The 57671-nt window shown below is 62.8% G+C and carries 46 protein-coding genes, 1 tRNA gene and 1 pseudogene (1 of these 48 cut by a window edge); 23 read left to right on the top strand and 25 right to left on the bottom strand.

Going from position 1 to position 57671, the window contains the following annotated elements:
* Positions 1 to 284 carry the start of an ATP-binding protein gene (locus O3298_RS02170; RefSeq protein WP_305058417.1) on the bottom strand. 1261 nt of this gene lie to the left of the window's left edge, so only the first 284 of its 1545 coding nucleotides appear in the window; its start codon is at positions 282 to 284; the stop codon falls past the left edge of the window.
* Between the two features lie 8 nt (positions 285 to 292).
* Positions 293 to 1804, bottom strand: a complete 1512-nt coding sequence (locus O3298_RS02165; RefSeq protein WP_305058416.1) for an ATPase domain-containing protein — start codon at positions 1802 to 1804, stop codon at positions 293 to 295.
* Between the two features lie 424 nt (positions 1805 to 2228).
* Here O3298_RS02165 and O3298_RS02160 point away from each other — a divergent pair, with 424 nt between their 5' ends.
* The 6 genes from O3298_RS02160 (at position 2229) to O3298_RS02135 (ending at position 9488) form a co-directional block, all read left to right on the top strand.
* Positions 2229 to 3437 (top strand): efflux RND transporter periplasmic adaptor subunit, encoded by a 1209-nt coding sequence (locus tag O3298_RS02160; protein ID WP_369811443.1) that lies wholly within the window; start codon positions 2229 to 2231, stop codon positions 3435 to 3437.
* Positions 3438 to 3452: 15 nt separating this feature from the next.
* Positions 3453 to 6617 carry an efflux RND transporter permease subunit gene (locus O3298_RS02155; protein ID WP_251350464.1) on the top strand — a complete coding sequence of 1055 codons (3165 nt, stop codon included), beginning with the start codon at positions 3453 to 3455 and terminating at the stop codon, positions 6615 to 6617.
* 1 nt (position 6618) lies between these two features.
* Positions 6619 to 8067, top strand: coding sequence for an AdeC/AdeK/OprM family multidrug efflux complex outer membrane factor (adeC, locus tag O3298_RS02150; protein WP_305058414.1), 1449 nt, complete (start codon positions 6619 to 6621; stop codon positions 8065 to 8067).
* 62 nt (positions 8068 to 8129) lie between these two features.
* The gene (locus O3298_RS02145) at positions 8130 to 8744 is read left to right on the top strand and encodes a TetR/AcrR family transcriptional regulator (protein ID WP_289916603.1); all 615 of its coding nucleotides are present in this window, start codon (positions 8130 to 8132) and stop codon (positions 8742 to 8744) included.
* A gap of 102 nt (positions 8745 to 8846) precedes the next feature.
* Positions 8847 to 8923, top strand: a tRNA-Pro gene (locus O3298_RS02140).
* 340 nt (positions 8924 to 9263) lie between these two features.
* Positions 9264 to 9488: a hypothetical protein gene (locus O3298_RS02135; RefSeq protein ID WP_305058413.1), complete on the top strand. Its 225-nt coding sequence runs from the start codon at positions 9264 to 9266 to the stop codon at positions 9486 to 9488.
* 28 nt (positions 9489 to 9516) lie between these two features.
* Here O3298_RS02135 and O3298_RS02130 read toward each other — a convergent pair whose 3' ends face one another.
* Positions 9517 to 9786 carry a hypothetical protein gene (locus tag O3298_RS02130; protein ID WP_305058412.1) on the bottom strand — a complete coding sequence of 90 codons (270 nt, stop codon included), beginning with the start codon at positions 9784 to 9786 and terminating at the stop codon, positions 9517 to 9519.
* Between the two features lie 1076 nt (positions 9787 to 10862).
* Between O3298_RS02130 and O3298_RS02125 the strand changes: the two genes are divergently transcribed.
* A complete protein-coding gene (locus tag O3298_RS02125; RefSeq protein WP_305058411.1) occupies positions 10863 to 12875 on the top strand; it encodes a S9 family peptidase in 2013 nt (670 codons plus the stop codon).
* Positions 12876 to 13054: 179 nt separating this feature from the next.
* Positions 13055 to 13348, top strand: coding sequence for a hypothetical protein (locus tag O3298_RS02120; RefSeq protein WP_257218898.1), 294 nt, complete (start codon positions 13055 to 13057; stop codon positions 13346 to 13348).
* Positions 13349 to 13421: 73 nt separating this feature from the next.
* Here O3298_RS02120 and O3298_RS02115 read toward each other — a convergent pair whose 3' ends face one another.
* The 4 genes and pseudogenes from O3298_RS02115 to O3298_RS02100 all read right to left on the bottom strand — a co-directional run.
* Entirely contained in the window at positions 13422 to 13955 is a 534-nt protein-coding gene (locus O3298_RS02115; RefSeq protein WP_251350470.1) for a tail fiber protein, read from the bottom strand.
* Between the two features lie 48 nt (positions 13956 to 14003).
* Positions 14004 to 14537, bottom strand: coding sequence for a phage tail protein (locus O3298_RS02110; protein WP_099667046.1), 534 nt, complete (start codon positions 14535 to 14537; stop codon positions 14004 to 14006).
* Between the two features lie 30 nt (positions 14538 to 14567).
* Positions 14568 to 14825 carry a phage tail protein gene (locus tag O3298_RS02105; RefSeq protein ID WP_257219084.1) on the bottom strand — a complete coding sequence of 86 codons (258 nt, stop codon included), beginning with the start codon at positions 14823 to 14825 and terminating at the stop codon, positions 14568 to 14570.
* Positions 14826 to 14969: 144 nt separating this feature from the next.
* A pseudogene (locus tag O3298_RS02100) lies at positions 14970 to 15068 on the bottom strand (tail fiber protein); the annotation flags it as partial.
* Positions 15069 to 15661: 593 nt separating this feature from the next.
* Here O3298_RS02100 and O3298_RS02095 point away from each other — a divergent pair.
* A complete protein-coding gene (locus tag O3298_RS02095; protein WP_305058410.1) occupies positions 15662 to 23077 on the top strand; it encodes an IPT/TIG domain-containing protein in 7416 nt (2471 codons plus the stop codon).
* A 66-nt stretch (positions 23078 to 23143) separates the two neighbouring features.
* Here the strand turns inward: O3298_RS02095 and O3298_RS02090 are convergent, their stop codons facing one another.
* The 9 genes from O3298_RS02090 to O3298_RS02050 all read right to left on the bottom strand — a co-directional run bounded on the left by O3298_RS02090 (position 23144) and on the right by O3298_RS02050 (position 32813).
* On the bottom strand, positions 23144 to 24172 hold the full coding sequence (locus tag O3298_RS02090) for an acyl-CoA dehydrogenase (protein ID WP_305058409.1): 1029 nt from the start codon (positions 24170 to 24172) through the stop codon (positions 23144 to 23146).
* Positions 24173 to 24331: 159 nt separating this feature from the next.
* Entirely contained in the window at positions 24332 to 24961 is a 630-nt protein-coding gene (locus tag O3298_RS02085) for a hypothetical protein (RefSeq protein WP_305058408.1), read from the bottom strand.
* A gap of 227 nt (positions 24962 to 25188) precedes the next feature.
* A complete protein-coding gene (locus O3298_RS02080) occupies positions 25189 to 25881 on the bottom strand; it encodes a hypothetical protein (RefSeq protein ID WP_305058407.1) in 693 nt (230 codons plus the stop codon).
* A 343-nt stretch (positions 25882 to 26224) separates the two neighbouring features.
* On the bottom strand, positions 26225 to 28315 hold the full coding sequence (locus O3298_RS02075; RefSeq protein ID WP_305058406.1) for a methyl-accepting chemotaxis protein: 2091 nt from the start codon (positions 28313 to 28315) through the stop codon (positions 26225 to 26227).
* 57 nt (positions 28316 to 28372) lie between these two features.
* Positions 28373 to 29167, bottom strand: a complete 795-nt coding sequence (locus O3298_RS02070) for a TorF family putative porin (protein ID WP_305058404.1) — start codon at positions 29165 to 29167, stop codon at positions 28373 to 28375.
* Between the two features lie 240 nt (positions 29168 to 29407).
* Positions 29408 to 29821, bottom strand: coding sequence for a hypothetical protein (locus O3298_RS02065; protein ID WP_305058403.1), 414 nt, complete (start codon positions 29819 to 29821; stop codon positions 29408 to 29410).
* A gap of 63 nt (positions 29822 to 29884) precedes the next feature.
* Positions 29885 to 30904 (bottom strand): YafY family protein, encoded by a 1020-nt coding sequence (locus O3298_RS02060; protein WP_305058402.1) that lies wholly within the window; start codon positions 30902 to 30904, stop codon positions 29885 to 29887.
* Positions 30905 to 30985: 81 nt separating this feature from the next.
* The gene (locus tag O3298_RS02055; RefSeq protein WP_289910964.1) at positions 30986 to 32005 is read right to left on the bottom strand and encodes a GGDEF domain-containing protein; all 1020 of its coding nucleotides are present in this window, start codon (positions 32003 to 32005) and stop codon (positions 30986 to 30988) included.
* Between the two features lie 109 nt (positions 32006 to 32114).
* Positions 32115 to 32813, bottom strand: a complete 699-nt coding sequence (locus O3298_RS02050) for a FadR/GntR family transcriptional regulator (protein WP_289910962.1) — start codon at positions 32811 to 32813, stop codon at positions 32115 to 32117.
* A gap of 152 nt (positions 32814 to 32965) precedes the next feature.
* On the opposite strand from O3298_RS02050, the gene O3298_RS02045 reads away from it, so the two are divergent.
* From O3298_RS02045 to O3298_RS02025, 5 genes are all read left to right on the top strand, one after another.
* Entirely contained in the window at positions 32966 to 33757 is a 792-nt protein-coding gene (locus tag O3298_RS02045; RefSeq protein ID WP_289910961.1) for a (Fe-S)-binding protein, read from the top strand.
* Complete coding sequence (locus O3298_RS02040) at positions 33754 to 34470, top strand: LUD domain-containing protein (protein WP_289910958.1); 717 nt, start codon at positions 33754 to 33756, stop codon at positions 34468 to 34470. Before O3298_RS02045 ends, O3298_RS02040 begins: the two co-directional genes overlap by 4 nt.
* A complete protein-coding gene (locus tag O3298_RS02035; protein ID WP_289910956.1) occupies positions 34467 to 35912 on the top strand; it encodes a LutB/LldF family L-lactate oxidation iron-sulfur protein in 1446 nt (481 codons plus the stop codon). The genes O3298_RS02040 and O3298_RS02035 overlap by 4 nt, the downstream gene beginning before the upstream one ends.
* A gap of 101 nt (positions 35913 to 36013) precedes the next feature.
* Entirely contained in the window at positions 36014 to 37726 is a 1713-nt protein-coding gene (locus tag O3298_RS02030) for a lactate permease LctP family transporter (RefSeq protein WP_305058400.1), read from the top strand.
* 86 nt (positions 37727 to 37812) lie between these two features.
* Positions 37813 to 37947, top strand: a complete 135-nt coding sequence (locus tag O3298_RS02025) for a hypothetical protein (protein WP_305058399.1) — start codon at positions 37813 to 37815, stop codon at positions 37945 to 37947.
* Here O3298_RS02025 and O3298_RS02020 read toward each other — a convergent pair.
* A complete protein-coding gene (locus O3298_RS02020; protein ID WP_080698581.1) occupies positions 37944 to 38177 on the bottom strand; it encodes a DUF3563 family protein in 234 nt (77 codons plus the stop codon). The genes O3298_RS02025 and O3298_RS02020 overlap by 4 nt on opposite strands.
* 424 nt (positions 38178 to 38601) lie before the next feature.
* Between O3298_RS02020 and fucP the strand changes: the two genes are divergently transcribed.
* Complete coding sequence (gene fucP, locus O3298_RS02015; RefSeq protein ID WP_251350483.1) at positions 38602 to 39906, top strand: L-fucose:H+ symporter permease; 1305 nt, start codon at positions 38602 to 38604, stop codon at positions 39904 to 39906.
* A 51-nt stretch (positions 39907 to 39957) separates the two neighbouring features.
* Here fucP and O3298_RS02010 read toward each other — a convergent pair whose 3' ends face one another.
* A complete protein-coding gene (locus tag O3298_RS02010) occupies positions 39958 to 40851 on the bottom strand; it encodes a LysR substrate-binding domain-containing protein (RefSeq protein ID WP_305058398.1) in 894 nt (297 codons plus the stop codon).
* A 159-nt stretch (positions 40852 to 41010) separates the two neighbouring features.
* On the opposite strand from O3298_RS02010, the gene O3298_RS02005 reads away from it, so the two are divergent.
* Positions 41011 to 42504: an acetyl-CoA hydrolase/transferase family protein gene (locus O3298_RS02005; RefSeq protein ID WP_289916563.1), complete on the top strand. Its 1494-nt coding sequence runs from the start codon at positions 41011 to 41013 to the stop codon at positions 42502 to 42504.
* A gap of 66 nt (positions 42505 to 42570) precedes the next feature.
* Here the strand turns inward: O3298_RS02005 and O3298_RS02000 are convergent, their stop codons facing one another.
* Both O3298_RS02000 and O3298_RS01995 read right to left on the bottom strand, forming a co-directional pair.
* The gene (locus O3298_RS02000) at positions 42571 to 42942 is read right to left on the bottom strand and encodes a hypothetical protein (RefSeq protein WP_289898521.1); all 372 of its coding nucleotides are present in this window, start codon (positions 42940 to 42942) and stop codon (positions 42571 to 42573) included.
* A 96-nt stretch (positions 42943 to 43038) separates the two neighbouring features.
* On the bottom strand, positions 43039 to 43701 hold the full coding sequence (locus tag O3298_RS01995) for a TetR/AcrR family transcriptional regulator (RefSeq protein ID WP_099667061.1): 663 nt from the start codon (positions 43699 to 43701) through the stop codon (positions 43039 to 43041).
* 302 nt (positions 43702 to 44003) lie between these two features.
* Here O3298_RS01995 and O3298_RS01990 point away from each other — a divergent pair, with 302 nt between their 5' ends.
* Both O3298_RS01990 and O3298_RS01985 read left to right on the top strand, forming a co-directional pair.
* The gene (locus O3298_RS01990; RefSeq protein WP_251350487.1) at positions 44004 to 45125 is read left to right on the top strand and encodes a M14-type cytosolic carboxypeptidase; all 1122 of its coding nucleotides are present in this window, start codon (positions 44004 to 44006) and stop codon (positions 45123 to 45125) included.
* Positions 45126 to 45137: 12 nt separating this feature from the next.
* Positions 45138 to 45602, top strand: coding sequence for a CYTH domain-containing protein (locus O3298_RS01985; RefSeq protein ID WP_289904142.1), 465 nt, complete (start codon positions 45138 to 45140; stop codon positions 45600 to 45602).
* Positions 45603 to 45817: 215 nt separating this feature from the next.
* On the opposite strand, the gene O3298_RS01980 is transcribed toward O3298_RS01985, so the two are convergent.
* The 5 genes from O3298_RS01980 to O3298_RS01960 form a co-directional block, all read right to left on the bottom strand.
* Positions 45818 to 47071, bottom strand: coding sequence for a DUF2863 family protein (locus O3298_RS01980; RefSeq protein ID WP_305058397.1), 1254 nt, complete (start codon positions 47069 to 47071; stop codon positions 45818 to 45820).
* A gap of 213 nt (positions 47072 to 47284) precedes the next feature.
* The gene (acnA, locus tag O3298_RS01975; protein ID WP_305058396.1) at positions 47285 to 50005 is read right to left on the bottom strand and encodes an aconitate hydratase AcnA; all 2721 of its coding nucleotides are present in this window, start codon (positions 50003 to 50005) and stop codon (positions 47285 to 47287) included.
* An 88-nt stretch (positions 50006 to 50093) separates the two neighbouring features.
* Positions 50094 to 50648 carry a hypothetical protein gene (locus O3298_RS01970; RefSeq protein WP_099667066.1) on the bottom strand — a complete coding sequence of 185 codons (555 nt, stop codon included), beginning with the start codon at positions 50646 to 50648 and terminating at the stop codon, positions 50094 to 50096.
* A gap of 13 nt (positions 50649 to 50661) precedes the next feature.
* Entirely contained in the window at positions 50662 to 51660 is a 999-nt protein-coding gene (locus O3298_RS01965) for a CoA ester lyase (RefSeq protein WP_305058395.1), read from the bottom strand.
* Between the two features lie 110 nt (positions 51661 to 51770).
* A complete protein-coding gene (locus tag O3298_RS01960; RefSeq protein ID WP_034789110.1) occupies positions 51771 to 52760 on the bottom strand; it encodes a malate dehydrogenase in 990 nt (329 codons plus the stop codon).
* 305 nt (positions 52761 to 53065) lie between these two features.
* Between O3298_RS01960 and O3298_RS01955 the strand changes: the two genes are divergently transcribed.
* The 5 genes from O3298_RS01955 (at position 53066) to O3298_RS01935 (ending at position 57560) form a co-directional block, all read left to right on the top strand.
* Entirely contained in the window at positions 53066 to 53959 is an 894-nt protein-coding gene (locus O3298_RS01955; protein WP_289910949.1) for a GntR family transcriptional regulator, read from the top strand.
* Between the two features lie 306 nt (positions 53960 to 54265).
* A complete protein-coding gene (sdhC, locus tag O3298_RS01950) occupies positions 54266 to 54688 on the top strand; it encodes a succinate dehydrogenase, cytochrome b556 subunit (RefSeq protein WP_034752080.1) in 423 nt (140 codons plus the stop codon).
* A gap of 2 nt (positions 54689 to 54690) precedes the next feature.
* Positions 54691 to 55056 (top strand): succinate dehydrogenase, hydrophobic membrane anchor protein, encoded by a 366-nt coding sequence (gene sdhD / locus O3298_RS01945; RefSeq protein WP_034752078.1) that lies wholly within the window; start codon positions 54691 to 54693, stop codon positions 55054 to 55056.
* Positions 55057 to 55058: 2 nt separating this feature from the next.
* Positions 55059 to 56840 (top strand): succinate dehydrogenase flavoprotein subunit, encoded by a 1782-nt coding sequence (gene sdhA, locus O3298_RS01940; protein ID WP_099667069.1) that lies wholly within the window; start codon positions 55059 to 55061, stop codon positions 56838 to 56840.
* Positions 56841 to 56849: 9 nt separating this feature from the next.
* Complete coding sequence (locus tag O3298_RS01935; RefSeq protein WP_034752075.1) at positions 56850 to 57560, top strand: succinate dehydrogenase iron-sulfur subunit; 711 nt, start codon at positions 56850 to 56852, stop codon at positions 57558 to 57560.
* The last annotated feature ends 111 nt before the right edge of the window (positions 57561 to 57671 follow it).

Raw genomic sequence — 57671 nt, 5'->3', positions numbered from 1 at the left:
GCTTGCCGCAAAGGCAGGGAATCGAGTCCCGCGTGCGTCAGCAGGATGATGGGTAAATCGGACCAGTCCGGTTGCTGGCGGGCGTAGGCGTCGAGCACGGCGTACACGCCTGCAGGCAAGGATTCGTCCACCGTCAGCACGCCGCCGGCGCCCAGCGCCAGCTGCTCGGCCAGTTCGCCGGCGGAGCGGCAGGCGTGGCTGGCGATGGCCTCGCCGGCGAGCACCCTGGCGGCCAGGGCGGCGTCCTGGCCGCCAGGCGCGTAGATCAGGATACGCTGCTCCATGGCAACTCCTAGGGGAAGGGCGTGCCGCCGATGGTGGGCAAGCCCGACAGGATGCCGTGAAAGCCGGCCAGGGCCGGGCCGATGCGGATGCCCTGCGGGCTGATCTCGAAGCGGCGGATGCTGCGCTCGTGCGCGCTGCCGCGCTTCTTGAAGACGGAAATGGCTTGCCGTACCTCGCCTTCCGTTTCGTAATAGCGCAGCATGATGACGCCGTCGGCCAGGTAGCTGGCATCGGCCGAGGTCGTCATCGAGGTGCCCAGCATGTTTTGCTGCACGCCGACGAGTAGGGTGGCCACGCCCCGCTGGCCCAGGTAATTGAGCAGTTCATGCAGATAGGTGCTCTGGAAGCGCTCGTCGGGCACGGCATGCATGTAGCCGTTCAGGCTATCGATGACGATGACCTGGGCGCCCCGTTCTGCCGCCTCGACCACGGCCTGGGCGAATTCTCCCGGTGTCAGCTCGGCCGGATCGACTTGCTGCACACTCAACAGGCCGGAATCGAGTGCCGGCTGCAGGCGCATGCCCACGCTGTCGGCCCGGTTCAGCAGCTTGCTGCGCGCTTCTTCGAACAGGAACATGGCGCACGGTTCGCCGCGCGTTATGGCCGCGTGCACGAATTGCGCCGCCAGGGTGGACTTGCCGCTGCCGGCCGGGCCGGAAATGAGCGTGCTCATGCCTTCTTCCAGGCCGCCCCCTGTCATGGTGTCGAGTTCGGGCACGCCGCTCGACAGGCGCCGATGGTCGCCATCGCGGCGCGTGTCGGCCGCCACCAGGCGCGGAAAGACGACCAGGCCGTCATGGGCGATCTTGTAGTCGTGCGTGCCGCTGCGAAACGGCACGCCCCGGTATTTCACCACCCGCACGCGGCGCCGGTCATTGCCGTAGGCCTGGTTTTGCAGCTCCAGCGAAATGACGCAGTGGGCCACGCTACGCACTTGCAAGCCGTCGTCGAGCGCGGAACGGTCGTCGATCAGCAGGGTGGTGCAGTGCCGGCTGGCCAGGTATTGTTTCAACGCGACGACCTGGCGCCGGTAGCGCAGGGGGTTTTCCGCCAGCAGCTGCAGTTCGGACAGCGAATCGAGCACGAGGCGGACAGGGCGGTGCTTTTCGATGGCGGCGAGGATGCGCTGGTTGGTCGAGGCCAGTTCGATTTCCGACGGGTGGAAGATGGTGTACTGGCGCTCGGGGTCGAGGATATCGTCGCCGGGCGCCACTTCTTCGATGGCGATGCCGGCCAGGTCCCAGCTATGCGACAGGGCCGCACCGCGCAGCTCGATCGCGGATTCCGCCAGGGTGATATACAGCACGGGCATGCCGCTGCGCGCGCCTTCGGCCAGAAATTGCAGCGCCAGGGTGGTCTTGCCCGTGCCGGGGGCGCCTTCGACCAGGTACAGGCGCTCGGCCAGCATGCCGCCGGTGAGTATCGCGTCGAGGCCTGCGACGCCCGTCGACAGCAGCGGCGGCGCGTCCGGGCCGCTCGCGCCATCGTGCTGCCCTGTGTTTCGCGCCTGTGCCGTCATCGTTGCGCCCCCGCTTTGCCACGCCGTGATCACTATACTAGCGCGTCCGGCGCGACATGTCTTTTCGATACCATTGGTAAATATTCATCGTGACAGGGCGGGGGCGCGCAAGGCAGTGTTGCGTACGCGATCACGGTCTCAGCAAAAAACGCATTACCCTGCTACAGTAATCATTCAATCCAACTTTCCCGCTTTGCCGTTTTGCCGCCGCCCGCCCGCTTCCCATTCGAATTGGCGGGCGTGCCGACGCTGTTGTTGCCTTCATTTTATTGCCTCATTGATAATTTAATCCGCTTGATAGTTACTATGTTTCAATTGTAACGATGCTTGACGATTTTAGAATGATCGTTCATTCTTTGATCTGCGTTAATAAATTTAGTCATTTCTAACGACACTAGCCAGCTTCTTTTTCAGAAAGTCCAAGATGCAACCAACATTTTCCTTGACGTCGCCGCGTACGAGCGGCGCTATTGCCGTTCTGTGCGCCACTGTAATCATGGCCGGCTGCAGTAAAAAACAGGAAGCACCTCACGCGCAGCAAGCGCCACAGGTGGTCGTGTTTACTGTTAATCCGGCCGCGTTGCCGATGAGCGCCGAATTGCCCGGCCGTACGAATGCCTACCAGGTCGCCGATGTGCGTCCGCAAGTCGGCGGCTTGATCCAGAAGCGCCTGTTCGTCGAAGGCAGCGATGTGAAAGCGGGCACGGCCCTGTATCAGATCGACCCCGCCACCTACCAGGCTGCCTATAATTCGGCCAAGGCCGCGCTGTCGAAAGCCAAGGCCAACCTGCTGACGGCCGGTCCGAAAGCCTCGCGCTACAAGGAACTGGTCGCCATCGAAGGCGTGAGCCGCCAGGAATACGACGATGCCGTCGCTGCGTTCGAGCAAGCCAAGGCAGACGTCGAGTCCGCCACTGCGGCGCTGGAAACGGCGAACATCAACCTGAAATACAGCACCGTGACGGCGCCGATCAGCGGCCGCACCAGCCGCTCGACCGTGACGGCCGGCGCGCTGGTCACGGCGGGCCAGGCCGACGCGCTGACCACCGTGCAGCAACTCGATCCCATCTATGTCGACGTGACCCAGTCGAGCACGGACCTGCTGCGCCTGAAGCGCCAGATGGCCGACGGCTCGCTGAAAAAAGTGGGCGAAGGCCAGGCCAAGGTCGACCTGATCTTGCCGGATGGCAGCAAGTACAGCGAATCGGGCAAGCTGCAGTTCGCTGGCGTGACGGTCGATCCGACCACCGGCAACGTGATCTTGCGCGCGCTGTTCCCGAACCCGAAAGGCGAATTGCTGCCAGGCATGTACGTACGTGCCCAGCTGGAAACGGGCGTCGATGAAAAAGCCATCACCGTGCCGCAAGTGGGCGTGACGCGCAACCAGAAGGGCCAGGCAACCGCCTTGATCCTGAACAAGGAAAACAAGGTCGAGCAACGCGTGCTGACCACCAGCGGTACCGTCGGCACCAACTGGCTGGTGACGTCCGGCCTGGCCGCAGGCGATCGCGTGATCGTGGAAGGCTTGCAAAAAGTCAAGCCAGGCGCACCAGCCGTTGCCGTACCGGCCAAGGCCGAAGCTGCGCCTGCCGCTGCCGCCTCTGCCGCAGCATCGGCTGCCAGCGCCCACTAATTCAGGAGAATATTAATGGCCCGTTTTTTCATTGACCGCCCGATTTTTGCCTGGGTGGTCGCGATCGTCATCATGCTTGCCGGCGTGATTTCGATCCTCAGCCTGCCGATCGCGCAGTACCCGAGCATCGCTCCGCCGTCGATTTCGATCAGCGGCTCCTACCCTGGCGCCTCCGCCAAGACCGTGGAAGACGCCGTTACCCAGGTCATCGAACAAAAGATGAAGGGTATCGACGGCTTGCGCTACATGGCCTCGTCGAGCGATGCCACTGGCGGCATCAGCATCACGCTGACGTTTACCAGCGGCACCAATCCCGACATCGCCCAGGTGCAGGTACAGAACAAGCTGCAGCTGGCCACGCCACTGCTGCCGACGGCTGTCACGCAGCAAGGCTTGGTCGTGTCGAAAGCGACGAAGAACTTCCTGATGGTGTTCGGCTTCATTTCCGAAAACGGCAAGATGGACCAGACCGACTTGAGCGACTATGTGGCCGCCAACGTCGTCGATCCGCTGAGCCGCGTGCCCGGCGTGGGCGACGTGACACTGTTCGGTTCGCAGTACGCCATGCGTATCTGGCTCAATCCGGCCAAGCTGCAAAGCTTTAACCTGACCCCGGCGGACGTGATTACGGCCGTGCAGGCGCAGAATGCGGAAGTGTCGGCCGGTGAGCTGGGCGGCACGCCGTCCATCAAGGGCCAGCAGCTGAACGCGACCGTGTCGGCGCAAAGCCGTCTGCAAACGGTGGAGCAGTTCGGCGCCATCTTGCTGAAAACCACGACCAACGGCGCCATGGTGTACCTGAAGGATGTGGCCAGCATGGAACTGGGCCGCGAGAACTACAATACCGTGGCCCGCTACAACGGCCATGCGGCAACCGGCGTGGCGATCAAGCTGGCGACGGGCGCCAATGCGCTCGATACGGCCAATGCGGCGAAAGCCATGCTGGGCAACCTGAGCAAGCAATTCCCTGAAGGCATGAGCTACCAGGTGGCGTTCGACACGACCCCGTTCGTGAAACTGTCCATCGAAGAAGTGGTCAAGACCCTGGTCGAAGCGGTGATCCTGGTGTTCCTGGTGATGTATCTGTTCCTGCAGAACTTCCGCGCCACCCTGATCCCGACCATGGCCGTGCCGGTCGTGCTGCTGGGTACCTTCGGTATCCTGAACGCGTTTGGCTATTCGATCAATACGCTGACCATGTTCGCCATGGTGCTGGCCATCGGTTTGCTGGTCGACGATGCCATCGTGGTGGTGGAAAACGTCGAGCGCGTGATGAGCGAAGAGGGCTTGTCGCCGCTGGAAGCGACGCGCAAGTCCATGACGCAGATCACGGGCGCGCTGGTCGGTATCGCCATGGTGCTGTCGGCCGTGTTCGTGCCGATGGCCTTCTTCGGCGGTTCGACGGGCGTGATTTACCGCCAGTTCTCGATCACCATCGTCTCGTCGATGGTGCTGTCCGTCGTCGTCGCGCTGGTGTTTACGCCAGCCCTGTGCGCCACCCTGCTCAAACCGGTCGAAAAAGGCCATCACGCGACGAACAAGGGCTTCTTCGGTTGGTTCAACCGCAGCTTCGATAGCAGCAGCAACAAGTACCAGGGCCTGGTCGGCAGCATGATCCGCCACCGCGCCCGTTCGATGCTGTTGTATGTGCTGTTGCTGGCCGGCCTGGTGTTCATCTTCATGCGCCTGCCGACCTCCTTCCTGCCGGAAGAAGACCAGGGCATCCTGTTTACGCAGATTCAATTGCCGACGGGCGCCACGCAAGAGCGCACCCTGAAAGTGATCGAACAGGTCGAAGACCACTTCATGAACAGCGAGAAAGACAACGTCGCTTCCGTGTTTGCCGTCGCCGGTTTCAGCTTCGGCGGTAACGGCCAGAATACGGGTATCGCCTTCGTGCGCCTGAAAGACTGGTCGCTGCGCAAGGACGTGGCGCAAAAAGCGCCGGCCGTGGCCGGTCGCGCCATGGGCAAGTTGTTGCAGATCAAGGATGCGATGGTGTTTACGTTTGCACCGCCTGCCGTGCTGGAACTGGGTAACGCCACCGGTTTCGACATGCAGCTGCAGGATATCGGCGGTGTCGGCCATGACGCCCTGATGGCGGCGCGTAACCAGTTGCTGGGCATGGCGTCGCAGAATCCGGCCATGGTGGGCGTGCGCCCGAACGGCCAGGAAGATACGCCGCAGTACAAGATCGACATCGACCAGCAGAAAGCGACCGCGCTGGGCTTGCAGATCTCGGAAATCAACCGCGTGCTGAGCGTCGGCTGGGGTAGTTCATATGTGAACGACTTCCTCGACCGTGGCCGCGTGAAGAAAGTGTTCATCCAGGGTGACGCCAGTTCGCGCATGCTGCCGGAAGACTTGAACAAGTGGTTCGTGCGCAATACCGCTGGCCAGATGGTGCCGTTCTCGGCCTTCGCTACCGGCAAGTGGATTTACGCGTCGCCACGCCTGGAACGCTACAACGGCTTGCCGTCGGTAGAGATCCTGGGTACGCCGGCGCCGGGCCAAAGCACGGGCGCCGCCATGAACGCGATGGAAGAAATGGTGGCCAAGCTGCCGCCTGGCATCGGCTTCAGCTGGACCGGCGTGTCGCTGGAAGAGCGCGAATCCGGTTCGCAGACGCCGCAGCTGTACGCGCTGTCGCTGCTGATCGTGTTCCTGTGCCTGGCCGCGCTGTATGAAAGCTGGTCGATTCCGTTCTCCGTGCTGCTGGTGGTACCGCTGGGCGTGATCGGCGCCGTGCTGGGCACCTGGTTCTTCGGCCTGTCGAACGACGTGTACTTCCAGGTGGGCTTGCTCACGGTGGTGGGTCTGTCGGCGAAGAATGCGATTCTGATCGTCGAATTCGCCAAGGAAATGCAGGAATCGGGCATGTCGCTGCTGGACGCGACCTTGCACGCGGTGCGTCTGCGTCTGCGTCCGATCCTGATGACCTCGATCGCCTTCGGCCTGGGCGTGTTGCCACTGGCTATATCCAGCGGCGCCGGTTCCGGCAGCCAGAACGCCATCGGTATCGGCGTGCTGGGCGGTATGTTGACGGCCACGTTCCTCGGTATCTTCTTCGTGCCGGTGTTCTTCGTGCTGGTGCGCGGCTTCTTCTCGAAGCCGGACGCGCCCGCCACGCCGGCGACGCCTGGCTCGCCAGCCGTCACGCTTTCCAAGGATGCACATTAATATGAAAAAATCGCTACTCTCCATGGCGGCACTGGCCTTGCTGGCCGGTTGCAGCCTGGCCCCTACGTATGAGCGTCCGGCAGCGCCGGCGCCCACGGCGTGGCCGACGGGCCCTTCCTACAAGGCCGACACGGCGGCCGCCGACGCCAAGCCGGTGGCGGACGTCGCCTGGCGCGAGTTCTTTGCCGATGCGCGTCTGCGCCAGGTACTGGAACTGGCGCTGGCCAATAACCGCGACCTGCGCGTCTCGATCCTGAACATCGAGAAGGCGCGCGCCACCTACGGCATCGAACGCGCCGCGCTGATCCCGACCCTGTCGGCGTCCGGCGGCCAGACGGCCAGCCGCGTGCCGAAGAACGCCAGCGCCAACGGCGAAGCGTCCATCAACCGCCAGTACACGGCGAACCTGGGCGTGTCGGCTTACGAGCTGGACTTCTTCGGCCGCGTGCGCAGCCTGTCCGACAGTGCGCTGGAGCAATACCTGGGCACGGAAGAAGCCCGCCGCGCACAGCAGATCAGCCTGGTGGCCGAAGTGGCCAGCACCTATCTGAACCTGGTGGCCGACCAGCAGCGCCTGCGCGTGGCGCAGGACACCCTGAAGAGCCAGCAGTCGTCGTATGACCTGGCCGTGCGCCGCTTCAGTGCCGGTGCGACTTCCGGCCTGGACAAGTACGATGCCCAGACCAGCGTCGAGTCGGCCCGTTCCGACGTGGCGGTTTACACGAGCCAGGTTGCGCTGGATCAAAACGCGCTCGTCCTGCTGGTGGGCGGCCCCGTGCCGGCCGACCTGCTGCCGCAAGGCGAGTTCGGCGCCGTGACGGCCCTGGCGGACATTCCGTCCGGCGTGCCGTCGGACGTGCTGCAACGCCGTCCCGACGTGCTGGCGGCCGAGCGCACCTTGCGCGCTGCCAACGCCAACATCGGCGCGGCGCGCGCGGCGTTCTTCCCGCGCATTTCGCTGACGGCCACGGCCGGCTCGCTGAGCGACAACCTGTCGGGCCTGTTCAAGGCGGGCAGCGGCACGTGGAGTTTCATTCCGCAGATCAGTTTGCCGATCTTCGATGGCGGCGTGAACCGCGCCAACCTCGATATCGCCAAGGTGCAGCGTGAAATTTCCGTGGCGCAATACGAAAAGGCGATCCAGGTCGCCTTCCGCGAAGTGTCCGATGCGCTGGCCCAGCGCGGCACCATCGACGAGCGCCTGCAATCGCAGGTTTCGCTGGTCGAGGCGTCGACGAAGAGCTACACCATCCACGACGCGCGCTACAAGCAGGGCGCCGAGTCCTACCTGAACGCCCTGGTGGCCCAGCGCGCGCTGTACACGGCGCAGCAAAGCCTGATCACGGCGCGCCTGGCCAAATCGACCAACCTGGTGACCTTGTACAAGGTGCTGGGCGGCGGTTGGCAGCCTGAGCAGACAGCCGTCGCGGCGGCTGGCGGCGTCCAATAATCACGGGGACGCCGACGCCGGCCTTGCCCGCAAGGGCAGGGCTGGCGCGCTACTGGAAAATCATGAACCAAGTTGAAAAGAAGCATCCGGATCCCGAGCGCGCCAACACGCGGCGCAAGCAGGTGCTCGATGCGGCCGAAAGCTGTTTCAGCCGCCGCGGCTTTCACGGCGCCAGCATGGCCGAGATCTCGAAAGCGGCCGGCATGAGCGCGGGCCATATCTATAATTATTTTGACAGCAAGGATGCGATCATCGCCGCCTTCGTCATGCAGAATACGGAGCGGGTGTCGAACCTGATGCAGGACCTGGCGCAGCGCGAAGACCCGCTGCAGGCCGTGATCGACAATGCGGGCGAGCATGTGCTCGAAGCGCTGGACCCGAAAACGTGGATGATGCCGCTGGAAATCTTCGCCGAAGCATCGCGCAATCCGGTGATCGCCGACATGCTGCAATGCTCGGACCAGCGTTCGCGCCAGTTGTTTCTCTCCATCATCCGCGATGCGCGCATCAAGCGCGGCTTGCCGGCCGATGAAGAGATGCTGGAAGGCCGCCTGAATGCCCTCGTCGCCATTTACCAGGGCTTGCCCGTGCGCTTCATTCACAATCCGGACGTGAAAGTCGAGCCACTGATCGCGGGCTTCCGCATCGTCCTGACGGCGCTGCTGCTGAACGAATAGGCCGCTTGCCAGGGCCATGCAAAAAAGTTTGCGCAGTTCGATATGAATCATGCGCAAAGCATGGCAAAAACCTAAAAGCCTCTGCTATAATTCCCACCTCGTCGGGGCGTAGCGCAGCCTGGTAGCGTACATGCATGGGGTGCATGGGGTCGGAAGTTCGAATCTTCTCGCCCCGACCATTAGATTCAAGGAGTTACAGCGCAAGCTGTATAGAAACCCAGTACTGTATATTATACGTTTGTATAATATCGGTGCTGGGTTTTTCCGTTTACATCACGTATGATTTTCGTTGTCGTATGCCGATGTCCGCTATCGGCCTATTGTGTTGAAAAACCCAGGTGCGTTGACATTCAGATAGAAATTTTACCCGCCTAGACTGTCCGGAACCGCCGCTATTGAAGGCGTGCCGACTGCTTGGAGGTCTGAGACATCCCGAATTTGTTGCCGCTCGACTTCTTCAACACAATAGGCCAAGAGTGGACGGATGACGGACAATGAAACCGCGTCGAGTATATAGGCATGGTAAAAATAAACACAACAGGAACGATCATAAATTCTGAGCACCCAACTCATCAGGTTCGAGTTGAGTATGAATCGGAAAAAACAGGAGGCTATTTCATCTTTGAATGGTGGGACGGTCGTGGTGATCCAAATCCAAATAGTGCTTTTGATTCATGGGTGGAGACTTTGAGTGACGTGTCTCAGTTCATTGCCGAGACTGGATGGGAAATCCGTTGGCAATAAATATAAGGCTGAAACCGGCCAGGAGCAGTCATAGAGTTAGATTAACCTCATGAGAAAAGCCCGTGATTTTGCGGCTAGGCCCGCTACCCACCACCGTGGCGCTGCCATTGACGGTGGTGTTGACCTGATCCGGCAAGAGCAGCAATTTGCGCGCTTCGCCGGTTTCCCTGCGGGACTCTTCAGTGGCTGGGATGGAAATGCCGATGTGGCCTGTGTATGCCTGGAAGCCCTTGACGACGTTTTCGTAGCACAGCGCGAGTTCCTTGCTGACCGGCACGTAATGCATCGCCGCCAGCATGGGCGCTTCCACGGCCCGTATCCAGCAGAGCACCTCGTGGCTGTCGCTGATCTACTTCCGTCGCGTGTGAAAAATGCACACGGGACCTGACCGCGGGCCGGAATGTGCGAGTTGCGATATGGTAATAAAATGTATTTCAGACTGATTTCTTGTAATTCATTGAATTTTAATTTCATTATATGAATTATTGCTTTCAAAGTAAGGGAATTTATTTTATTTGGAGCTGACATGAAAAATAAAGGTATTAAAAGAGGATCCTTGATAACATTTTGTGGGTTTTTAATTGCTGGATCAATGGTGTTAATGAGTTTTGAATTGAGAAATTATTTTTTGATTTATTTGCAAAGCTTGGTTTTGTGGTGTTTTTTTTCGGAATGATTGTTTCTATCTACGACTTCCTCAAAAGTAAGTGACTTATGGCTGTGTCGATGAAATGGAGCCTTATGGTTGATGCGCGAAATTGCGCCATATCATCAGATAAAGTTATGTTGTTGACAGTGGAGGGGATTTTCGAGCTACGCCAGACTACTGATATGGAATGAATATTCTGACGACTTGAAAACTGGAGTCTGCCAGTCATTTCAAGGAGCGATGAGCCACTGGCATCATCCAGCAGTGAGCATGGGATGGGATGGGAAGCTGCGAGAAAAAACGGGGGCGAAAATGTATAATTTTTGCAGAAAAAACACCGCGACATGCGGGCTTGAATACCTGTTGGAACGTACTGTATATTATATGCCCGATTCTCTCTATATATAGCGTCCATGCGGGTTACGGCTTGGTGTCGTCGTGTAGGGGGCATAGGGTCGGAAGTTTGAATCTTCTCGCCCCAGCCATTAGATGCAAGGATTTAGGCCACTCCGCGCAGTGGCCTTTTTCTTTTCTCCGTCCGGTCACGCCTGCCGCGCGCCGGCAGTCGCCTGACCGGCACCGCGGTCCATTCCCCGTTTCTCCCCGTCCATCCCCCGATTTTCGTCCCTTGTCGCGTAGTCAACCTGGCAATACTGCTTTGGCCTATGATGTGCTGGCACATGCACGTGTGAAGTTTCCCTTCATTCATCAACCATGAGGTGTCCATGATTCGCTATGTCCTGCCTGTCCTGTTGTTCGCCAGCGCACTGCCGGCGCATGCCCAAGCCCCTGCCAATGACACGCCGCTGATCGAGCGGGCCAAGCTGTTTGGCAATCCCAGCAAGTCCGGCGGGCGCATCAGCCCGGATGGCAAGTGGCTGTCGTGGATCGCGCCGCGCGACGGCGTGCTCAATGTGTGGGTGGCGCCGGCCAGCAATCCGGCGCAGGCGCGCCCGCTGACGGAAGAAAAGGTGCGGCCCATCCGCAGCAGCTTCTGGTCGCCCGATTCGAAAACCCTGCTGTTTATCCAGGACAAGGGCGGCGATGAAAATTTCCTGCTGTACGGCGTGAATGTCGTGAGCGGCAAGCAGGTCGGTTACACGCCGTTCGAGAAGACCCGCGTGCGCGTGATCCAGATCAGCAGCAAGGTGAAGGACCGTATCTTGATCGGCATCAATAACCGTGATGCGCGCTGGCATGACGTGTACAGCCTGGACCTGGCCAGCGGCAAGCTGACCCTGGTGGAGCAGAACGACGGCTACGGTGGCTATCTGGCCGATGAACTGCTCAATCTGCGCATCGCCAGCAAGGCGCGCGCCGACGGCGGCATGCAGTATTTCCGCATCACGGACGGCAAGGCCGAGAGCACGCCGCTGGCGGAAGTGGGTCTGGAAGATTCGCAGACGACGGCGCCGCTGGCCTTTACGGTCGACGGCAAGACCCTGTACTGGACCGATTCGCGCGGCCGCAATACCTCGGCGCTGCTGGCGCAGGACGTGGCCAGTGGCAAGACCACGGTGGTGGCGCAAGACCCGCGGGCCGACATTTCCGACGCCCTGTACGACACGCGCACAGGCAAGGTGCAGGCGTATTCCGTTGACTATCTGCAGCACGAATACCTGCCGCTGACGGATGACCTGAAGGCCGACCTGGCCTTCCTGAAGAAGCATGCCAAGGGCCAGTTCAACGTGACGTCGCGCACGGACGCCGATGACAAATGGCTTGTGGGCGTCGATGCCGTCACGGCGCCGGCATCGAGCTGGCTGTACGACCGCAAGAGCAAAAAGCTCACGCAGCTGTATGTCACGCGGCCCGAGCTGGAAGGCGCGCCATTGGTGCCCATGTATCCGCAGCAAATCAAGGCGCGCGACGGCCTGACCCTGGTCTCCTATCTGACCTTGCCGCAGGCATCGAAGGCGGGCGCCGGCGGCGTGCCGTCGCAGGCGGTGCCGATGGTCCTGCTGGTGCATGGCGGCCCGTGGGCGCGCGATACCTATGGCTATAACAGCTACCATCAATGGCTGGCCAACCGCGGCTATGCGGTGCTGTCCGTGAATTACCGGGGCTCGACGGGTTTCGGCAAGCAATTCATCTCGGCCGGCGACCTGCAGTGGGGGCGCAAGATGCATGACGACTTGCTCGACGCCGTGCAATGGGCGGTGAAGAGCGGCGTGACGACGGCCGACAAGGTGGCCATCATGGGCGGCTCATATGGCGGCTACGCCACCCTGGCCGGCATGGCGTTTACGCCGACGACGTTTGCCTGCGGCGTCGACATCGTCGGCCCGTCGAACCTGTTTACCTTGCTGCAAACCATTCCGCCGTACTGGGAAGCGGGCAAGCAGCAGTTCTACAAGCGCATGGGCGATCCGACCACGGAAGAGGGCAAGGCGCTGCTGAAGGAACGCTCGCCGCTGAACTTTGCGCAGAACATCCAGCGCCCGCTGCTGATCGGCCAGGGCGCGAACGACCCGCGCGTCAACGTGGCGGAATCGGACCAGATCGTGGCGGCCATGGCGGCGAAGAATATCCCCGTCACCTACGTGCTGTTCCCCGACGAAGGCCATGGCTTTGCCCGGCCCGTGAACAACATTGCCTTCAATGCTGTGACGGAAAACTTCCTGGGGCAATGCCTGGCGGGCCGCGCCGAGCCGATCGGCGCCACGCTGAAGGCGTCCACCGCGCAGGTCAAGCACGGCGCCGGGTTTGCGCCGGGGCTGGAAGAGGCGATGCGGTAGGCGGAGAGTGCCGCGAGGCAGGCACACACAGGCGGCCGGGACGGATGACCCTGGCCGCCGCATTGCCGCCGAGTGCGGTGGTGACGGCGTTCATGTCAAAAACTGTGTAAAAGCAGCAATGCTTCCATTAGAATAAATCATTGCTTCAATCACACAGCCCATGAAATGGAATGCCTGCAATGATGAATGTACTGACCCTGGAACACTTTGCCGCGCGCGTCAACGACACGTTTATCGCGGTCGGCGACGGGAATGCCGCTTTCATCCTGAAGGAGGCGCGCCCGTTGCCGTCGGCCACACTGGAAGGCCTGTTGCGGGCGCCGTTCAGCCTGTTATTCCATAACAGTTCCCCCATCCTCTTCAGCCAGAAAATCTTTCAGCTGCAGCATGATGCGTTTGGCGAGGTGGGTATCTTCCTAGTGCCGGTGGCGCGTGACAACCACGGCTTTCTGTATCAGGCCGTGTTCAACTGAGTATGCCGCTGATGCGGGGCAGGCAGGGCCAGGCGGGAGTCCGATGGCGCCGCCTGCCCGGGGCGTTCAAGCCTCAATCAAACGCAGGAAACTCGCCCTGCAGGGCGATGCAGAAATTTACCGCCAGCAGGGGCTGGCGATTTTCATGCGCCTGGCCGCCACCCGCGCTGCCGATGGTCAGTGGCGACAAGGTGACGTTCGGCGTTGCCGCGGGCACGAACGCGTTCGTGCCCGTGATGCTGGTCAGGCCATCGCCATTTTGCGGCACGTTGCGCTGCAGGGTGGCATTGGTCTGGCGGCTCAAGGTCAGTTGATGGGTATGGTTGGGAATCTCCGTGAGATTCAGCTGGACGGTATTGCTGCCGAACGTTTCGCCCATCACACGCTGCGTCAAGCCTGGCCCCTGGCCCTGGCTGCAGGGCGCGCGTCCGGTGAAGTTGGGCAACTGGAAGGTGTTGACCCCATCGCCGCCATATTGCGTGCCGATTAATGAAAACAGGGCGCTGAATTGCCTTATCTGCAGGGTGGCGCCATTACAGCTTGCCCACCCGGCAGGTGTGAAATTGAAGCCAAAGACTTGTATTTCGCCAAGATATGGTGATGTCACGGTAGGTTCTCCTGATCGATTTTATGGGCTGCGCTTGCGTGCTGGCTGTTATTGTTGGGATGGGTAAATACCTGCCCATGCGATGCAAAACGAGGCGGTCAGGGTAGGCATGGTGTTGTCATGCGGCAAGCTGCTGCCTGCAGTGCCCGTTGCTGCGGGCGCCATGTCATAGGTCGTGAGGCCAGCCAGGCTGCTCGTGTACATCTTGTCGTTATTGACCGGTGCCGCCAGCTGTGCGCTGGTCCCTGGCGTGTTGCTCGTCGCCAGTGTGCTGATCGCACTGAAGACGTGCGTATGCGCAGGCATCTGGGTCGGCAGCAAGGTCACCGTTTCGCTGCCCCCCTTTTGCCCCATGACCCGGGGTGTCAGGCTAGGGCCGGTGCCCTGATGCAAGGGTACCTGGCCGCGCAGGTCGGGTACACCGAATGTATTGACGCCGTCGCCGCCATAGGTGGTGCCCAGCAGCGTATATAGCACCTCGTTATTGGCGATGGACTTCAGGCTACCGTCGCAGGCGAACCAGCCTTGCGGTATGCGGGGAAAGGAAAACAGGCGGATCTCGCCGACATAAGGTGTAGTCATGACTTTGCTCCGTGGGAAGTGGCTGGCATGTTAGTTGCGCGATGGGAAGACGCCGTTCAGGGCGATATTGAAATTGAGTACCTGGAAGGGCTGCATATTGTTATGCGGCAGGCTGCCGCCTGTCTGGGCCAAGACCAGGTTGTTCAAGGGCACTTGCGGGCCTGCCGTGCCATAGATGGCTTCCGTGCCGCTGCCGCCATACAGGGTGTTGGTCGGATTCTTGGTGGTGCCTGGCGTGGTCAGCGCATTGGCCGCGTGCGTATGCGGTGGAATCTGACTCAGTGTCAAAGTGATAGCTTCCGCGCCGTTACGAGCGCCCACTTGGTAGGGGACTGGTTGCCAGGAAGCGTCCACCGAACTGCCCGAGCCGACAGGGGTGCTGCCTTGTAAGTTTGGCAACGCAAAGTTGGTCGTGCCGTTCCCCCCGTAAAAGGTACCCAACAGGGCAAACAGCGCCTGATTCTGCGTAATTGGCAGCAATTGCCCGTTACATGCTGCAAATCCACGCGGTGCAAACGCAAATCCGCTCATCATGATTTGTCCCAAATACACTTCAGCCATCATCGTTCTCCCGCTGTTGGAATGTTATTGAATGTTAAGGAAATAATATTTTCCATTTGCAATCAATATTGTTTTTTGAAAAACCCTTTTTGTTATAGTTACTTTATTGAAAACTCGAGGTAGCATACGTTGTCGTATGGCAAGCGTCAACATCTGTTGGCTCTATGGAAGGGCCCTGAATGGGGATCGCTTGCAGCTTGAATCCATGGTTCTTTTTGACTAAAAAACTCTGTATTGGAGAAATCATGTTGCGTATTTGCAACGATATCGTCGCCCGTCCGGCACATTTTTTGTTCCTTGCTTTTGTCGCAGGAACTCGAAGGCCGGCAGCGGCTCGCCGGGTAGGCCTGGCATCAGCGTTTGGCCGTTTCCTGAATTGCTGCGTTACGCTGTGCCTGCTGATGCTGGCGCTTGGCGCAGGCCCGGCGCAGGCAGCCAACGGCGATCCGAGCACGAAATGTATTCCCAATCAGAGGAGTTTTACCGTCGCATCAGGCGACTCCTATGTCATCGATTTGTCGCTGTGTAGCTCATTTGGCCTGACGGACAATGGCGCGACTGCCTTGCACGGCACGATTACTGGTCTCGTCAATAACGGTACCGGTATTGCGACCTATATCAATAATGGCGACGGAGCGCTGTCCGACAGCTTTGTCCTGTGGGATGAAGACAGCAAGGCGGTGACTTTTACGGTGACCGTCCTGCCCCCTGCGGCTGCCTTCACCGTGACACCGGGCAGCATATCGGCGCCCGTGATCGGCGTGGCGTACAGCCAGGCGATGTCGTCGACCGGCGGTGTCGCGCCTTACAACTACGCGCTGGTGTCTGGTGCTTTGCCACCTGGCATCACTGTGTCGCCCAGCGGCGTGATTTCCGGCACCGTGACAGCGACCGGCGCCTATGTGTTCGGCATCAAGGTGACCGACTCGACCTCAGGCACGCCGCTGACCGTCACCAAGAATTACTCCGTGTCGATCGCCGTGCCCACCCTGTCCATCACGCCCACGGTGCTGGCGGCAGGCGGATTGTCGGTGCCCTACAGCCAGCAGATGTCGACCGCGAATGGCACCGGGCCCTTTGCGTATGTGGTGGAATCGGGCAGCCTGCCGGCGGGCATCACCCTGTCGGGCAGCGGCTTGCTCTCGGGCACGCCCGGTGCCTTGGGCACCTACAACTTTGTGATGAAATCGACGGACAGCACTGGCGGCAATGGACCATATAACACGTCCAGAAGCTATTCCCTGGTGATCAACGCCCAGCCGCCGCCTACGATCACCGGTGTGTCGCCTGCGCTCGGTCCGGTTAGCGGCGGCACCGCCGTCACCATTACCGGTACCGGCTTTACCGGCGCAACGGCACTCAAATTCGGCAGCAGCAATGGCCTCAGCGTTACCGTGGTCAATTCCACGACAATCACCGCCACGTCGCCCTCCGGCACCGGTGTCGTGAACGTATTCGTCACGACGCCAGGCGGCACCAACGCCGCCGATCCGTCAAACCAGTTCACCTATGTTCCGGCGCCAGCGATCACCAGTATTTCGCCGACGGCGGGCCCAGGCGGTGGCGGCACCACGGTCACCATCAACGGCTCGAACTTTACCGGCGCGACAGCAGTGACCTTCGGCGCCACGGCGGCGACCGGCTACACGGTCAACAGCGCCACGCAGATCACGGCGACGGCGCCAGCCGGCACGGGCACGGTGGATGTGCGCGTCACGACAGCCGGCGGCACCAGCGCCACCAGCGCGAACGACCAGTACACCTTTGTGGCGTTGCCGACAGTGACGAGCATTTCACCCACTGCGGGGCCGGCAGGCGGCGGCGCCACGGTCGTCATCAGTGGCACGAACTTTTCCACCACGACGGCGGTGACCTTCGGCGCCACGGCGGCGACCGGCTACACGGTCAACAGCGCCACGCAGATCACGGCGACGGCGCCAGCCGGCACGGGCACGGTGGACGTGCGCATCACGACGGTCGGCGGCACCAGCGCCACCAGCGCGGCGGATCAATTCACCTACGTGGCAGCACCGGTGGTGAGCAGCATTTCGCCCACTTCCGGCCCGGCTGTTGGCGGCTCCACGGTCACCATCAGCGGCACGAATTTCAGTGGCGCGACGGCGGTGAGATTCGGCGCTACTGCCGCCATCGGCTTTACGGTCAACAGCGCCACGCAGATCACGGCGACGGCGCCAGCCGGCACGGGCACGGTGGATGTACGCGTGACCACGTCGGGCGGCACCAGCGCCACCAGCGCGGCCGATCAATTTACCTACGTGGCGGTGCCGACGGTGACGAGCCTGTCGCCGACGGCAGGCCCCATCGCCGGCGGTAGCACGGTCACCATCAGCGGCACGAATTTCAGTGGCGCGACGGCGGTGACCTTCGGCGGTACGGCAGCGATTGGCTTTACCGTCAACAGCGCCACGCAGATCACGGCCACGGCCCCTGCAGGTTCCGGCACGGTGGACGTGCGCGTGACGACGGTCGGCGGCACCAGCGCCACCAGCGCAGCGGACCAATTTACCTATGTGGTTGTACCGGTGGTGAGCAGCATTTCGCCTACGGCCGGTCCGGCTGCCGGCGGCACCACGGTCACCATCAGCGGCACGAATTTCAGTGGCGCGACGGCGGTGACCTTCGGCGCCACGGCAGCGACGGGCTTTACGGTCAACAGCGCCACGCAGATCACGGCGACGGCGCCAGCTGGCGCGGGCACGGTGGACGTGCGCATCACCACCATCGGCGGCACCAGCGCCACCAGCGCGAACGACCAGTTCACGTACGTGGCAGCACCGGTGGTGAGCAGCATTTCGCCCACCACCGGCCCGGCTGCTGGCGGTACCACGGTCACCATCAGCGGCACGAATTTCAGTGGCGCGACGGCGGTGACGTTCGGTGGCTCGGCCGCCTCCGGCTTTACCGTCAACAGCGCCACGCAGATCACGGCGACGGCGCCAGCCGGCACGGGCACGGTAGACGTGCGCGTGACGACGGCCGGCGGCACCAGCGCCACCAGTGCGAACGACCAGTTCACGTATGTGGGCGCACCGGTGGTGAGCAGCATTTCGCCCACGGCCGGCCCGGCTGTTGGCGGCACCACGGTCACCATCAGCGGCACGGGTTTTGGCAGTGCGACGGCAGTGACGTTCGGCGGCACGGCAGCGACGGGCTTTACCGTCAATAGCGCTACGCAGATCACGGCCACGGCGCCAGCCGGCACGGGCACGGTGGACGTGCGCATCACCACCATCGGCGGCACTAGCGCCACCAGCGCGGCGGACCAATTTACGTACGTGGCGGCACCGGCGGTGAGCAGCATTTCGCCCACGGCCGGCCCGGCTACCGGCGGCACCACGGTCACCATCAGCGGCACGAATTTCAGTGGCGCGACGGCGGTGACGTTCGGCGGTACGGCAGCAACGGGCTTTACCGTCAACAGCGCCACGCAGATTACGGCGACGGCGCCAGCCGGCACGGGCACGGTGGACGTGCGCGTCACCACCACCGGCGGCACGAGCGCCACCAGCGTGAATGACCAGTTCACGTATGTGGGCGCACCGGTGGTGAGCAGCATTTCACCCACGGCCGGCGCGGCTGCCGGCGGCACCACGGTTACCATCAGCGGCACGAATTTCAGTAGCGCGACGGCAGTGACGTTCGGTGGCTCGGCCGCCTCCGGCTTTACTGTCAACAGCGCCACGCAGATCACGGCGACGGCGCCAGCCGGTTCCGGCACGGTGGACGTGCGCGTCACCACCACCGGCGGCACCAGTGCCACCAGCGTGAACGATCAGTTCACGTATGTGGGCGCACCAGTGGTGAGCAGCATTTCGCCCACGGCCGGTCCCGCCGCGGGGGGGAGCACGGTCACCATCAGCGGCACGAATTTCAGTGGCGCGACGGCGGTGACGTTCGGCGGCACGGCAGCGGCGGGCTTTACCGTCAATAGCGCCACGCAGATCACGGCGACGGCGCCAGCCGGCACGGGCACGGTGGACGTGCGCGTCACGACGGTCGGCGGCACCAGCGCCACCAGCGCGGCGGACCAATTTACGTACGTGGCAGCACCGGTGGTGAGCAGCATTTCGCCCACCTCCGGCCCGGTCACTGGCGGCACCACGGTCACTGTCAGCGGCACGAATTTCAGTGGCGCGACGGCGGTGACGTTCGGCGGCACGGCGGCGACGGGCTTTACGGTCAACAGCGCCACGCAGATCACGGCGACGGCGCCAGCCGGCACGGGCACGGTGGACGTGCGCATCACCACCACCGGTGGCACCAGCGCCACCAGCGCGAACGACCAGTTCACGTATGTGGGGGCGCCGGTGGTGAGCGGTATTTCCCCGGCCTCCGGTCCAACGACGGGCGGCAGCAGTGTCGTTATCAGCGGCGCGGGCCTTGGCGGCGCGACGGCAGTGACGTTTGGCGGTGCGGCGGCGACGAGTTTCACCGTCAATAGCGCCACGCAGATCACGGCCACGGCGCCAGCTGGTGCCGGCACGGTGGACGTGCGCGTCACCACCGTCGGTGGCACGAGCGCCACCAGCGCGGCGGACCAGTTCACGTATGTGGTGGCGCCGGCAGTCAGCGGCATTTCACCTGCCTTCGGCCCCATCGCCGGCGGCACCAGCGTGGTCATCACCGGTACCGGCTTTACAGGTGCCACGGCAGTGCGATTCGGCGGCGCCAATGCCGGCAGCTTTGTCGTCAACGGCGCCACGCAGATCACGGCCACGAGTCCATCGGGCAGCCTGGGCGTGGTGGATGTGAAAGTGACCACGGTTGGCGGCACCAGTGCCAGCGGCGCGGCGGACCAATTTACGTATATCCCGACCGGTGTCATCACGTTTGCAACACCGGCTGCGGCATCCGTTCCATTGGGCAATAACTTCAGCAATGCGGCGACATCCAGCCTGGCGGGCGGCAGTTATGGCGCCTTGAGCTATACCAGCTCGAACGCGGGCGTGGCGACTGTCAGCGGCACCGGCGTCATCACTCCAGTCAGCGCCGGCACCAGCACCATCACCGCGACGCAAGCCGCGGTCGCCGGGGTCAATGCCCAGGCAACGCAAACGTATACCTTGACCGTGACCTCGGCCATCGGCGTCACCCCGGCCAGTTTGCCGGCGGCAACCGTTGCCACCGCGTACAGCCAGCAACTGACTGCCAGCGGCGGTGTCGGTCCGTACACGTTCGCGATCACGGGCAGCCTGCCTGCCGGCATGAGCTCGAACGCCAGCGGCGTGTTGAGCGGCACGCCCACGGCGGCTGGCGATTTTGCGCTGGTGGTACAAGTGACGGATTCGCGTCAATTCACGGGAGCGAAGAGCTACACGCTGTCCGTCGCTTCAGCGGTACTGGCGCTGAACCCGGCCAGTTTGCCCAATCCGACGGCGGAAGCGGCCTACAGCACGACTCTGACGGGGACGGGCGGCACGGCGCCGTACAGCTATGCCGTGGTCGGCACCTTGCCCGTGGGCCTGAGCCTGAATACGGCTACGGGCGTGCTGTCCGGCACGACGAATGCGGCGGGCAGTTTCCCGTTCAGCATCAAGGTCACCGACAGCAGCACGGGCGTGGGGGCACCATTCAGCCTCAGCAAAAACTACACGCTGACGGTAGCTGCTCCCACCCTGACCCTGACGCCGGCCAGCCTGGCGGCGATCCGCGCGGGCGACGCGTATAGCCAGCCATTCACGGCGGCTGGCGGCGTTGCGCCCTACGTGTACTCCCTGAGCAGCGGCGCCTTGCCGGCCGGCCTGGCGCTCGACGCGGCGACCGGCATCGTCAGCGGCACGCCGACCGTGGCGGGCAGCTTCGCCTTCACCTTGCAGGCGAAGGACGCGCACCAGTTCACGGTGCAGCAAGCGCTGACCCTGCAGGTGAACCAGGCGCCGCCGCCGGTGCCCAATGAAACGGCGACCACCTCGGCCAACCAGGAAGTGAGCCTGACCATCGCTTCCACGGATGGCAGCCCGATCACGGACGTGACCATCGTCACGCCGCCGCAGCACGGGCGCGTTACGGTGGTCTCGAGCGGTGCCTCGGCGCGCATGGCGCGCGCCGTCGCCGGTGCGAGTTTCAAGGTGACGTATGTGCCGAATGCCAACTACTTCGGTCCTGACAGCTTCAGCTACACGGCGACGGGTCCAGGCGGCACCTCCGCGCCGGCCACGGTCAGCGTGACGGTGGCGCCGCAGCCGGTGCCGGTGCCTGTCGCCAAGACGGCGACGGTATTGGCCGGCACGCCGGTGACCCTGCAGGTGACGCAGGGCGCCACCGGTGGCCCGTTCACGGCCGTGGCCATCACCACGCAGCCGGCCAGCGGCACGGCAGTCGTCAATGGCATGGACATCGTCTACACGCCAGGCATTAACACCAGCGGCGACATCAGCATCGGCTACACCGTGTCGAACGTGTTCGGCACCTCGGCGCCGGTGAAAGCGACCATCAGCGTCAATCCGATGCCGCAGGTGGTCAGCCAGAGCGCTACGGTGGTGGCGGGCCTGACGGTGACGGTCGACCTGACGGCGGGCGCCACGGGCGGCCCGTTCACGGCGGCCAATGTGCTGAGCGTGGCGCCGGCCGAGGCGGGCAAGGTGGTGGTGCGCGACGTGGGCACGGCCGGCAAGCCGTCGTACCAGCTGAGCTTTGCGGCTTCGGGCAAGTTTGCCGGCGCGGCCGTCGTCAGCTACACCCTGAGCAATGCCTTTGCCACCTCGAAGCCGGGCGTGGTCAACGTCACCGTCACGGCGCGGCGCGACCCGTCGCTCGATCCGGAAGTGATCGGCTTGCAAGCGGCGCAAGCCGATGCGGCGCGGCGCTTCGCCACGGCGCAGCTGTCGAACTTCACGCAGCGCCTGGAAAGCCTGCATGGCGATGGCTGGGGACGGTCGAACTTTGGCCTGAGCCTGACGCCGCCGAACGACAGCGGCAATCCGACGGCGGCGCTGGCGCGCTGGCAAGAGCAGGAAGCGGACCGCGTGTTCGGCACGGCCGTGAAACCGTTCATGCGCAAGGCGTCCCTGCGCCAGCCCGATGCCGGTTTCAGCAGCGATAAGGCGGTGGGTGGCACGGATGTCAGCCAGGCAACGAATGGCTTGCCGGACATGCCGCAGAAGCCGGACACGCAGAAGCAGGCGCTGTCGCTGTGGCTCGGTGGCGCCGTGGACTTCGGCCAGCACTATGTGAATGGTCGCGACACGGGCTTCCGCTTCCGCACAAATGGCGTAAGTGTGGGCGGCGATTACCGCTTGAGCGACCTGGCGACCCTGGGCGTGGGCGCCGGTTTCAGCCATGACCGCAGCGATGTGGGCCAGAACGGCAGCCGCAGCACGGCCGATAGCGCCGTGGCGGCCGTGTATGGCAGCCTGCGTCCGAGCAAGGGCGTCTTCCTTGACGGCGTGCTCGGCTACGGCACCCTGCAATACGACGCCTCGCGCTACTTGACCGATGGCAGCGGTTTCGCCACGGGCGAACGCGACGGCAAGCAAGTGTTCGGCGCGTTGGTGGGCGGTATCGAGATGCGCCAGGAAACCTGGATGTGGTCGCCGTATGGCCGCGTGGAACTGATGTCGGCCAAGCTCGATCCGTACACGGAGAAGGCGGCGGGCATCAACGCCCTGAGCTACTTCAAGCAAACGGTGCGTTCGCGCATCGGCGCGCTGGGCGTGCGGGCCGAGGGTATCTATGTCGGTGGCCTGGGCACGTGGTTCCCGCGCGCGCGGCTCGAGTACCGCCACCAGTTCCAGGGCGCCGATGATGCGCGCCTGGCGTATGCCGACCTGGTGGCTGACGGTCCCGTGTACGTGATCCGCACGGTGCCGCAGCAGACGGGCAACTGGACGGCGGGCCTGGGTGTCAAGCTGCTGCTGTCGAACGGCATGACCATCACGCTGGACTACAACAGCAATCTGAACATCGATAGCGGACGTACCCAGTCGGTGATGTTCGGTATCGCCATGCCGCTCAAGTAATCAGTCAGCCTTCAGGCTAGCCCTGATCGCCGGCCCGGAGTCCATCCGGTCCGGCGATTTTTTTTGTCACAGCGACCAAGGATGGTCTTCTGCGCCGGCGACGATGCCGCCCAGCACGGCCTGGTCGCGTTCCGCGTGGCTCTGGCGCAAGAACACGGGCAGGTCGGCAGCCAGGCGGGCGAAACGGGCATCGCGGCACAGGGGGCCTGCGCCCAGCGCCCGCGTGGCCAGGTGCAAGACCAGGGTGGCGGCGTCTTCCGTTGCCAGGCGCAGGCGCAGGGCCAGTCCCATGGCGTCGCGTTGCGGGTGCTGGTCGATTTCGGCGGCGCCTTCGCGCAGCAGGGCGCCGGTGGCGCGCAAGACGCAATCGATTTGTCCCAGCTGCGCCAGGCGGACGGGGTCGGGGGCGGCGTGTTGCGCGCGCGCATGCAGGTGGCTGGCGACGGCGCAGGCCGCGCCGTACCAGGCGGCCGCGATGCCCGCGCTGCCATGCCAGAAGCCGGGCCGCTGCAGATAGGCGCCCGGCGCGCCCACGGGAAAGGCGCGCGCGGCAGAAAAAGTCACGTCGACGCTGGCGCAGGCATGCATGCCGACGGCTTGCCAGCCTTCGTCCGTGACGTGCACGCCGGGCTGCGACAGGGGCACCGACGCCAGGCAAGCCTGGCCTGCGTCGTTCCAGAAGCTGACCAAAGCATGGCTGAGGCCCTTCGCCCCGGCACACCAGGCCTTGCGTCCGTCGAGCACATGGCGGCCCTCGGCCGTTTGCCGCAAGCGGACGCGCGCGCCCGGCAGGTCCGCGCACCAGACGCCCCAGCAGCTGCCGGCCGGCACGGCGGAGCCGCCGATTTCCGCCAGGATGGCGAGCGCATCGGTATGGCCTTCATACAGCTTGAGCAGGGAGAGGTCGACGGCGGCGATGGCGGCCAGCATTTGCCAGCGCTGCAGGGTGGCGCCGTGGCCGGGCAGGGGCAGCTGGTCCAGTCCCGCGTCGCGCAAGCGCCGCAAGCCTTCGATCGGGTGGAAAGCGCTGTCCTGGGGCTGCAGCAGGGCATCCAGTGCAGCGTGGGAGGGCAGGGGAAAGGCATGGTGTGACATGGCAAGCTCCTGTTTTTCTACAGGATAGCTTTTTATTTTTGCAATGTCTGTTTGATTTTACACAGACTCCCGTTCACGCTTGCGAGTCCATGAAGCGGCGGGCGAGAAGATGCGCCATGGCAACTGCGGGGCCGGGCGGCCCCGCAACTGATCACGCGCTTATTTTTTCACGTAGTGCACGTCCAGGACATACACGCCCTTTTTCGGGTCCAGCACCACCGAGTACAGGTCGTTGCCGCGCAAGGACAGGCCGCCGGGGACGCTCAGCGCCGCCTGCATGCCTTCATCCCACATGCAAGATTCGCCATTGTCCACCTTGACGCACCATTGCTGCTTGCCATCGCGCAATACATATTGCACGGTGGCGCCGTTGCGCTGGAAAGTATAGGCCGGCACCGACGAGGTGACCTTGTCGACGCGCAAGTTCGTTGCCGCGGCATTTTCCGCCAGCTTGATCGGCATGTCGGCTGTACCGTCCGGCTTGCCGGTGATTTTCGCGCTCATGCCGTCCGTCGCGACCACGGGGCCGGTGCAATCGGCCTTGAAGTAGGTTTCGCCGGTCGGCGTCAGTTCCAGCGAACCGCTGCCGTCGCTCTTGAGCGCGATGACGAGCACTTGACGGTCGTGATCGTCGCACGCCGATTGCCACGTGCCGAGATATGCGGCCAGTGGCGAGGTGGAACCGGAATCGCCGGCAAGCTGCTGCGCCGAATTACCCCCACCGCCGCCACCGCAGCCGGTCAGGAGTGCCGCGGCCGAGCCGACCAATACTGCCAATAATTTTTTCATTCAGAGTCCTTTTTATCCGGCAGTGGTGCGTGCCGTCAACGCGGCCTGATTATAGGATTATTAATAGGAAGGAATTCTCACCGAATCTATCGCTGACTTGATTTGGATCATGTCGCGGCAATGCGCTGAAATGGTTTGCGGGACTGAAGGGAGGATGTGGTGTAACTGGTGCGCATTGCGCCGCTCACGCGGCGCAATGGCTGATTATTGGCTGATTACTGACTGATTTATTGTTTTACATAGTGCATATCGAGCACATAAGCACCGTCTTTTTGCATCACGGTAAACAATTCGTTACCGCGCAAATAAAAGCCGCCGTTGCCACTTACTGCCTGTTGTATGCCGGTATCCGGGATGTCCGTGGTGTCACCACTGCCATCGGTGATGCGCCAATGGGATTTGCCATTGACCAGCACCGTGGTGACGGCCGGGCCCGTAATCTGGATGGTGTGGGCTGGCAGCGACGATACGACCTTGTCGATGCGGATGTCCGAGGCAGGGCTGTCCGCCGTCAGTTTGAGCTGGATATTGCCTGCGCCATCCGGCGTCGCGGTAATCTTTTCACTCGTGGTTTCCGTAAATTGCACGGGGCCGCTGCAATCGGCAGTACTGAAAGTTTCATCGTAGGTCGATATTTCCAGGGCGCCGCTGCCATCGTTCTTGAGGGCGACGACGAGGCGCTGGCGGAAAGAGTCGTTACAAGCGGGTGTCCAGGTGCCAACATAGGCGGCCAGTGCGGGAGGAGGCGGAGGTGCGACCACCACTGGCGGGGGCGCTACCACCACTGGCGGGACCGCTACGTCTGCATTGCCGTTAGCACTACCGTTAGCATTACCATTAGCACTACTGTTTCCGCCACCACCGCAACCAGTCAATACCACTGTGCCCGATACCATTAATAAAGCCAATACTTTTTTCATCCGTGATTCCTGTAAATCTTCAACCGGCTGGAAGCGTGCCGTATACGCGGCGATATTATAAAGTACATGCGTATCTTATTTTTCTGAAATCTGAAATTGGCCGCAATGCCTGCATTGAAAATGGTCATCGGATAAATTCCGGCAGGAGCGGTTGACCATTTTCCTGGTGCTGACGTGGCGGGAAATAAAGGAAGGTAATCTCAGGTGCGGCCATTCAATGGCGTCGAGGAGAAACAGGCGGGTGCCGCGCCGAATCCGGCGCGAGGCAGGTATTGATATGGCCGTTTATAAAATTCGTGCCGGCGCCTGAATCTGGCGCCGGCTGCCGCCGGAAATGGCCGGTTTAAAACTCTTCCCAGTCATCGCCTGCCGGCGCCTTGGCCGGCGCATGCTGTACTGCTTGCGGCTTGGCAACACTCAGGCGTTTGGCTGGCGCGGCTGTCTTGGGCGTCACGGCGCGCGGCGCTGCGGGCGCTGCAGCCGGCGTTGCTGTCGATGTTGCCTGGCGCGCCTGCTCACCCAGCTTGAACACGCTGACCACCTCGGCCAGATGGCTGGCCTGGTCTTGCAGGCTTTCGGCGGCCGCTGCCGCTTCCTCGACGAGGGCCGCGTTTTGCTGCGTTACGCCATCCATCTGCGCCAGCGCCTGGTTGACCTGGGCGATGCCGTCGCTTTGCTCGGTGGTGGCGACGCTGATGTCGGCCATGATGGCGGTGACCTTGCGCACGCTGTCGACCACTTGCTCCATGGTGGCACCTGCTTCATCGACGAGCTTGCTTCCGGCGGCCACCTTGCCCACGGAATCGTCGATCAGCAGCTTGATTTCCTTGGCCGCCGCGGCGGAGCGCTGCGCCAGGTTGCGCACTTCCGTGGCGACGACGGCAAAACCGCGGCCCTGTTCGCCCGCGCGCGCCGCTTCCACGGCCGCGTTCAGCGCCAGGATATTCGTCTGGAAGGCGATGCCGTCGATGACGCTGATGATGTCGACGATCTTGTTCGACGAGTCATTGATCGACGTCATGGTTTCTATGACTTTGCCGACCACTTCGCCGCTCTTCTGTGCCACACTCGATGCGGAAGCAGCCAGTTGATTCGCTTGGCGCGCATGGTCGGCATTTTCCTTGACGGTGCCCGTCAGTTCTTCCACGGAGGCGGCCGTCTCTTCCAGCGAGCTGGCTTGCTGTTCCGTGCGGGCCGACAGGTCGTTATTGCCTTGCGCAATTTCCGCGCTGGCGCGTGCCACGTTGTCGGCACTGGCTTGCACTTGCAGCAGCACGGCGTGGATCTTTTCCACGAAGGCGTTGAAACCCTTGCCGATGACGGCCAGCTCGTCGGTGCCCTTGACTTCCAGCTTGACGCGCAGGTCGGCGTCGCCGCTGGACAGGTCCGTCATGGTGCGGCCCAGAGTGCGCAGGGGGCGTGTCAGCTGGTTGACGACGAGGATCAAAATGCCGGCCGTGGCTGCCGCGCACAGCAGGGCAACGATCAGCGTGTAGACCATCAGGTTGCGCGCCGAGGCGGTGGCCACGCTTTTCGGGAAATTCAGTTCCACGCTCCATGGCGCGATGTCGGGGTGGATCTGCAGCGGCTGCAGCAAGTGGATGTAGCCCTTGTCGTCCTCGTATTCATACGCCTGGCCCTGGCGCACCTTTTCCAGGCCGGCGGCCGGCACGTCGTCCGCCTTCTTGCCCAGTCGTGCAGGCTCGGGGTGGCTGGCGTACAGGCCGCCGTTCGAGATCAGGGCCAGCTTACCGCCCTCGATCACTTTCAGGTCGGCGAGGATTTTCGCCAGGCGCGTGAGCATGAAGTCGGCGCTGGCCGTGCCCTTGAAGCTGCCGTCGATCATGATGGGCGCCACCAGCGAAGCCATCAGCACATCCTTGCCGTCGACGGGATAGATATACGGTTCCGTAAAGTAAGTCTTGCCGGTGCGCTTGGGCACGTCGTACCAGTCGTTGGCGCCCGCTTTCGGGTCGAAGACGATGGGTTCGACTTGCAGCTTGCCGCCGGCGCCCCGTGTCCAGTAGGGCATGAAGCGGCCGCTGGCGTCGTAGTTCGGTTTCTGGTTGGCAAACTCCGCATCCTTGCCGTCGAGCGCATTCGGCTCCCACGTCACGGCCGAGCCCAGCAAGTCTTCCGAGCTGGTCAACGTCGCCTTGGTCAGTTCATTGATCTGGTCGCGCTGCAGGGGCAAATTCGCGCCCTTGGTGCCGCGCATGGCGCCGGCCAGGCTGGAAACGCTCGACAGGTTGCTGGCGATGCGCGCCTGCAGCGCACCGGCCACTTCGCGTGCCGACGTGCGCGCCAGTTCCAAAGCCGCCGCCTCGGCGCTGGCGCTGCTCTTGTAGCCGATCACGGCCGCCGTGACGCCGAGGCTGAGGATGGCGAGCGCGGTGGCGGCGACGCAGATTTTACTGTTCAGTGATAGTTGCATGAGGCTGTTCCTTGATGGGGAGGGGTATCGGTGTCTCGGGCGTCGCGGGTAGCGCGCCTAGAAAGTCTTGCTGACGGCCAGCACGAAGGTGGCCGCGGCCGGGTTCGAGGTGTCGAACCGGCCGGCCGCATTCGGGATGCCCAGCGTGTAATGGTCGTAGGCGTCGGTGGCGCCCCAGGCGCGCGTCACGGCGCCACTCAGGCTCCAGCCGCCGTCGAAGGCCCGCGTGACGCCCACCTTGGCATCGCGCCAGTTCCACATGGCATTGCCCGTGCCCGCCACGCGGCCATTGCCGGCGTGCAGGTTCAAGGTCCAGGCATTGCCCAGGTCGACATTCGCGCCCACGTCCAGGTAACCCGTGCCGCGCGCATGCGTGATGCCGAAGAAGTCGCGCGTGACGGTATGGTTGTATTTGGCGTACAGCATGCGGTAGGTCAGGCCCAGCGACAGTTCGCCGTAGTCGTACCTGACGCCTGTGGCGCGGTAGACGGCGCCCGGATACTTGTAGTAATACGCGAGCACGCTGTAGCCCAGCTCGTCCACCGTGCCGCCGTAGCCGCCGTACAGGTCCCATTCGACGCTTGCATCCTGGATATAGCGGCCGCTGACGGTGGAAGCCCAGGTGCCCAGCGACCAACCGCTCGGGTGCGCGTAGTCGACGCCCGCCTGCAGGGCCGGCTTGCCCCAGGTCTGGCGGAAGCCGCGCGAAATGTATTGCGAAGTGAGGCTGGCATTGGCGCTGAAGGTGGCGCCAGTGCTGTCCGTGGTCTGGGCCTGCACGGGCAGGGCGGCCGCCAGCAGGAAGGCGCAGCCCAGCAAGGATGATCCGGGGAAACGGTGGTGCGATGGCATGGCAGTCAGCTCCGTATTTGCCGGCAGCGGCCGTCCAGGCGCGTTGCCCTGATGGTTGCAATAAAAATGCGGAATGGACTTTTGTGAAGGCAAGGCGAGGCCGCTTGCATGCTCGCCTGAACATGCACACATTCTCACCAAACGTAACTGAAAGGATAGGGGCTAGGGCTAGTGGAAGTCAATAAAGTTGCGCTACGGAAATCGTAAGTTGTTGTTTCCTGGCACTTTTTCATGCTCCTGTCACATTTCCGGCCTGCCCCGGCTGGCTGCCTCTTGCAAGCCGGCCAGCAAGCCTGGCAGGGCCGCATGCAAGGCTTGCTGGCTGTCGGCGTCCAGCCCGGCCTGCATTTCCACCCGGCCCGAGGGCTGGCCCCAGACGACCTGTGCGCTGAGCCGGGCGCCGGCGTCGAGTCCCGTGACGCTGACCAGCAGCGCGACTTCTTCCGGCGCATCCTCGGGCACGTCCGCGAGCAGGCAGGAAATGCCGAAATGATAATCCTGGAAGGCGCTCGCCGTGCCGCTGGAAAAGGCGAAGACGGAAGCGAGCACCTGCGGCGCGGCGGCCGCCAGTGACGGCAGGGCGGCGCGAAACAGGGGCAGCAAGTCGTTTTCCAGCTGCTGTACCAGCGGATGAGTGTGGCTAAGGACGGTCATGGGCGGACGAAAGGAGTGGCGGCGCGCGATGGTAGCAGTTTTCGCCGCCGCCGGGGGCCATCGTCAGGCAGCGTAGCGGCTGGCCATGCTGGCGATGGTGCTTCTCATCTGTTCGCGCAGCGCGGCGGGCGCCAGCACTTCCACGCCATCGCCCAGGCCCAGCAGCCACCATTGCAGTTCGCGCGTGCTGGGCACGGTGGCGGTCAGGTGCAGCGAACCGTCGGCGCGTTCCTGCAATTGCTGGTCCGCGCTCAGCGGCGTCTCGTACAGGTGCTCGCCGCTGCGGCGGGCAAACACGGCTTCAAGCTGCAACGGTTCGCCCTCGCGGATGCCCATGGCGCCGGAGGCGATATACGCATCGATGTCGAAGCCTGGCTGCGCGCGCGCGGCAAGGAAGAGCATTTCCGCCTGTTGCACGCGGTGCAGGACCAGGGTGCGCACGTCGTGGTAGTCGGCGAACAGGCAGACCAGGTAGAGCAACTGGCCCCGCTGCACGATGGCCAGCGGATGGACGGCGTCATAGCTGACGAGGTTGTCATTGTCGCGCTTCTTGTAGCTCAGCTTGAGCTGGCGGTTCTGCATCAGCGCTTCATACACGGTGCGCTGGCAAGCTTCGTCGATGTCGGGCGCCAGCAGCCGCTGCATGGGGGCGATGACGCGTATCTTGCTCAGCCAAGCGGACGCGTTGGCACGCTCGCTGGCCGCGTTCAGGGTCTGGCGTGACGCGCTGAAATATGGCTGCATGCTGTCCAGGGTGGATGGCGGCAACGCATGGCGCATGTGCTGTTCCATCAGGGCCAGGGTCAGTGCGGCAGGCGTCGACAGGCCAGGCATGTCCATGCGCGCCGCATTTTCCATCCAGCACCAGCCAAACGGCTTGCTGTCGGCGGGATTGGTCAGCGGGAAAATCTCGGCCAGGTCCAGCAAGTCGCGCTGGATCGTGCGCACGCCGATGGCGAAATCGATGGCCTTGAGCTTGTCGTGCAATTGGGCGACGGTGATGGTGCGTGGCGCCTGCGGTATCAGGCGCAGCATTTGCCATTGGCGCATGATGGTGGAGGGGCGGGGCGCGGGTGCAGACATGATGATTCCGTTCTATTCAGTGGCAGGATGTGTACTGATAAGTACACAAGTTAACGAATGGTAACATTGATTCGATGGCAATTACAGGGTATCCAGCCTGGCTGCCCTGACGCAATTGCGCCCCGCGTGCTTGGCCTGGTACAGCAGGCGGTCGGCAGCAGCGACCAGGGCGGCGGCGCCGGGCGCCCGGCTGCCGGGCGCACACGCGAGGGAGGCGACGCCGAAGCTGGCCGTCGTCCCGATGTGCTGCGCCAGGCCGTCGCGCAGGCGTTCGGCCAGGCGCATGCCGCCAGCCAGGTCCGTTTCGGGCAGGATCAGCAGGAACTCCTCGCCGCCGTGGCGCACCACGCTGTCGATGCCGCGGCGCGTGGCGTTGCCGAGCAGGCCGGCAAAGGTGCGCAGCACGGCATCGCCTGCGGCGTGGCCGTGGGCGTCGTTGATGCGCTTGAAGTGGTCGAGATCGCACAGGATGGCCGTCAGGCACAGGCCATGGCGTTGTGAACGCGCCAGTTCGGCGCCCAGCAAGTGCTCGTCGAGGTAGCGGCGGTTGTAGCAGCCGGTCAGGTGGTCGCGCACGGCCTGTTCCGCGAGGACGGCGTGTTGCAGGGCGTGCGCGCGGTGCTGGCGCTGCTGGCCATGGCTGGCGCAGAGGCCGGTCAGGTTGAGCAGCAGCAAGGTGGCGGCATTGCCGGCCTGAACGTCATCCTGCAGGCCCAGCCAGGCCAGGCTCGCCGCGATGGCTAGGCCGGCGCCGCCCAGCAGGTGCCGCGTGATGCCGGCATAGGGTGCGGCGAGCAGGATGCAAAAGGCGGTCGCATGCCAATCGGCGTCGGTCTCGCGCAAGGCATAGCAGAGCAGGAACACGAGCAGGTCCAGCGCCAGCAGCGCGGTGCCGGAGGCGGCGCGGCCAGGCTGTGCGGCAGGTGCGCGCACGGTTCGCAGCAGCATGGCCAGGATGAGCAGGCAGCACGCCAGGGCCAGCGGCCAGCCGGCGGGCGGCAGCAGCGCGGCGGCAAAGGCGGCGCTGGCGCCGGCATGCAGCGCCAGCAAGGGAAGCGGCGCCGGCTTGCGGATATCGTCAATTGCGTGATGCAAATGCATGGAAACCTGTCGGATAGCGAATCGGGACCCCATTCTTGCCCGGCCCTGCGACAAGCCACGACGCGTTGCCCCACCATGCTGCATATCAGATTGGTCCTACCAGTGACCCTTATTCGTCGCTGGTGACGCGCGTGCGCACGAAATCGATGTGGCCTTGCATGGCCGTGCGCGCTTCTTCGGGCTGGCTGGCGCAGATGGCCTCGCACAGCGTGCGGTGCTGCGACAGCAGTTGCAGCGAAGTCGCCTCGTCCTGCTGGCGCAAGCCCGTGCCATTGATGGTGATGTGTTCGCGCAGCATGCCGATGATGCTGGTGTGCAAGTGCAGGAACATGGTGTTGTGCGACGCTTGCGCGATAACTTCATGCAGGCGCGCATCGGCCTGCGCCTCGCCGTGCTTGTCGTCGCTGGCGCGCGCCTGTTCCAGTTCGGCCAGCAGGGCCATGATTTGCGCGCGCTCGTCCACGCTGGCCCGCTGCGCCGCAAAGTAGGCCGTCGCCCCTTCCAGCACGCGGCGAAATTCCAGGATGTCGTCGCGCAGGGCGGGGTGGTCGGCCACGAGCTGGCTCCACGGCGAAGCCATGCCCGTGCGCAGCTGATCCGTCACGAACACGCCCGCGCCGCGCCGGCTGCGCACCAGGCCCCGCGCCGCCAGCCGCTGCACCGCTTCGCGCACGGTGTTGCGCGAGACGGCATATTGCTGCGCCAGCAGGCGTTCGGCCGGCAACTGCGCGCCCGCCGGCAAGCTGCCGTCCAGCAGGGCGGTTTCCAGCCGGCGCATCACCATCTCGACCCTGCCCCGTGTTTGCATGCCTGTCGCCATCGATGTCTTCCGGTGTTGTTTTAAAGTGGTCCGAGCAATTTGAAGTGGCTTGCGGAAGCTGGAATTATGCGTGAACCAGTCATTCTTAACAACACACAGCGGCGCCGCAGCAACACACAGAGCGCCGGGGAGACACACTCATGCAGCCAGATCCGCGCCAGCCACGCCGCTATCCACCCGCACCGCTCCAGGTGTACCTGTTCGCCACCTGCCTGGTTGACCTGTTCGTGCCGCAGGCGGGGCTCGACGCGGTGCGCCTGCTGGAGCGGGAAGGCTTGCTGGTGCACTATCCGCGCGGCCAGAGCTGCTGCGGCCAGCCCGCCTACAGCAGCGGCAACCCGGAACAGGCGCGCGCCGTGGCCCGCGCCCAGCTCGACCTGTTCGCGCAGCCCTGGCCCGTGATCGTGCCGTCCGGCTCCTGCGCCGGCATGATGCGCCACCACTGGCCGCAACTGTTCCAGGACGACCCCGTCGCCGGCCCCAAGGCGGCCGAACTTGCCGAACGCGTGTATGAACTGAGCGAATTTCTCGTCTGCGTGCTGCAACTCGATGTGGCCGGTCTGGCAGGCGCAGGGCAGGCGCAGGAAAGCGTGGTGCTGCACACCTCGTGCGGCGCGCGCCGCGAAATGGGCGCGCGGGTGCACGGCGTGGCACTGGTCGACGCCTTGCCCGGCGTGACGCGCATCGAACACCAGCGCGAATCGGAATGCTGCGGCTTCGGCGGCACGTTTTCACTGAAGCACCCGGATATTTCCGGCGCCATGGTCAGCGACAAGATCGCCTCGGCCTGCGCCACGGGCTGCGACCGGCTCGTCTCGGCCGATTGCGGCTGCCTGCTCAATATCGGCCATGCCGCGCAACACCAGGGCGCGCCGCTGCCCGTCGAACACCTGGCCAGCTTTTTGTGGCGCCGCACGGGAGGCGAAGCATGAGCGCCGCCCTGACTGCCCGCGAACGCATGCTGGGACGCCTGCGCGCCGCGGCGCCGTCCATGCCCGAGGAGGTGGACGTCATCGATACGGCCATCGACCAGCACTACCTGGCGCGTCACGCACAAGCGCCGCTGTCGCCACGGGGCCGGATCGCCGCCCTGCAGGCCGCCCTGCAGGCCGCGCATGCGGAAGTCGATTGCGTGCGCGGCGATGCCTGGCCCGCCCTGCTGGCGCAGCGCCTCGGTGCGCATGGCGTGCGCCGCCTGCTGATGGATGCCGATAGCAGGGAAGGGCTGGCCTTGCAGGCTGCCTTGCCGGACGGCGTCGAGGCGCTGTCTTTTGACCGTCCGCTGGTGCAGTGGAAGGGCGAATTGTTCGACACCGTCGACGCGGGTTTTACTGTCGCCCGTTCCGGCATCGCCGCCACGGGCACGCTGGTCATCGCGCCCGACGCGGCCACGCCGCGCACGGTGTCGCTGGCGCCGCCGCTGCACATTTGCCTCGTGTATGCGAGCACCCTGCATGCGGACTTGCATGCGACGGCGCGCGCCGAGCGCTGGGCGGACGGTATGCCATCGAACTTGGTGCTGGTGTCGGGTCCCTCGAAAACGTCCGATATCCAGCAAACCCTCGCCTATGGCGCGCATGGCCCGCGTTGGCTGTGGGTGCTGATCGTCGATGACTTGCCAGCCCGTGAAGGAGGCCAGCCATGAACGCCAAGCCACTGCAATTCGTCAAGCCGGCGGATTTCCATGCGCGCGCCCGCGCCGCGCTGGACGACCCGAAGCTGCGCCAGAGCTTTCGCGGCGCCATGGATTTTTTGCAGGACAAGCGCACGGCGCAGTTCCCCGACGGCGACGAGCTGGAACGCCTGCGCGACCTTGGCGAAGCCGTGCGCCGGCACGCGCTGGCGCGCCTGCCCGACTTGCTGGTGCAGCTGGAAGACAAGCTGACGGCGGCCGGCGTGCAGGTGCACTGGGCCGAGGATGGCGAGCAGGCCAACGCCATCATCCACGCCATCGCGCAAAAGGCCAAGGCGGCGCGCTTCATCAAGGGCAAGTCGATGGCCAGCGAGGAAATCGAGCTCAATCACTACCTGGAAGCGCGCGGCATGACCTGCCTGGAGTCGGACATGGGCGAGTACATCGTGCAGCTGGCCGGCGAAAAACCGTCGCACATCGTCATGCCTGCGATTCACAAGACCAAGGCCGATATCGCCGGCCTGTTCGCCGAGCACATTCCCGACGCGCCCTACACGGAAGACGTCGACAGCCTGATCCAGACGGGGCGGCGCGCGCTGCGCCAGGCCTTCGTCGAAGCTGACATCGGCTTGTCGGGCGTGAACTTCGCGGCGGCCGACACGGGCACCCTGTGGCTGGTGGAAAACGAGGGCAATGGCCGGCTGACGACATCCGTGCCGGACGTGCACATCGCCATCATGGGCATGGAAAAGGTGGTGGCCAAGCTCGAACATATCGTGCCGCTGGCCAGCCTCTTGACGCGTTCGGCCACGGGGCAGGCCATCACCACGTATTTCAACCTGATTTCCGGCCCGCGCCGCGCCGGTGAACAGGATGGGCCGCGCGAAGTGCACCTGGTCTTGCTCGACAACGGCCGCAGCCAGGCCTACGCCGACGAGCAGCTGCGCGCCACCCTGCAATGCATACGCTGCGGCGCCTGCATGAATCATTGCCCCGTCTACACGCGCATCGGCGGCCACGCCTACGGCACCACGTATCCGGGGCCGATCGGCAAGATCATCTCGCCCCACTTGCTGGGACTGGCTGCGACGGCCGACCTGGCCACCGCGTCGAGCCTGTGCGGCGCCTGCGGCGAAGTGTGCCCCGTGCGCATCCCGATCCCGCAATTGCTGGTGCGCCTGCGCACGGAGGCGAATCGCAATCCGAACGAGGAAGTCAGCCATCCGTTGCGCGGCCAGGGCGCCAAGTTCAGCCGCGGCGAAAGCCTGGTCTGGCGTTTCTGGAGTGGCGCCTTCGCGCGCCCAATCAGCTATCGCCTGTTCCGCTGGGCCGCCACGCGGCTGCGCGCACTGACGCCGGGCAAGCAACTGGGCTGGACGCAGCACCGCAAGCCGTTGACGCCGGCGCCGCGCAGCCTGGCCGACCTGCTCAATGCGCGCGGTCAGGAAGAGTAGCCCGGCCCGGCAGCACCGAAGCACCGCAAAAAACACGCTACACACAATTACATCAAAAGCCGTTTTTTCAATCAACCCGCATCCACCGGAGGAGACCCGACATGCAAACCTGGACCCAACTTTATACACCGCTCGGCAGCCTGTGGCTGTCGTCCCTGGCGGCAGCCGTTCCCATCATTTTCTTCTTCATCGCCCTGGCCGCGCTGCGCATCAAGGGCCACGTGGCGGCCGCCGTCACCCTGGCGCTGGCGCTGGTCGTGGCGATTTTTGCGTACGGCATGCCCGTGCCGCAGGCGCTGGCGGCGGCCGGCTATGGTTTTGCGTATGGTTTGTGGCCCATCGCCTGGATCATCGTCACGGCCGTCTTCCTGTACAAGATCGTCGTGAAGACGGGGCAGATCGAGATCATCCGCGCCTCGGTGCTGTCGGTCACGGACGACCAGCGCCTGCAGGTGCTGTTGATCGGCTTTGCCTTCGGCGCCTTCCTGGAAGGGGCGGCCGGTTTCGGCGCGCCTGTGGCGATTACCTCGGCGCTGCTGGTGGGCCTTGGCTTCAACCCGCTGTATGCGGCGGGCCTGTGCCTGATCGCCAATACGGCGCCCGTGGCCTTTGGCGCCATGGGCATCCCCATCATCGTGGCGGGCCAGGTGACGGGCATCGACCCGTTCCTGATCGGCGCCATGGCGGGCCGCCAGTTGCCGCTGCTGTCGCTGGCCGTGCCTTTCTGGCTGGTCTTCATGATGGATGGCGTGCGCGGTGTGCGCGAAGTGTGGCCGGCCGCCCTGGTAACGGGCGCCAGCTTTGCCGTCACCCAGTATTTCACGTCGAACCATATCGGGCCGGAGCTGCCGGACATCACTTCGGCCCTCGTCAGCCTGGTGTCGCTGACCCTGTTCCTGAAAGTGTGGCAGCCGAAGAATGCCAAGGTGGTCAACGCCGTCGGCGGCGGTGCCGCCGCGCTGTCCGGTTTTGGCGGCGGGGCAGGCAATGCGGATTTGCGCGGCAGCGGCAGCGGCAGCCGCGCCGCCTCGCCCTACACGCTGGCGCAGACGGCGCGCGCCTGGGCGCCGTTCGGCCTGCTGACGGCCATCGTCACCGTCTGGAGCCTGCCCGGCTTCAAGTCCCTGTTCGCCGCCGGCGGCGCGTTATCCAGCCTGGTCGTCAAGATCCACGTGCCTTACCTCGATAAACTGGTGATCAAGACGATGCCCATCGTGGCGGAGCCGAAAGCGTATGACGCCGTCTTCAAGCTCGACCTGCTGTCGGCCGTGGGCACGGCGATCTTGCTGACGGCCGTGCTGTCGATGTGGATGCTGCGCATGAAGCCGCGCGATGGCATCAAGGCCTTCGTCGAAACGCTCGTGGAATTGCGCCGTCCCGTGCTGTCGATCGGCCTGGTGCTGGCGTTTGCCTTCGTGGCCAACTATTCGGGCATGTCGTCCACCCTGGCCTTGCTGCTGGCCGGCAGCGGCGCCGCCTTCCCGTTCTTCTCGCCGTTCCTGGGCTGGCTGGGGGTGTTCCTGACGGGGTCCGATACGTCGTCGAATGCCTTGTTCTGCTCCCTGCAAAACACGACGGCGCACCAGATCGGCGTGTCCGACACCTTGCTGGTGGCGGCCAATACGACGGGCGGCGTGACGGGCAAGATGATCTCGCCCCAGTCGATCGCCGTCGCCTGCGCCGCGACTGGCCTGGTGGGCAAGGAATCGGACCTGTTCCGCTTTACCTTGAAGCACAGCCTGCTGTTTGCCGTCATCATCGGCATCATCACCATGCTGCAGGCGTACGTGTTCACCGGCATGATCCCGCACTGAGCGATCCGTAGAAATACGTAGTAAAACTAGATGAATTGATAGTAAAACGTGCAGATGGTCATGAAAATGACCTGATGCACTGCAACATGACGACGCTTCCCGGCGTCGTGCCGGGCGGCCGCCTGTTGCCGCATACCCATCCCGTGCTCAAGCGCGAGGCGAGCAGGATGGGTCTGGCAATGGTCTTGCTGGTACTGCTTGCTTCCGGTTCAGGAGATTAACGGCTAAGGCCGCTCATCCAGCTTGGCTGCGGGTTGGCACGTGCCAGTTCGCGCATGCGGTATTCCAGATCGTAGCGGTCGGTCGATTCAGCCAGGTAGGCTTCTTCATAAGCGCGTTCGCGGCGGTCGCTGCTTTGGTTCAGCCAGGCACCGACGCGCTTGGCGGCGTGGACGAGGGTGGCGACGATATTGCTGTTTTGCGTGGTGTGGTAGGTAAATGCGGTAGACATGGCAGACTCCTTGAGTGGCGTGCCGCGTTGTGCTGCACTGCAATATAAGTATAGCGATTCCAAGTTATAAGGCTACTTTTGATTTCAAATGTCAGCTATTCATTTTTCAAATAATGGTCGCGAAAGCTGCGCAATACGGGGCTTTAAGGCATAATGCCGGCGCAGGATCGTAGTTTTACTACAAGACGTTTTTGTCCAGGATGTTGTTTTCAGACGCAGCCCGCAGGCGTGCCGCGCCCACAAGACATCGTTCTGACGAGAAACGGTCGGCCGCACGCGCGAGATGCCATGCCTGCCCCGTATCGCTGATGGCAGTCATGGCCCACGCTGATATCTGCGTGGCGCTTGCACGTCCTGGTGCTGCCCGGGTGGAAACGCTTCCATGCCTGGCGCGATCAACTTGGAATTGAAAAATGGAGAAGGTATGGAATATGTAAAGCAAGGCCAGGGCGTACCGTCCGCACGGGCCGGCACGCAAAACAATACAGGCGCCCTGATCATTGTCACGGTGCTGTTTTTCATGTGGGGATTGCTGACCTCGCTCAATGATGTGCTGATTCCCCATCTGCGCTCGATCTACACCTTGACGTATGTCCAGGCGATGCTGGTGCAGTTCTGCTTCTTCGGCGCCTACGCCATCGTCTCGCTGCCGGCTGGCATGCTGATCAAGAAGATCGGCTACCAGCGCGGCGTCGTCGCGGGCTTGCTGATCGCGGCCGCCGGCTGCGCCATGTTTTACCCGGCGTCCACCGGCAGCTATGCGCTGTTCCTGTTGTCCTTCTTCATCCTGGCGGCCGGCATCACCGTGCTGCAGGTGGCGGCCAATCCGTACGTGACGGAACTGGGCGACCCGCAGACGGCGTCGAGCCGCCTGACCCTGACGCAGGCGTTCAACGCGCTGGGCACCACCGTGGCGCCTGCGCTGGGCGGCATGCTGATCTTGTCGGGCACCGTGCTGACGGTGCAGCAGTTCGACCTGCTGCCGGCGGCCGAGCAACTGGCTTACCGCGCCAAGGAAGCCGCTTCCGTGCAAGGCCCGTACCTGGTGCTGGCCGCCACCCTGGTGATCCTGGCCGTGCTGTTCGCGCTGGCAAAATTGCCAAGGATTTCGCATGCCGACGATGCGGCCGCCGTGGCGCAGGATGGCCACAAGGTCTCGATCTGGTCGCACCGCCACCTGGTGCTGGGCGCGCTGGCCATTTTCCTGTATGTGGGCGGTGAGGTGAGCATCGGCAGTTTCCTGATCAACTTCCTGGGCGAGAGCCATATCGCTGGCCTCAGCCACGCCGACGCCGCGTATTTCGTCAGCTATTACTGGGGTGGCGCCATGCTGGGCCGCTTCGTCGGCTTTGCCGTGATGCGCTATGTCAGCCCGGGCAAGACCCTGGCCTTCAACGCCGCCGTCGTCATCGCGCTGATCCTCGTCGCCGTGTTCTCCAGTGGTCACACGGCCATGTGGGCATTGATCGCCGTGGGCCTGTTCAACTCCATCATGTTCCCGACCATCTTCAGCATGGCGCTGAACAAGCTGGGCGCGCAAACGGGTCAAGGTTCGGGCATCCTGTGCATGGCCATCGTCGGCGGCGCCATCGTGCCGTTCATCCAGGGCTTCCTGGCCGACCACATCAACCTGCAGCTGTCCTTCCTCGTGCCGGCCCTGTGCTACACCTTCATTCTGTACTTCGGCTGGAAGTACGCCAGCATGTACAAGGACGACGCCGCCAAATAAGCAAGGTGGCGCGATCGATCAAAAGGGTGGCCTCGGCCACCCTTTTTTACGTCAGTGCGCGAATTGCGTGCCCAGCACGTCCTGGCACACTTCGAGCCAGGCGCGCGCCGCGTGCGACAGGTAGCGCCCGCTCCAGATGTGCGCCACCTGCCACGCCACCTCCGGCTCGACGATGCGCACTGCCTCCAGCCGTTCGCCGGCCAGGCGGTGGATGAACGGCTCGGGCAGCAGGGCCACGCCCAGGCCGGCCGAGGCCATCGCCACCAGCCAGTCCCATTGCCCGCTCTGGGCCGCAATCGTCGGCGTGAAGCCCGCTTGCGCGAAATGCTGGCGCAGGCTGCGCGTGAGCGCGAAATCATCCTTTAATAACACCAGCGGCAAGTCGGCCAGCGCCTTGAAGGGCAGTGTCGTGCGGTTTTTCTGGAACGTGCCCGGCTCGGCCAGGGCCCAGATCGGGTAGTTGGCCACTTCCACGGCCACGAGATCGAGTTCCGGGTCGGCCGGCAGCACCGTCATGCCGATTTCCAGCTCGCCGGCCGCCACCTGGCGCTCGATCTGCTGGCCCGTGTCTTCCTGCAGGGTCAGGCTGATGTTCGGGTGGCGCGCGCGGAAGGCTTTCAATACGGGCGTGAACAGCACGTTGATCATGGGCGGGATGCCTACTGTCAGGCTGCCGCGCTGCAAGGTCTGGGTGTCGCGCACTTCCAGGGTCAGCTGGCGCATATTGGCCAGCATTTCCTGGCCGTGCTGGTAGACGATGCGGCCCGTGTCCGTCAAGGTCAGCTTGCGCCCGTCGCGCACGAGCAATTGTGCGCCCACCTCGTCTTCCAGCTGGCGCACCATCTTGCTGATGGTGGACTGGGTCAGGTGCAGCGATTCCGCCGCCTGCGTAAAGCTCGACAGGCGCACGGTTTCGACGAAATAGCGCAGGGAACGGATATCCAAGAGGGGCTCGGCGTTGGTAGGGCATGAAAATATCGACTGGATGTGACGAAATTAATTCATGCCATGCATGTAAGCGGGATTTTATACTGAATCCACTTATGGGGTTGGTGTATGACAGCCATCCAGTTTGAGAATATTAAGAATATCAGGAGCATCACGATGTACGAGGACCGTATCCGCCACCCAGGCTTGCTCAGCAAAATCATGAGCGCCGATGAGGCAGCCAAATTGTTCCACAACGGCATGCGTGTCGGCATGAGCGGCTTTACCCGTGCCGGCGACGCCAAGGCCCTGCCGCGCGCGCTGGCCGAGCGCGCCCTGCAAGACCCGTTGAGCCTGACCCTGATCACGGGCGCTTCGCTGGGCAATGGCAGCGATGGCCTGATGGCCGAAGCGGGCGTGCTGGCGCGCCGCATGCCGTTCCAGGTCGACCCTGTGCTGCGCGGCAAGATCAACAACGGTGAAGTCATGTTCATCGACCAGCATCTGTCGGAAACGGCCGAGCAGCTGCGCTCGGGCAACTTGGCGGCCGTCGATATCGCCGTCATCGAGGCCACCGCCATCACGGCGGCCGGCGCCATCATCCCGACCATGTCGGTGGGCAACTCCGCCGCCTTTGCCCAGCAGGCAACGCAGGTGATCATCGAGATCAATCTGTCCACACCGCTGGCGCTGGAAGGCTTGCACGACATTTATATTCCGCAAACCTTGCCGGGGCGCGAACCGATTCCCCTCACGCGCGTCGACCAGCGCCTGGGCAGCACGGCCATCGCCATCGACCCGGCCCGCATCGCCGCCATCGTCATCACGGACAGTCCCGACAGCCCGTCGAACGCCTTGCCGCCCGATGCGGAAACGCAGGCCATCGCCGGCCACGTGATCGCCTTCCTGCAAGGCGAAGTGGCGGCTGGGCGCATGGGGCCGGAATTGTTACCCCTGCAGGCGGGCATCGGTACCATCGCCAACGCCGTGCTGCATGGCCTGATCGGCTCGCCTTTCCGCAATATGACGATGTATTCGGAAGTGCTGCAGGACAGCGCCATCGAGCTGCTCGACTCGGGCCAGCTGGCGTTTGCCTCGGCCTCGTCGATCACCCTGTCGGCCGCCGTGCATCAAAAGCTGATGGACAATATCGACCATTACCGCTCGAAGATCGTGCTGCGCCCGCAAGAGATCAGCAACCACCCGGAAATCGTGCGCCGCCTGGGCATCATCGCCCTGAACACTGCGCTCGAGTTCGATATCTACGGCAACGTCAATTCCACGCATGTGTGCGGCACGCACATGATGAACGGCATCGGCGGCTCGGGCGACTTTGCGCGCAATGGGCAAGTGTCGATGTTCGTGTCGAAATCGGCGGCCAAGGGCGGGCGCATTTCCAGCGTCGTGCCGATGGTCTCGCATGTCGACCATACGGAGCATGACGTCGACGTACTGGTGACGGAGTGGGGCTATGCGGACTTGCGCGGCCTGGCGCCGCGCGAACGGGCGCCGCTGATCATCGAACGCTGCACGCACCCAGACTACCGCGCGCAGCTGCGTGCCTATTACGACGCGGCATGCCAGCGCGGCGGCCACACGCCGCACATCCTGGAGCAGGCGCTGTCGTGGCACACGCGCTACCAGGAAACGCAGAGCATGCTGGCAGCGTAGCAGCTTCGCTAACCTCAGGACAGGCAGGGCAGGGCGGTGCATACCGCGCCTGCCTTTTTCTATTGTTCAGTACATATGCAGCGCCTTGGCGCCCAGGCCCAGCAGGGCAAACGTGGTGGTGGCCTGTATGCCCATGAACCACAGGAAGTGGGTATGCATGTGCTTGCGGATGTCGCCCAGTTCCGTGCGCAAGGCGTGGCAGTCGCCGCGCAAGTCGCCGCGAAACTGCGTCAGGTCGGCGCGCAGCAACTGCGATTCGTCGCGCAACTCCGTACGTACATTGTCGAGGCCGTCGCCAAGACGCTGTTCCAGGGTCTTGAACCATAGCCGGTCATGTTCCCGGTCCGTTTCCAGTTTTGTCAGCCGCGCTTCCATGCGTACAGCATTGTGCGCGCCTTGCTGTTTGTCAAGCTGGTCCGTGGCATAGGCTTCGTTCATCTCACGCTCCTTCGCGCGAGCCGCGCTGCACCAGCGCAGGCGGCTTCACTCCACTGTCCGCCTTTTCTGTCGGGACGGTTTGCGCTGGATCAAACGTCAGGAAGCCGGTGCAAAGCGCAGACGGATACCTGCCGTGACGACGGCCAGCAAGTCGTCGATATGCGCGTTCATTTCCGGGTGCGGCGTCCACGGGTCGCCCGCATCCATGACGATGCGCAGCGACACGAGGCCGTGCAGCGATTGCCAGAAGACTTGCGTCATCGTGTGCAGCGCCGGCTCGTCCTGGCGCACCTGGCCCGCTTGCGCCAGTTCGGTAAACAGGTGCAGCGCATAAGCGTACGGATCCTGCTCGATATTGCCGTGTTCGACCTCGACGGCGTCGATTTCCGCGTGCGGACGCAATTCCATGAAGATCAGCGAATACTCGTCCGGATGCTCGAAGCCGTACTCGATATAGGCGCGGCCGACCAGGGCGATGCGCTGCCACGGATCATCGCTGGTGGCGCACGCCGTGCGCATGGCGCGCACCAGCTCCAGCAAATCCTTGTCCATGGCCTGCGCGATCAGGGTGGCCTTGTCGCGGAACAGGGCGTACACGACGGTGGTGGAAAAACCGGCCGCCTCGGCTACCTTGCGGATGGAGACGGCGCGCGCGCCGCCCTTCTTGATGAGATCTTTGACGACGTCGATGATGTGCTCGCGCCGCGCCTGAGCCTCGCGTAACTTTCTTTCCTGGATGTTAGTTAACTTCTTGTCCACGACTCTTTCCTGGCGACTCTATGAAAGCAAGAATTATAGGGGGCCGACCGGGCGCCAATGTGTCAGCCGTTGTTACAAAGCAGTTTTTTGTCCGGTAGATGCAACAGCTGACCGATTTTTCGCGCTTTTGCCCGGCACTTTTCCATCGATGCCCCGGATTGGTGCATAAAACGCCGGGCCAGGCTTTGCTAATGGTGCCAAAGGGCGGAAAATAGCGGGATAGCTTACACTGCGTTTTTTAGCGCAACGGCGCCAGCCCACGAGGCAACGCCGGAACACTTACATTCGGACGGGATCATTACATGACCATTAAAATCAGCCAGAACTTCGACTCGGGCGCCATCGACGTGGTGAGCGCCACCAGTGCCGGCGCCATCGACCTGAACTTGCGCAAGGATAGCCACGCCGACATCCACCAGTGGTTCCACTTCCGCCTGCAGGGCGCGCGCGGCCAGGCGTGCACGATGCGCTTCCTGAACGCGGGCCAGGCCACCTATCCGGCCGGCTATGAAGACTACCAGGCCGTGGCCAGCTACGACAGCGAAAACTGGTTCCGCGTGCCAACGTCGTTCGACGGCCAGGTCATGACGATTTCGCACACGCCGGAACTCGACAGCGTGTACTACGCCTATTTCGAGCCGTATTCGTGGGAACGCCATCTGCGCCTGCTGGGCGAAGTGGCCGAGCATCCGCTGGCGCGTGTGTCCGACCTGGGCAGCACGGTCGACGGCCGCGACATGAACATGGTTACCATCGGCAATCCGCAGGCGGAAAAGAAAATCTGGGTCATCGCGCGCCAGCATCCGGGCGAATCGATGGCCGAATGGTTCGTCGAAGGATTGATCGACTCGCTGCTGGACGACGCCAACCCGATCGCGCGCAAGCTCTTGCAGCGCGCCGTGTTCCACATCGTGCCGAACATGAACCCGGACGGCTCCATCCGCGGCAACCTGCGCACGAATGCGGCAGGCGCCAACCTGAACCGTGAATGGATGACGCCATCGCTGGAGTCCAGCCCGGAAGTGCTGTGCGTGAAAAACAAGATCCACGAAACGGGCGTCGACATGTTCTTCGACATCCACGGCGATGAAGCGCTGCCGTACAACTTTGTGGCTGGCAATGAAATGCTGGAAAACTTCACGCCGGCGCAGGCGGCGCACCAGAAAGCCTTCATCGAGCGCTACAAGCAGGCCAGCCCCGACTTCCAGGACAAGTTCGGCTATGCGGCCAGCAAGTACAAGTCGGACATGCTGACCCTGGCATCGAAATACGTCGGTCACCACTTCGGCTGCCTGGCGCTGACCCTGGAAATGCCGTTCAAGGAAAACGCCGACTTGCCGGATCCGGCCGTCGGCTGGAACGGCGCGCGCAGCGCGGCCCTGGGCGCGGCCATGCTGCAGCCTATCCTGCTGTCGCTGGATTGAACGGCGTTGTTCATGGGTATCGAAATCGAGCGTAAATTTCTGCTTGCCGGCGACGCCTGGCGCGGCCTGGGCCAGTCGGTCCTGCTGCGCCAGGGGTATTTGTCGTCCGCGCGCGAGCGCGTGGTACGCGTGCGCATCGAAGGCGAGCAGGCGATGCTGACCATCAAGGGGGCGAACGTGGGCGCGACGCGCGGCGAGTGGGAGTATCCGATCCCGCTGGCCGACGCGGCCGAACTGCTCGACGGCCTGTGCGAACAGCCGCTGATCGAAAAGGTCCGTCACCGCATCGAACACGCGGGCATGGTGTGGGAAGTCGACGAGTTCCTGGGCGCCAATGCGGGCCTGGTGGTGGCGGAGATCGAACTGGCTTCGGAAGACCAGCCGTTCGAGAAACCCGACTGGGTCGGCGCGGAAGTGTCGGGCGATGCGCGCTACTACAACGCCAACCTGATCCGTCACCCGTTTTCACAGTGGTGACGAGGCGTCAAAAAGCTTGTTGAAATGAAAAAGGCGAAACTGGGGTTCCGCCTTTTTTTGTCTTTGAACGACTTGTCATCAACGTATCTACACCTCTTCAAACCGTAGCGAGCAAGCCCGATATCGGGTTGAGTAACGCAGCGGTACTAGAGTACCGCGAGTAACGCCGACCCGAGAGCGGGCTGCGCAGTAGGTTTGAAGAGCGTGTCATCAAATCAATGGAAATGCTCGGTACCTTGCGGCGTATCTTCCGGCATTTCCGCATGCGCCAGCTCGCCCACAGGGTCGGCAAACAGGGGCGCGCCGCAATCGTCGCAGTATTCGCCAACAAAACGTTCCGCGTGGCGTTTGATCTGCGTCACGCCGGCGGCGTTCAGATGTTCGATAATTTCATCGACGGGCGTCTTTTGCTTGTCCAGCGCGGCGATGCCGACTTGGATCAGGCCTTCGATCGGCGTGCCATCTTCGTCTTCCTGGCCGTACAAAGGCCAGACGATGCCGTAGATGACGTCCGGCGTCTGGCGCAGGGTGAAGGCGATGCGGTACTCGTCCACCTGGCCATCGGCCGCTTCCTCGCCGAAACCGGCGATGACGGCGCGCAGTTCCGATGGCTCGATGGCCAGCGTGTGCGTCAGGTAGTGCACGGCGGCGCGCACGGAGACGGGACGTATCAGCTTGTCCGCTTCGCGGCAGGCCACGTAGTACGCTTCCGGCAGCAGCAGTTCCAGGCCGCAGCCCGGCAGCAGGCGGGCAATCGTCGGCGTCGCCTGCGCGCGCCATTGTTCCAGGGCGGCGCTGCGTTCCTTGATGAAGTCGGGCTGGCTGGCCGGCGTCTGCCAGCGGAACAGGGGGGCGCCGCTTGGGGCCACCACGGCCACCAGCAGGTAGCGCGTATCGGCCAGGAAGGGCGCCGTTTCCGCCTCTTTGCCTGATGGCTTGACGGCCGTGCCTTTCAGGGCGGCCAGTGCCAGCTTCTGCGTCTTGGCATAGGTTTCGACGTGGCTGCGCGGCAACTGATCGATCGAATACAGGGTCGGCGCCATGGCCATCTTCGTGACATCGGCCAGCAGGTGGGCGGCGAAATGTGCGGACAATACACCGTGCGCGTCGCCGGCCATGGGGCCGGAGGCGATGGAAAAGCGCGTCCACGCGAGGATGGGCACGGCCACCAGCAGGGCGTCGTAGCGCACGTCTTCATGCGTGACGACGGTCGATTCGCTGACGGCTTCAACGCAGTCCATCAGCACGTCGTAGGCGTTCAAGTCTTCCTTGAACAGGCTGCCCAGGGTGTTGTCGATGGTGTCCTGGTGGCCGGTTTTGAGTAATTTCTGGAGCTGCGTATCCAGGCTGTGTTCCCAGGACCGCTCTTCGAGACGGCTGGCTGCCTGTACGATCGCCTGGGCAAAGGTGACCAGGCGCTGGCTGTCGGCAGTCAGTTTATGGGATGAATCTTTGGAAGGACGACGCATAGCGGGATAAGAGTCTCGGAAAGTGAAAAAAATGGATCAGTCAAACAATGATAAACCCTTATAACCGTATTGTAGAGGATTCAGCCGCACGCAATACGTAAGCTGTCCTTAGATCATGCCAATAGTCTGAATTTCAAGGAAAAACGGGGTGCCGGGACGAAAAAAAGCGCCGGTCGGAACCGGCGCTTTTATCTTACCTCACAGCTGGGCTGATTACTCGGCCAGCAGTTGACGCAACACGAATGGCAGGATACCGCCATGCTTGTAGTAGTCGACTTCGATCGGCGTATCGATGCGCAGCAGGACTTTGACTTCCTGGTTGGAGCCGTCGGCGCGGTGGATCACCAGGGTAGCCAGTTGCTGTGGCTTGATTTCGCCTTCGAGGCCTTTCAGGTCGAAGGTTTCCTTGCCGGTGATGCCCAGCGTTTGCACGCTGTCGTCGCCGATGAATTGCAGCGGCAGCACGCCCATGCCCACCAGGTTCGAGCGGTGAATACGCTCGAACGAACGGGTGATCACGGCTTTCACGCCCAGCAGTTGGGTGCCCTTGGCTGCCCAGTCGCGCGACGAGCCCGTGCCGTACTCTTCGCCGCCGAAGACCATGGTTGGCGTGCCTTCAGCAACATATTTCATCGCTGCGTCGTAGATCGACATTTCTTCGCCGGAAGGCTGGTGGATCGTGATGCCGCCTTCGACTGCCGAACCGTCCGCTTTCGCAGGGATCATGCGGTTCTTGATGCGCACGTTGGCGAACGTACCGCGCATCATGATTTCATGGTTGCCGCGACGCGAGCCGTAGGAGTTGAAGTCCGCTTTCAGGACGCCGTTTTCCTTCAGCCACTTGCCTGCAGGACCGTTTTCCTGGATCGAGCCGGCTGGCGAGATGTGGTCGGTGGTGATGGAATCGCCGAACACGCCCAGTGCGCGCGCGCCTTCGATGCCGGTGGCCACTGCCGCTGGCGTCATCGAGAAGTTGTCGAAGAACGGTGGTTCCGCGATGTAGGTCGATTTCGGCCAGTTGTAGACTTGACCGGACACGGTGGTGACTTTCTCCCACAGCTTGCCTGGCGCGCCCTTGACGTCCGCGTAGTTGTCCTTGAACACTTTGGCGTTCATGGCGAACTTCATCATGGCCGAGACTTCAGCCGAGGTCGGCCAGATGTCGCCCAGGTAGATGTCCTTGCCGCCCTTGCCCTTGCCGACCGGTTCCGTCATCAGGTCGCGCGTCATGTTGCCGGCGATGGCGTAAGCGACGACCAGCGGTGGCGAAGCGAGGAAGTTCGAGCGGATGTTCGGGTGAATACGCGCTTCGAAGTTACGGTTGCCCGACAGCACGGCCGACGCGACGATGTCGTGCGTGGCGATGGCGGCGTTCAGCTCAGGCGTCAGGTCGCCCGCATTGCCGATACAGGTGGTGCAGCCGTAGGCGGTCACGCCGAAGCCCAGTTTTTCCAGGTATGGCAGCAGGCCGGCGGCCGTCAGGTACTCGGTCACGACGCGCGAGCCAGGGGCCAGCGAGGTCTTGATGTGCGGAGCGACTTTCAGGCCGGCTTCCACGGCTTTCTTGGCCAGCAGGCCGGCAGCCAGCATCACGCTCGGGTTCGAGGTGTTGGTGCACGAGGTGATCGCGGCGATCAGCACGTCGCCGTTCGACACTTTCACGCCGTTCGTCGTTTCGTACACGGCAGCCAGGTCGGCCGGGTTCTTGTTGAAGCCGTTTTCCGTCGTTGGCTTGGCGAACAGCTCGGCGAAGTTCGCCTTGACGTTGCCGATTTCGATACGGTCTTGCGGGCGTTTCGGGCCGGCCAGCGACGGAGCGACCGACGCCAGGTTCAGTTCCACCACGCGGGTGTAGTCGATGTCGCCGGCTTTTGGCACGCCGAACAGGTTTTGCGCCTTGAAGTAGCCTTCGAACGCGGCGATTTCAGCCTTGCTGCGGCCGGTGCCCTTGAAGTAATCGATGGTGGCTTCGTCGACAGGGAAGAAGCCCATGGTCGCGCCGTATTCCGGGGCCATGTTGGCGATCGTCGCGCGGTCGGTCAGGGTCAGCGATTCCGTGCCTTCGCCGAAGAATTCGACGAACTTGCCGACGACTTTCTCTTTGCGCAGCAGTTCGGTGATGGTCAGTACCAGGTCGGTGGCGGTGCAGCCTTCGCGCAGCGCGCCCGACAGGTTGACGCCGATGACGTCTGGCGTCAGGAAGTAGACCGGTTGGCCCAGCATGCCGGCTTCCGCCTCGATGCCGCCCACGCCCCAGCCGACCACGCCGATGCCGTTGATCATGGTGGTGTGCGAGTCGGTGCCGACCAGGGTGTCAGGGTAGTACACGTCGCCGGCTTTCTTGCCTGCGTGGTGCACGCCGCGTGCCAGGTATTCCAGATTGACCTGGTGGACGATGCCGAAGCCTGGTGGCACGACGCCGAAGGTGTCGAAGGCTTGCATGCCCCATTTCATGAACTGGTAGCGCTCGTTGTTGCGCGAGAATTCCAGTTTCATGTTCAGGTCCAGCGCTTTCTTTTCGCGGTAGTGATCGATGGTCACCGAGTGGTCGACTACCAGGTCAACCGGCACCAGCGGTTCGATTTTCTTCGCGTTGATGCCCATCTTGGCGGCCACGTTGCGCATCGCTGCCAGGTCGGCCAGCAGCGGCACGCCGGTGAAGTCTTGCAGCACGACGCGCGCCACTACGAACGGGATCTCGTCGGTGCGCTCGGCGGTCGGGCCCCAGCTCGCCAATTGCTTGACGTGTTCTTCGGTGACTTTTTTGCCGTCGCAGTTGCGCAATACCGATTCGAGCACGATACGAATCGACACTGGCAGGCGGGAGACATTGATGCCCAGGCTTTTTTCCAGCGCAGGCAGGGAGTACAGCTTGCCCTTCTTGCTATCCGAAATATTAAAGTCCTTGAGCGTGTTCAGAGTGTTGCGGGACATGACCTCTCCTTGTTGGGTATCGTCTATTTATTGATTATTCAAATTACAAAACATGACTGAGCCCCCGAAGAGGCCCTTGCTGCTCACATCAGCCGCCGGTTGCCGGCAGCACGCCCAGCGATGGCGCGGCTTCCACCACTGCCGCTGGCTTGGCTTGCTCCGCATCCTTGCATTCATTGGCCAGCTGGCGGCCCTGCTTGGAATCGAGCAGCATGCCTTTGGCCGGGATGCCGATCCAGACGAGACCATATAAACGGTTCTCGAAGCGGTTGGCGCCGGTGGTGGTGCCCACGCGGCTCAGGCGGTGCAGGCGCTTCTTCCAGCGCAGGGCGATGTGTTTGTCGTCAGTCGCATTGGTGTAGATGGTAATTTTATTACCAAGTTCACAATTGAAATCGGTGGAAGCGGAACCGGCGGTGTCCGGCTCATCGGACTCTTCCTTGTCGACCACCGACATGGCGAGCGGATGCGCTTCCTTGGCGGCAGCTTTGGCCTTGGTGGCCTTGGCTTTCGGCTTGGCCTTGACGGCCTTGGCTTTTGCCGGCTCCTTGGTATCCGTGGCGGCGAAGCTGGCCGGCGCCAGCGTGAGGGTCATGGCGCCCAGCGCGACGCTGCAGGCAATGGCTAATTTGGAGAGGGACATCGTGTAATTCCTGTCAGTTTTCAGTGGTGCTGGAAGAGGGGGGGGTGAGTAATGCAGCGGCCGCCTCGGGCAGGCCGAGGCCTGCCAGTTTGGCGCGTTGCAAAACGGTCCAATAATATCGGTAGCTGGCGCGGTCGTGCAAGCGGCCATTTTGCGCAATCGGTCCCCAGTTGGCGCGCAGCGCTTCATTGAGGATATTGCTGGCTTCGTTGACTTCGGACAGGCGCGGCGTGAAGGCCTTGATGATGGGCTTGATCTGGTCCGGGTGGATGCTCCACATGCGCGTGTAGCCGAACTCGGCTGTCGCGCGCTGGGCATCGTTGGCCACCACGGCCGAATCGCGCACGTCCGTCGTCACGTTATGCGACGGCACCTTGCCGTGCGCGTGGCAGGCGGCGGCCACTTCGAGCTTGGCGCGCACCACCAGCGGATGCGTGAACTGGCCCGGCGTGCGCATGGCGGCGGCGGGAATGGCGCCGTAGTGGGCCGAAACGAAATCCATGATGCCGAAGGACAGGCATTCGACCTGGGGCAGGGCGGCGATGGCATAGGCGTCGCGCAGCGCGCCATGCGTCTCGATCAGGATATGCACGGGCAGGTTGTCGCGGCCGGCGCGGCGCGCGTGCAGGTTGATCAGGTCGATGGCCAGCATGGCATCCTGCACGCCGCCCACCTTGGGTACGGCGATATAGGCCAGGCGGCTGGCGGCGCCGCAGATGATTTCCACGTCGCGCGCGAAAAACGGGCTGTCGACGTCGTGCACGCGCACGCCGATGCGGTTGAACTGGTTCTCGTCGCTGGCCAGCAGGCCGGCGATCATGTGGGCGTGGGATTCTTCATTGCCGGCGCTGGCGCCGTCTTCGCAGTCGAACGTGATGTCGAACAGGGGGCCAAGCTCTTGTTGCAAAGCAATCGATTTACGCATCAGCTTTTCAGAGCCGGCGTAGTGGTCGCAAGCGGCGAGCAACAGCGGCTGGCGTTTGCCTTGGAATAAAACCTCGGAAGGGTGCATGCTTAAGGCATTTCTGCAGGTAAAAACTACTTGAGAAAACAGCCGCGCCGCGAATCTCGCGGGCGGCCTTCTTGGCGGGCGGCGCTCAGGCCGCGCCGCCAATACTGGACTTAGGCCAGCAGGTGTTTCACGCCTTCGCGCTCTTCGGTCAGCTCTTTCAGGGTCAGGTTGATGCGCTCTTGCGAGAATGCATCGATTTCAAGACCTTGAACGATGGTGTACTCACCGTTGTCGGTGGTGACCGGGAAGCCGAACACGGTGCCTTCAGGAATGCCATACGAGCCATCCGAAGGAACGCCCATGGTGGTCCACTTGCCTGCGGTGCCCAGCATCCAGTCATGGATGTGGTCGATGGCGGCGTTCGCTGCCGACGCTGCCGACGACAGGCCGCGCGCTTCGATGATGGCCGCGCCGCGCTTGCCGACGGTTGGCAGGAAGGTGTTGGCGTTCCATTCCTGGTCGTTGATCAGGTCTTTCACAGCCTTGCCGTTCACGGTGGCGAAACGGTAGTCGGCGTACATCGTTGGCGAGTGGTTGCCCCACACGGTCAGCTTCTCGATGTCTTTCACGGCGGTGCCGGTCTTGGCAGCGACTTGCGACAGCGCGCGGTTGTGGTCCAGGCGCAGCATGGCGGTGAAGTTTTTCGCCGGCAGCGACGGCGCCGATTTCATGGCGATGTAGGCGTTGGTGTTGGCAGGGTTGCCGACCACCAGCACTTTGACGTTGCGCGAAGCGACGGCGTCGAGCGCCTTGCCTTGCACGGTGAAGATCTGGGCGTTCGCTTCCAGCAGGTCCTTGCGTTCCATGCCCGGGCCGCGTGGACGCGCGCCAACCAGTACGGCCACGTCGACATCCTTGAAGGCGGTCAGCGGATCGGAGTGGGCGGTCATTTCCGTCAGCAGCGGGAACGCGCAGTCGTCGATTTCCATCATCACGCCCTTGAGCGCCTTCTGGGCTTTTTCGTCCGGGATTTCAAGCAGTTGCAAGATGACAGGCTGGTCTTTGCCGAGCATGTCGCCATTGGCGATGCGGAACAACAGGGCGTAGCCGATCTGGCCGGCGGCGCCGGTCACTGCAACACGCATTGGGGTTTTAGCCATGATGAATCTCCAAAAATGGGAAAGAAAACGGGCTTGAAGCTGGGCTTACGCTTATCCGGAAAAACTATAATGATACCAAAACCGGCCCGCGCCACCGAATTGCTGGTGTACGCTGCCGTCACGCTTGTGCTGCACGAGGCCAGAGTGGCTGGCCGACAACATAAAACGCTGGCTCACAAGTTTTATCGAGGGCAGTTTAGGCCTCCGATCTCTATCTGTCAATCATATCTTATGTCTTATATAAGACAGATAACTGCGTGTGTTTTACTGGACGCGGGCAGTGATTTGTGTTGAAATGTCGGACTATGAATTCCGCCTCGTCCAATCTGACCAACAATGCCACTGCTGCAAGCGGGGCGGTCAGTCCGACCGCGGGCACCCCGGCCACGCCTGTTGCCGCAGCGGCCAGCATCGCCGCCGCCCCTGTTGCCAGCGTCAATACCACTGCCGCCACGGCCGTGCCAGCGCCTGCCGCGAATGCCTCGCCCACCTTCAGTCCCCTGTACCAGCAGATCAAGGCGCTCATCACGCAAAGCCTGCAATCGGGCGAATGGAAGCCGGGCGAACTGATTCCCAGCGAAGTCGAGCTGGCGGGCCGTTTCAAGGTCAGCCAGGGCACGGTGCGCAAGGCCATCGATGAGCTGGCCGCCGAGAATCTCGTCATGCGCCGCCAGGGCAAGGGCACTTTTGTTTCCACCCACCATGAGGCGCGCGCGCATTTCCGCTTCCTGCGCCTGGTGCCGGACGAAGGCGTGCCGCACTATCCCGAAAGCAAGTTTATTGAGGTCAAGCGCGTGCGCGCGCCGGCCGACGTGGCGCGCCTGATGGACCTGAAGTCCGGCGACGCCGTCATCTTCATCAAGCGCGTGCAGTATTTCGACGGCGTGCCGACCATCGTCGAGGAATTGTGGCTGCCCGGCCTGATCTTCAAGGGCCTGACGGCCGAGCGCCTGGTGGAATACAAGGGTCCCATGTACGGCCTGTTCGAGACGGAATTCGGCACGCGCATGATCCGCGCGTCCGAACAGATCCGCGCCGTGTGCGCCGACGCGGGCGCCGCGCAATTGTTAAATATCGACCTCGGCACGCCCTTGCTCAGTTCCGAGCGCGTGTCGTTTACCTACGGCGACAAGCCGGTCGAACTGCGCCGGGGCTTGTACCTGACCAGTCGTCATCATTATCAGAATGAACTCAGCTGAAGCGGCGGGGCGCCCGCGGGCGTCCGAACAAGCAGCAAGGCTGAAGTGCATCGCTTGCAAGATGCCTGCCGCAAGGCGGGCAACGGAGACAACGGAAAGCGCAGCGACAGCATGGCCCGCCCCGGCGGGCCGTGTTTTGCCAGCGATTCTGTAATTAAATTACGTGAACTACGGAAAGTAGCGCGGTATTTTGTAGTAAAAAACCATTTTGGTTATATGTAACAATAGATATTGGTATGGGTTGCGAAAATCGGCGAAAATCGCGGCTTCAATATTTAGTTGAAATTCAAAGGGGAGGTTTTTGTTATGTCTGAAGCCGTAAGAGAAGTACCAAAAAAAGAACGGCCGCAATTCCGTAACATTCATGTTACCGAATTGTCGAACTACCGCATGGCTGTCGGCGCCATCGTCTCGATCCTGCATCGCATCAGCGGTTTCATCATTTTCGCCTTGCTGCCGTGCATCCTGTACATGCTGGAACTGAGCCTGCGTTCCGAAATGTCGTATGCCTACTTCCAGGGCATCGCCTCGCACTGGTTCGTCAAGCTGATCACCCTGGGTCTGGTCTGGGCCTTCCTGCACCACTTCTGCGCCGGCATCCGCCACCTGTTCATGGACGTGCACGTTGCCATCGAAAAAGATTCGGCACGCAAGACCGCGTCCTCCGTACTGGTCGTGAGCCTGGTGCTGACGGCTTTGGTCGCTTTGAAACTGTTTGGAGTATTTTAAACATGGCAGACAATAATATCGGACCGAAACGCCTCGTCGTCGGTGCCCATTACGGCTTGCGCGACTGGCTGGCGCAACGCGTTACCGCCATCGTCATGGTGGCCTATGTTGCCATCCTGCTTATTTCTTTCCTGACCGGCAGCAACTTCAGCTATGAAGGCTGGGCTGGTCTGTTCGCACAGCAGTGGTTTAAATTGTTCAGCCTGGTGACCTTCGTCGCCCTGTTCTACCACGCATGGGTCGGCGTACGCGACATCTGGATGGACTACGTGAAAAGCGCTGGCCTCCGTCTGACCCTGCAAATTGCCACCATGCTGTGGTTGATCGCTTGTGCCGGCTGGACGGTACAGATACTCTGGAGTGTGTAATCGTGGCAGCATATAAATCTGCAATCCCTACCCGCCGCTTTGATGCGGTAATCGTTGGCGCCGGCGGTTCCGGCATGCGCGCGTCGTTGCAACTGGCTGAAGCCGGTCTGAACGTCGCAGTTCTGTCGAAAGTTTTCCCGACCCGCTCGCACACCGTTGCGGCGCAGGGCGGTATCGGCGCGTCGCTCGGCAACATGGCCGAAGACAACTGGTTCTGGCACATGTTCGACACCGTCAAGGGTGGCGACTATCTGGGCGACCAGGATGCCATCGAATTCATGTGCCGCGAAGCACCGAAAGTCGTGTACGAGCTGGAACACTTCGGCATGCCATTCGACCGCAACCCTGACGGCACCATCTACCAGCGTCCATTCGGCGGCCACACGGCCCACTTCGGTGAAAAGCCGGTGCAGCGCGCTTGCGCGGCAGCCGACCGTACCGGTCACGCCCTGTTGCACACCCTGTACCAGCGCAACGTGCGCGCCCGTACGCACTTCTTCGTCGAATGGATGGCGCTCGACCTGATCCGTGACGCCGAAGGCGACGTGATCGGTGTTGTCGCGCTGGAAATGGAAACCGGCGAATGCATGATCCTGGAAGCAAAAACGACGGTCATGGCAACGGGCGGCGCAGGCCGCATCTTCGCCGCGTCGACCAACGCCTTCATTAACACGGGCGATGGCATGGGCATGGCGGCACGCGCCGGCCTGCCGCTGCAAGACATGGAATTCTGGCAGTTCCACCCGACCGGCGTGGCCGGCGCGGGCGTATTGATCACCGAAGGCGTGCGCGGCGAAGGCGGCATCCTGATCAATAGCGAAGGCGAACGCTTCATGGAGCGCTATGCGCCGACCCTGAAGGATCTGGCGCCGCGCGACTTCGTCTCGCGTTCGATGGACCAGGAAATCAAGGAAGGCCGCGGCTGCGGTCCGAACAAGGACCACGTGATGCTGGACCTGCGCCATATCGGCGCCGACACCATCGCCAAGCGCCTGCCGTCGATCCTGGAAATCGGCCACAAGTTCGCCAACGTCGACGCCACCAAGGAGCCGATTCCTGTCGTGCCGACGATTCACTACCAGATGGGCGGCATCCCGACGAACATCCACGGCCAGGTCGTCACCCCGACCGGTCCGGATAATTCGGCCAAGGTTGTCAACGGCCTGTACGCGATCGGCGAATGCGCCTGCGTCTCGGTGCACGGCGCCAACCGCCTGGGCACGAACTCGCTGCTCGACCTGGTGGTCTTCGGCCGCGCGGCCGGCAACCACATCGTCAACAGCGGCCTGAAAGCCAAGGAAAACAAGCCTTTGCCAGCCGATGCAGCCGATTTTGCCATGGGCCGCCTGGCGCGCCTGGAAAACTCGACCGGCACGGAAACCGTGCAGGGCGTGGCGAACGACATCCGCGCAACGATGCAGAAGTACTGTGGCGTGTTCCGTACCGACGAGATGCTGAACAAGGGCGTCGAAGAAATCATGAAGCTTGACGAGCGCCGCAAGCACGTCTCCTTCAAGGATAAGTCGATGGTCTTCAACACGGCCCGCGTGGAAGCGCTGGAGCTGGACAACCTGATCGAAACGGCGAAAGCGACCATCGTTTCGGCAGCTGCCCGCAAGGAATCGCGCGGCGCCCACGCCCAGGACGACCATCCGCAACGTGACGACGACAACTGGATGAAGCACACTCTGTGGTATTCGGAAGGCAACCGACTGGAATACAAGCCAGTCGTGACCAAGCCGCTGACGGTTGATACCTTCAAACCGAAACCACGTACTTTCTAAGGCTATACCATGGCACGCACTCTCAAATTCAAAATCTACCGCTACGATCCTGACCAGGATGCCAAGCCGTACATGCAAGACCTGACGGTCGAACTGAAAGACACCGACAAGATGCTGCTCGACGCACTGCAGCGCATCAAGGCGGACGTCGATGACTCGCTGGCCCTGCGCCGCTCGTGCCGCGAAGGCGTGTGCGGTTCGGACGCGATGAACATCAACGGCAAGAACGGCCTGGCATGCACGACCAACCTGAACGAACTGTCGGAGCCTATCGTGCTGCGTCCGTTGCCAGGTCTGCCAGTCATCCGCGACCTGATCGTCGACATGACGCAATTCTTCAAGCAGTACGATTCGATCAAGCCTTTCCTGATCAACGATTCGATCCCGCCTGAAAAAGAGCGCCTGCAGTCGCCGGAACAGCGCGAAGAACTCGATGGCCTGTACGAGTGCATCCTGTGCGCATGCTGCTCCACGTCGTGCCCGTCGTTCTGGTGGAATCCGGACAAATTCGTCGGCCCGGCCGGCCTGCTGCAAGCCTACCGCTTCATCGCCGACTCGCGCGACGAAGCCACCGGTGCGCGTCTGGACAACTTGGAAGACCCGTACCGCCTGTTCCGCTGCCATTCGATCATGAACTGCGTCGACGTCTGCCCGAAAGGGTTGAACCCGAACAAGGCGATCGGCAAGATCAAGGAATTGATGGTCCGCCGCGCGATCTGATCACCCTGATCGCGTCCGCCGGGCGCCGTTTGCGGGAAGAGGGTATCCTCTCTTGCCTGCAGGCGGCGCCTGCAAAGCAGCACCGTGCCGCAAGGCACACGTAAAGTGGTA

The organism is Janthinobacterium sp. SUN137 (assembly GCF_030587265.1).
Classification (GTDB): domain Bacteria; phylum Pseudomonadota; class Gammaproteobacteria; order Burkholderiales; family Burkholderiaceae_D; genus Janthinobacterium; species Janthinobacterium kumbetense.
Note: the sequence above shows the minus strand (reverse complement) of the source record. Positions and strands in the feature narration are given on the sequence as shown.

Coding starts and splice junctions, on each gene's coding strand:
- adeC (WP_305058414.1), top strand. CDS start 6,619: ATGAAAAAATCGCTACTCTCCATGGCGGCACTGGCCTTGCTGGCCGGT.
- O3298_RS02070 (WP_305058404.1), bottom strand. CDS start 29,167: ATGCCATCGCACCACCGTTTCCCCGGATCATCCTTGCTGGGCTGCGCC.
- O3298_RS02125 (WP_305058411.1), top strand. CDS start 10,863: ATGATTCGCTATGTCCTGCCTGTCCTGTTGTTCGCCAGCGCACTGCCG.
- O3298_RS02060 (WP_305058402.1), bottom strand. CDS start 30,904: ATGTCTGCACCCGCGCCCCGCCCCTCCACCATCATGCGCCAATGGCAA.
- O3298_RS01985 (WP_289904142.1), top strand. CDS start 45,138: ATGGGTATCGAAATCGAGCGTAAATTTCTGCTTGCCGGCGACGCCTGG.
- O3298_RS02025 (WP_305058399.1), top strand. CDS start 37,813: ATGACGACGCTTCCCGGCGTCGTGCCGGGCGGCCGCCTGTTGCCGCAT.
- O3298_RS02045 (WP_289910961.1), top strand. CDS start 32,966: ATGCAGCCAGATCCGCGCCAGCCACGCCGCTATCCACCCGCACCGCTC.
- O3298_RS02135 (WP_305058413.1), top strand. CDS start 9,264: ATGGTAAAAATAAACACAACAGGAACGATCATAAATTCTGAGCACCCA.
- O3298_RS02065 (WP_305058403.1), bottom strand. CDS start 29,821: ATGACCGTCCTTAGCCACACTCATCCGCTGGTACAGCAGCTGGAAAAC.
- O3298_RS02130 (WP_305058412.1), bottom strand. CDS start 9,786: ATGCTGGCGGCGATGCATTACGTGCCGGTCAGCAAGGAACTCGCGCTG.
- O3298_RS01980 (WP_305058397.1), bottom strand. CDS start 47,071: ATGCGTCGTCCTTCCAAAGATTCATCCCATAAACTGACTGCCGACAGC.
- O3298_RS02085 (WP_305058408.1), bottom strand. CDS start 24,961: ATGAAAAAATTATTGGCAGTATTGGTCGGCTCGGCCGCGGCACTCCTG.
- O3298_RS02075 (WP_305058406.1), bottom strand. CDS start 28,315: ATGCAACTATCACTGAACAGTAAAATCTGCGTCGCCGCCACCGCGCTC.
- O3298_RS01960 (WP_034789110.1), bottom strand. CDS start 52,760: ATGGCTAAAACCCCAATGCGTGTTGCAGTGACCGGCGCCGCCGGCCAG.
- sdhD (WP_034752078.1), top strand. CDS start 54,691: ATGGCAGACAATAATATCGGACCGAAACGCCTCGTCGTCGGTGCCCAT.
- sdhC (WP_034752080.1), top strand. CDS start 54,266: ATGTCTGAAGCCGTAAGAGAAGTACCAAAAAAAGAACGGCCGCAATTC.
- acnA (WP_305058396.1), bottom strand. CDS start 50,005: ATGTCCCGCAACACTCTGAACACGCTCAAGGACTTTAATATTTCGGAT.
- O3298_RS02160 (WP_369811443.1), top strand. CDS start 2,229: ATGCAACCAACATTTTCCTTGACGTCGCCGCGTACGAGCGGCGCTATT.
- O3298_RS02110 (WP_099667046.1), bottom strand. CDS start 14,537: ATGACTACACCTTATGTCGGCGAGATCCGCCTGTTTTCCTTTCCCCGC.
- O3298_RS02080 (WP_305058407.1), bottom strand. CDS start 25,881: ATGAAAAAAGTATTGGCTTTATTAATGGTATCGGGCACAGTGGTATTG.
- O3298_RS02035 (WP_289910956.1), top strand. CDS start 34,467: ATGAACGCCAAGCCACTGCAATTCGTCAAGCCGGCGGATTTCCATGCG.
- O3298_RS01990 (WP_251350487.1), top strand. CDS start 44,004: ATGACCATTAAAATCAGCCAGAACTTCGACTCGGGCGCCATCGACGTG.
- O3298_RS02000 (WP_289898521.1), bottom strand. CDS start 42,942: ATGAACGAAGCCTATGCCACGGACCAGCTTGACAAACAGCAAGGCGCG.
- fucP (WP_251350483.1), top strand. CDS start 38,602: ATGGAATATGTAAAGCAAGGCCAGGGCGTACCGTCCGCACGGGCCGGC.
- O3298_RS02050 (WP_289910962.1), bottom strand. CDS start 32,813: ATGCAAACACGGGGCAGGGTCGAGATGGTGATGCGCCGGCTGGAAACC.
- O3298_RS01935 (WP_034752075.1), top strand. CDS start 56,850: ATGGCACGCACTCTCAAATTCAAAATCTACCGCTACGATCCTGACCAG.
- O3298_RS02040 (WP_289910958.1), top strand. CDS start 33,754: ATGAGCGCCGCCCTGACTGCCCGCGAACGCATGCTGGGACGCCTGCGC.
- O3298_RS02155 (WP_251350464.1), top strand. CDS start 3,453: ATGGCCCGTTTTTTCATTGACCGCCCGATTTTTGCCTGGGTGGTCGCG.
- O3298_RS02165 (WP_305058416.1), bottom strand. CDS start 1,804: ATGACGGCACAGGCGCGAAACACAGGGCAGCACGATGGCGCGAGCGGC.
- O3298_RS02005 (WP_289916563.1), top strand. CDS start 41,011: ATGTACGAGGACCGTATCCGCCACCCAGGCTTGCTCAGCAAAATCATG.
- O3298_RS02030 (WP_305058400.1), top strand. CDS start 36,014: ATGCAAACCTGGACCCAACTTTATACACCGCTCGGCAGCCTGTGGCTG.
- O3298_RS02145 (WP_289916603.1), top strand. CDS start 8,130: ATGAACCAAGTTGAAAAGAAGCATCCGGATCCCGAGCGCGCCAACACG.
- O3298_RS01970 (WP_099667066.1), bottom strand. CDS start 50,648: ATGTCCCTCTCCAAATTAGCCATTGCCTGCAGCGTCGCGCTGGGCGCC.
- O3298_RS01965 (WP_305058395.1), bottom strand. CDS start 51,660: ATGCACCCTTCCGAGGTTTTATTCCAAGGCAAACGCCAGCCGCTGTTG.
- O3298_RS02120 (WP_257218898.1), top strand. CDS start 13,055: ATGATGAATGTACTGACCCTGGAACACTTTGCCGCGCGCGTCAACGAC.
- O3298_RS02055 (WP_289910964.1), bottom strand. CDS start 32,005: ATGCATTTGCATCACGCAATTGACGATATCCGCAAGCCGGCGCCGCTT.
- O3298_RS01955 (WP_289910949.1), top strand. CDS start 53,066: ATGAATTCCGCCTCGTCCAATCTGACCAACAATGCCACTGCTGCAAGC.
- O3298_RS02020 (WP_080698581.1), bottom strand. CDS start 38,177: ATGTCTACCGCATTTACCTACCACACCACGCAAAACAGCAATATCGTC.
- O3298_RS02090 (WP_305058409.1), bottom strand. CDS start 24,172: ATGTCACACCATGCCTTTCCCCTGCCCTCCCACGCTGCACTGGATGCC.